52 protein-coding genes (2 of these 52 cut by a window edge) are annotated in these 57,671 nt (G+C 44.4%); 20 read left to right on the top strand and 32 right to left on the bottom strand.

The features are described 5' to 3' along the window. Positions 1-215 carry the end of a cysteate racemase gene (gene cuyB / locus ACFQV5_RS03435; protein WP_379243677.1) on the top strand. The gene continues 499 nt to the left of window position 1, outside the view, so the window shows 215 of its 714 coding nt (coding positions 500-714); its start codon lies off the left edge, out of view; the stop codon is at positions 213-215. 115 nt (positions 216-330) lie between these two features. Here the strand turns inward: cuyB and ACFQV5_RS03430 are convergent, their stop codons facing one another. Further along, a complete protein-coding gene (locus ACFQV5_RS03430) occupies positions 331-1,785 on the bottom strand; it encodes a SulP family inorganic anion transporter (protein WP_379243675.1) in 1,455 nt (484 codons plus the stop codon). Positions 1,786-2,072: 287 nt separating this feature from the next. Here ACFQV5_RS03430 and ACFQV5_RS03425 point away from each other — a divergent pair, with 287 nt between their 5' ends. From ACFQV5_RS03425 to ACFQV5_RS03415, 3 genes are all read left to right on the top strand, one after another. Continuing rightward, on the top strand, positions 2,073-2,786 hold the full coding sequence (locus ACFQV5_RS03425) for a hypothetical protein (RefSeq protein WP_379243673.1): 714 nt from the start codon (positions 2,073-2,075) through the stop codon (positions 2,784-2,786). A gap of 136 nt (positions 2,787-2,922) precedes the next feature. Next, on the top strand, positions 2,923-3,315 hold the full coding sequence (locus ACFQV5_RS03420) for a hypothetical protein (RefSeq protein WP_379243671.1): 393 nt from the start codon (positions 2,923-2,925) through the stop codon (positions 3,313-3,315). Positions 3,316-3,501: 186 nt separating this feature from the next. Then, complete coding sequence (locus ACFQV5_RS03415) at positions 3,502-4,254, top strand: peptidylprolyl isomerase (protein ID WP_379243669.1); 753 nt, start codon at positions 3,502-3,504, stop codon at positions 4,252-4,254. A gap of 72 nt (positions 4,255-4,326) precedes the next feature. On the opposite strand, the gene ACFQV5_RS03410 is transcribed toward ACFQV5_RS03415, so the two are convergent. After that, on the bottom strand, positions 4,327-6,489 hold the full coding sequence (locus ACFQV5_RS03410) for a class I SAM-dependent methyltransferase (protein ID WP_379243667.1): 2,163 nt from the start codon (positions 6,487-6,489) through the stop codon (positions 4,327-4,329). A gap of 167 nt (positions 6,490-6,656) precedes the next feature. Here ACFQV5_RS03410 and ACFQV5_RS03405 point away from each other — a divergent pair, with 167 nt between their 5' ends. From ACFQV5_RS03405 to ACFQV5_RS03395, 3 genes are all read left to right on the top strand, one after another. Further along, positions 6,657-7,376, top strand: a complete 720-nt coding sequence (locus ACFQV5_RS03405) for a 3-ketoacyl-ACP reductase (RefSeq protein ID WP_379243665.1) — start codon at positions 6,657-6,659, stop codon at positions 7,374-7,376. 226 nt (positions 7,377-7,602) lie between these two features. Then, positions 7,603-8,526 (top strand): AEC family transporter, encoded by a 924-nt coding sequence (locus tag ACFQV5_RS03400; protein WP_379243663.1) that lies wholly within the window; start codon positions 7,603-7,605, stop codon positions 8,524-8,526. Positions 8,527-8,553: 27 nt separating this feature from the next. After that, positions 8,554-9,747, top strand: coding sequence for a MalY/PatB family protein (locus tag ACFQV5_RS03395; protein WP_379243661.1), 1,194 nt, complete (start codon positions 8,554-8,556; stop codon positions 9,745-9,747). A 126-nt stretch (positions 9,748-9,873) separates the two neighbouring features. Here ACFQV5_RS03395 and ACFQV5_RS03390 read toward each other — a convergent pair whose 3' ends face one another. Further along, positions 9,874-10,401 carry a hypothetical protein gene (locus ACFQV5_RS03390; RefSeq protein ID WP_379243659.1) on the bottom strand — a complete coding sequence of 176 codons (528 nt, stop codon included), beginning with the start codon at positions 10,399-10,401 and terminating at the stop codon, positions 9,874-9,876. 203 nt (positions 10,402-10,604) lie between these two features. Between ACFQV5_RS03390 and ACFQV5_RS03385 the strand changes: the two genes are divergently transcribed. Together ACFQV5_RS03385 and ACFQV5_RS03380 are read left to right on the top strand one after the other, a co-directional pair. Next, positions 10,605-11,201: a M15 family metallopeptidase gene (locus ACFQV5_RS03385; RefSeq protein WP_379243657.1), complete on the top strand. Its 597-nt coding sequence runs from the start codon at positions 10,605-10,607 to the stop codon at positions 11,199-11,201. A gap of 150 nt (positions 11,202-11,351) precedes the next feature. Next, positions 11,352-11,939: a hypothetical protein gene (locus ACFQV5_RS03380; RefSeq protein ID WP_379243655.1), complete on the top strand. Its 588-nt coding sequence runs from the start codon at positions 11,352-11,354 to the stop codon at positions 11,937-11,939. Positions 11,940-12,078: 139 nt separating this feature from the next. Here the strand turns inward: ACFQV5_RS03380 and ACFQV5_RS03375 are convergent, their stop codons facing one another. Then, complete coding sequence (locus ACFQV5_RS03375) at positions 12,079-12,666, bottom strand: TetR/AcrR family transcriptional regulator (RefSeq protein WP_379243653.1); 588 nt, start codon at positions 12,664-12,666, stop codon at positions 12,079-12,081. 68 nt (positions 12,667-12,734) lie between these two features. Next, complete coding sequence (locus tag ACFQV5_RS03370; protein WP_379243651.1) at positions 12,735-13,508, bottom strand: hypothetical protein; 774 nt, start codon at positions 13,506-13,508, stop codon at positions 12,735-12,737. Between the two features lie 199 nt (positions 13,509-13,707). On the opposite strand from ACFQV5_RS03370, the gene ACFQV5_RS03365 reads away from it, so the two are divergent. Beyond that, entirely contained in the window at positions 13,708-14,364 is a 657-nt protein-coding gene (locus ACFQV5_RS03365; protein WP_379243649.1) for a futalosine hydrolase, read from the top strand. Then, positions 14,361-15,215: a 1,4-dihydroxy-6-naphtoate synthase gene (locus tag ACFQV5_RS03360; RefSeq protein ID WP_379243647.1), complete on the top strand. Its 855-nt coding sequence runs from the start codon at positions 14,361-14,363 to the stop codon at positions 15,213-15,215. Before ACFQV5_RS03365 ends, ACFQV5_RS03360 begins: the two co-directional genes overlap by 4 nt. A gap of 131 nt (positions 15,216-15,346) precedes the next feature. Here ACFQV5_RS03360 and ACFQV5_RS03355 read toward each other — a convergent pair whose 3' ends face one another. Both ACFQV5_RS03355 and ACFQV5_RS03350 read right to left on the bottom strand, forming a co-directional pair. After that, positions 15,347-15,865 (bottom strand): mismatch-specific DNA-glycosylase, encoded by a 519-nt coding sequence (locus ACFQV5_RS03355; RefSeq protein ID WP_379243645.1) that lies wholly within the window; start codon positions 15,863-15,865, stop codon positions 15,347-15,349. A gap of 45 nt (positions 15,866-15,910) precedes the next feature. Continuing rightward, positions 15,911-16,414 carry an LURP-one-related family protein gene (locus ACFQV5_RS03350; protein WP_379243643.1) on the bottom strand — a complete coding sequence of 168 codons (504 nt, stop codon included), beginning with the start codon at positions 16,412-16,414 and terminating at the stop codon, positions 15,911-15,913. A 105-nt stretch (positions 16,415-16,519) separates the two neighbouring features. Here ACFQV5_RS03350 and ACFQV5_RS03345 point away from each other — a divergent pair, with 105 nt between their 5' ends. Both ACFQV5_RS03345 and ACFQV5_RS03340 read left to right on the top strand, forming a co-directional pair. Further along, positions 16,520-17,062, top strand: a complete 543-nt coding sequence (locus ACFQV5_RS03345; protein ID WP_379243641.1) for a sigma-70 family RNA polymerase sigma factor — start codon at positions 16,520-16,522, stop codon at positions 17,060-17,062. Then, positions 17,059-18,030 carry a DUF4871 domain-containing protein gene (locus ACFQV5_RS03340; protein WP_379243639.1) on the top strand — a complete coding sequence of 324 codons (972 nt, stop codon included), beginning with the start codon at positions 17,059-17,061 and terminating at the stop codon, positions 18,028-18,030. Before ACFQV5_RS03345 ends, ACFQV5_RS03340 begins: the two co-directional genes overlap by 4 nt. A 63-nt stretch (positions 18,031-18,093) precedes the next feature. Here ACFQV5_RS03340 and ACFQV5_RS03335 read toward each other — a convergent pair whose 3' ends face one another. Continuing rightward, complete coding sequence (locus tag ACFQV5_RS03335) at positions 18,094-19,005, bottom strand: DUF6612 family protein (RefSeq protein WP_379243637.1); 912 nt, start codon at positions 19,003-19,005, stop codon at positions 18,094-18,096. A gap of 212 nt (positions 19,006-19,217) precedes the next feature. On the opposite strand from ACFQV5_RS03335, the gene ACFQV5_RS03330 reads away from it, so the two are divergent. Beyond that, positions 19,218-19,787: an SLOG family protein gene (locus ACFQV5_RS03330; RefSeq protein WP_379243635.1), complete on the top strand. Its 570-nt coding sequence runs from the start codon at positions 19,218-19,220 to the stop codon at positions 19,785-19,787. Positions 19,788-19,887: 100 nt separating this feature from the next. On the opposite strand, the gene ald is transcribed toward ACFQV5_RS03330, so the two are convergent. After that, positions 19,888-21,018: an alanine dehydrogenase gene (ald, locus tag ACFQV5_RS03325; RefSeq protein WP_379243633.1), complete on the bottom strand. Its 1,131-nt coding sequence runs from the start codon at positions 21,016-21,018 to the stop codon at positions 19,888-19,890. Positions 21,019-21,275: 257 nt separating this feature from the next. Continuing rightward, entirely contained in the window at positions 21,276-22,826 is a 1,551-nt protein-coding gene (locus tag ACFQV5_RS03320; RefSeq protein ID WP_379243631.1) for a sensor domain-containing diguanylate cyclase, read from the bottom strand. Between the two features lie 214 nt (positions 22,827-23,040). Here ACFQV5_RS03320 and ACFQV5_RS03315 point away from each other — a divergent pair, with 214 nt between their 5' ends. Further along, positions 23,041-24,288 carry an ATP-binding protein gene (locus tag ACFQV5_RS03315; RefSeq protein WP_379243629.1) on the top strand — a complete coding sequence of 416 codons (1,248 nt, stop codon included), beginning with the start codon at positions 23,041-23,043 and terminating at the stop codon, positions 24,286-24,288. Positions 24,289-24,397: 109 nt separating this feature from the next. On the opposite strand, the gene ACFQV5_RS03310 is transcribed toward ACFQV5_RS03315, so the two are convergent. From ACFQV5_RS03310 to ACFQV5_RS03255, 12 genes are all read right to left on the bottom strand, one after another. Then, on the bottom strand, positions 24,398-27,559 hold the full coding sequence (locus ACFQV5_RS03310) for a glycosyl hydrolase family 18 protein (RefSeq protein ID WP_379243627.1): 3,162 nt from the start codon (positions 27,557-27,559) through the stop codon (positions 24,398-24,400). Positions 27,560-27,943: 384 nt separating this feature from the next. Then, positions 27,944-28,789 (bottom strand): MetQ/NlpA family ABC transporter substrate-binding protein, encoded by an 846-nt coding sequence (locus ACFQV5_RS03305; protein WP_379243625.1) that lies wholly within the window; start codon positions 28,787-28,789, stop codon positions 27,944-27,946. A gap of 54 nt (positions 28,790-28,843) precedes the next feature. Beyond that, positions 28,844-29,548 carry a methionine ABC transporter permease gene (locus ACFQV5_RS03300; protein WP_379243623.1) on the bottom strand — a complete coding sequence of 235 codons (705 nt, stop codon included), beginning with the start codon at positions 29,546-29,548 and terminating at the stop codon, positions 28,844-28,846. Next, the gene (locus ACFQV5_RS03295) at positions 29,541-30,236 is read right to left on the bottom strand and encodes a methionine ABC transporter ATP-binding protein (RefSeq protein WP_379243620.1); all 696 of its coding nucleotides are present in this window, start codon (positions 30,234-30,236) and stop codon (positions 29,541-29,543) included. Before ACFQV5_RS03295 ends, ACFQV5_RS03300 begins: the two co-directional genes overlap by 8 nt. Positions 30,237-30,420: 184 nt before the next feature. Then, entirely contained in the window at positions 30,421-32,391 is a 1,971-nt protein-coding gene (locus ACFQV5_RS03290) for a tetratricopeptide repeat protein (RefSeq protein ID WP_379243618.1), read from the bottom strand. A 233-nt stretch (positions 32,392-32,624) separates the two neighbouring features. Next, a complete protein-coding gene (locus tag ACFQV5_RS03285) occupies positions 32,625-33,623 on the bottom strand; it encodes an ABC transporter ATP-binding protein (protein ID WP_379243954.1) in 999 nt (332 codons plus the stop codon). 13 nt (positions 33,624-33,636) lie between these two features. Further along, a complete protein-coding gene (locus ACFQV5_RS03280; protein ID WP_379243616.1) occupies positions 33,637-34,437 on the bottom strand; it encodes an ABC transporter permease in 801 nt (266 codons plus the stop codon). After that, positions 34,364-35,209 carry an ABC transporter permease gene (locus tag ACFQV5_RS03275; protein ID WP_379243614.1) on the bottom strand — a complete coding sequence of 282 codons (846 nt, stop codon included), beginning with the start codon at positions 35,207-35,209 and terminating at the stop codon, positions 34,364-34,366. Before ACFQV5_RS03275 ends, ACFQV5_RS03280 begins: the two co-directional genes overlap by 74 nt. Positions 35,210-35,452: 243 nt before the next feature. After that, positions 35,453-35,800: a thioredoxin family protein gene (locus tag ACFQV5_RS03270; RefSeq protein ID WP_379243612.1), complete on the bottom strand. Its 348-nt coding sequence runs from the start codon at positions 35,798-35,800 to the stop codon at positions 35,453-35,455. Beyond that, positions 35,797-36,210 (bottom strand): GNAT family N-acetyltransferase, encoded by a 414-nt coding sequence (locus tag ACFQV5_RS03265; RefSeq protein WP_379243952.1) that lies wholly within the window; start codon positions 36,208-36,210, stop codon positions 35,797-35,799. Before ACFQV5_RS03265 ends, ACFQV5_RS03270 begins: the two co-directional genes overlap by 4 nt. A 162-nt stretch (positions 36,211-36,372) precedes the next feature. Next, positions 36,373-38,229 (bottom strand): ABC transporter ATP-binding protein, encoded by a 1,857-nt coding sequence (locus ACFQV5_RS03260; protein ID WP_379243610.1) that lies wholly within the window; start codon positions 38,227-38,229, stop codon positions 36,373-36,375. Then, the gene (locus ACFQV5_RS03255; protein WP_379243608.1) at positions 38,210-39,949 is read right to left on the bottom strand and encodes an ABC transporter ATP-binding protein; all 1,740 of its coding nucleotides are present in this window, start codon (positions 39,947-39,949) and stop codon (positions 38,210-38,212) included. The genes ACFQV5_RS03260 and ACFQV5_RS03255 overlap by 20 nt, the downstream gene beginning before the upstream one ends. A 215-nt stretch (positions 39,950-40,164) precedes the next feature. Between ACFQV5_RS03255 and ACFQV5_RS03250 the strand changes: the two genes are divergently transcribed. Continuing rightward, a complete protein-coding gene (locus ACFQV5_RS03250) occupies positions 40,165-41,217 on the top strand; it encodes a hypothetical protein (protein ID WP_379243606.1) in 1,053 nt (350 codons plus the stop codon). A gap of 151 nt (positions 41,218-41,368) precedes the next feature. Here the strand turns inward: ACFQV5_RS03250 and ACFQV5_RS03245 are convergent, their stop codons facing one another. The 3 genes from ACFQV5_RS03245 to ACFQV5_RS03235 all read right to left on the bottom strand — a co-directional run bounded on the left by ACFQV5_RS03245 (position 41,369) and on the right by ACFQV5_RS03235 (position 45,682). Continuing rightward, positions 41,369-41,572 carry a hypothetical protein gene (locus ACFQV5_RS03245; protein WP_379243604.1) on the bottom strand — a complete coding sequence of 68 codons (204 nt, stop codon included), beginning with the start codon at positions 41,570-41,572 and terminating at the stop codon, positions 41,369-41,371. 71 nt (positions 41,573-41,643) lie between these two features. Beyond that, a complete protein-coding gene (locus ACFQV5_RS03240; RefSeq protein WP_483874790.1) occupies positions 41,644-44,955 on the bottom strand; it encodes an ABC transporter permease in 3,312 nt (1,103 codons plus the stop codon). 10 nt (positions 44,956-44,965) lie between these two features. After that, entirely contained in the window at positions 44,966-45,682 is a 717-nt protein-coding gene (locus tag ACFQV5_RS03235; protein ID WP_379243600.1) for an ABC transporter ATP-binding protein, read from the bottom strand. 236 nt (positions 45,683-45,918) lie between these two features. On the opposite strand from ACFQV5_RS03235, the gene ACFQV5_RS03230 reads away from it, so the two are divergent. Together ACFQV5_RS03230 and ACFQV5_RS03225 are read left to right on the top strand one after the other, a co-directional pair. Next, positions 45,919-47,475, top strand: coding sequence for a leucine-rich repeat domain-containing protein (locus tag ACFQV5_RS03230; protein WP_379243598.1), 1,557 nt, complete (start codon positions 45,919-45,921; stop codon positions 47,473-47,475). Between the two features lie 31 nt (positions 47,476-47,506). Beyond that, entirely contained in the window at positions 47,507-47,803 is a 297-nt protein-coding gene (locus ACFQV5_RS03225) for a hypothetical protein (RefSeq protein WP_379243596.1), read from the top strand. Positions 47,804-47,882: 79 nt separating this feature from the next. Here ACFQV5_RS03225 and ACFQV5_RS03220 read toward each other — a convergent pair whose 3' ends face one another. The 5 genes from ACFQV5_RS03220 to ACFQV5_RS03200 form a co-directional block, all read right to left on the bottom strand. Beyond that, complete coding sequence (locus ACFQV5_RS03220; RefSeq protein WP_379243594.1) at positions 47,883-48,743, bottom strand: MurR/RpiR family transcriptional regulator; 861 nt, start codon at positions 48,741-48,743, stop codon at positions 47,883-47,885. A 75-nt stretch (positions 48,744-48,818) separates the two neighbouring features. After that, the gene (locus ACFQV5_RS03215) at positions 48,819-49,484 is read right to left on the bottom strand and encodes a hypothetical protein (RefSeq protein ID WP_379243592.1); all 666 of its coding nucleotides are present in this window, start codon (positions 49,482-49,484) and stop codon (positions 48,819-48,821) included. Positions 49,485-49,503: 19 nt separating this feature from the next. Beyond that, positions 49,504-51,654 carry a hydantoinase/oxoprolinase family protein gene (locus ACFQV5_RS03210; RefSeq protein ID WP_379243590.1) on the bottom strand — a complete coding sequence of 717 codons (2,151 nt, stop codon included), beginning with the start codon at positions 51,652-51,654 and terminating at the stop codon, positions 49,504-49,506. A 69-nt stretch (positions 51,655-51,723) separates the two neighbouring features. Beyond that, a complete protein-coding gene (locus tag ACFQV5_RS03205) occupies positions 51,724-53,016 on the bottom strand; it encodes a citrate transporter (RefSeq protein WP_379243588.1) in 1,293 nt (430 codons plus the stop codon). Between the two features lie 36 nt (positions 53,017-53,052). Further along, positions 53,053-54,411: an FAD-dependent oxidoreductase gene (locus ACFQV5_RS03200; protein ID WP_379243586.1), complete on the bottom strand. Its 1,359-nt coding sequence runs from the start codon at positions 54,409-54,411 to the stop codon at positions 53,053-53,055. A 229-nt stretch (positions 54,412-54,640) separates the two neighbouring features. On the opposite strand from ACFQV5_RS03200, the gene ACFQV5_RS03195 reads away from it, so the two are divergent. Together ACFQV5_RS03195 and ACFQV5_RS03190 are read left to right on the top strand one after the other, a co-directional pair. Continuing rightward, the gene (locus ACFQV5_RS03195; RefSeq protein ID WP_379243584.1) at positions 54,641-55,195 is read left to right on the top strand and encodes a YobA family protein; all 555 of its coding nucleotides are present in this window, start codon (positions 54,641-54,643) and stop codon (positions 55,193-55,195) included. 115 nt (positions 55,196-55,310) lie between these two features. After that, the gene (locus ACFQV5_RS03190; protein ID WP_379243582.1) at positions 55,311-55,598 is read left to right on the top strand and encodes a hypothetical protein; all 288 of its coding nucleotides are present in this window, start codon (positions 55,311-55,313) and stop codon (positions 55,596-55,598) included. Between the two features lie 139 nt (positions 55,599-55,737). Here the strand turns inward: ACFQV5_RS03190 and ACFQV5_RS03185 are convergent, their stop codons facing one another. Together ACFQV5_RS03185 and ACFQV5_RS03180 are read right to left on the bottom strand one after the other, a co-directional pair. After that, positions 55,738-56,934 (bottom strand): GGDEF domain-containing protein, encoded by a 1,197-nt coding sequence (locus ACFQV5_RS03185; protein WP_379243580.1) that lies wholly within the window; start codon positions 56,932-56,934, stop codon positions 55,738-55,740. A gap of 187 nt (positions 56,935-57,121) precedes the next feature. Next, positions 57,122-57,671, bottom strand: partial view of a DMT family transporter gene (locus tag ACFQV5_RS03180; protein ID WP_379243578.1) — the 3' portion only. 428 nt of this gene lie beyond the right edge of the window; only the last 550 of its 978 coding nucleotides appear in the window; its start codon lies off the right edge, out of view; the stop codon is at positions 57,122-57,124.

The following is a 57,671-nucleotide window of genomic DNA, read 5'->3' as shown; positions in this document are numbered from 1 at the left end:
ATGTAAAAGGCCATAAAAATGTAGACCCTAGTAAGCTCGAATCTCTTATTCATCATCTTGTGTATGAAGAGAACTGTAAATGTGTCATTCTGGCATGTACTGAATTATCTTGTATTCATTTGAGTGATTTCTACAAGGAATGCTCCATCGATGCGATGGAAGTACTTGTGAACAAATCCATTTCATTATCCGGAAAAAATATAGCCGCAGTTTAATAATGGGTCATCATACGACGAAGATCATTTTAATATTCTGGATACAAAAAAAGACCATTTCTTCAGGCATTACCTGAGAAATGGTCTTTTGTCATTGTTGCAAGTCAATACACCTTTATGAATGAGATGAGCTTGGTCTAAGTCCCGCTTTATCAACCAGTTCCTTACTCTCCTTGTTTAGTCCAATCATTCTAACCTGCTTCCCTGCTCTATTGTATTTATCCATTACTTTAGCAATAGCGCTGGTAGCAGAGTGATCCCACACATGAGAATGAGAGAAATCAATGATCACCTGATCTGGATCTTCATGAACATTAAACAGACCAATGAAATAACTCATCGTACCGAAAAAGAGTTGCCCTCTAATTTCGTAAACTTTTGCTCCGCTCGAGTTCTGACTGTGAACAGCCTGTATCCGGGCCATTTTCCATCCAAAATTAACCGCACTAAGAACAAAACCGGTAACTACACCTATGGCCAGATTCGAAGTTGCCACGACAATAACAACCGTTATGACCATAACCACTGCATCTCCTCGAGGGATCTTATGTAGTGTGCGAAGAGAACCCCAATCAAATGTACCAAACGATACCATGAACATCACGCCTACTAGAGCAGCCATCGGTATTTGCTGTACGACATCTCCAAGGACAATGATTAGAAACAGAAGCAAAACACCAGATACCAGCGTCGACAATCTAGTACGTCCACCTGACTTTATATTAATAACAGTTTGTCCGATCATTGCACATCCAGCCATACCGCCAAAAAAACCAGTCAAAATGTTAGCAATGCCTTGTCCTCTGATCTCACGATTTTTGTTACTTTCAGTCTCTGTCAATTCATCCACAAGGGACGCAGTAAGCAAAGATTCAGTAATACCAACGACAGCAAGAGCCAGTGAAATCGGAAGAACTGTCATAATCATATCCAGATTGAACGGAACTTCAGGCAAATGAAAAATAGGCAATGATTGCGTAAGGCTGCCCATATCGCCTACTGTTGCAACTGGTATTTTAAAGCTGACGGTAATAATAGTCATGACTATTATAGCAATAAGTGCAGAAGGTACAGCTTTCGTCAGTCGCGGAAGCAGATAAATAATGAGCAGCGTTCCCGCTACCATTAGATACATGGGCCACGACTCTCCTTTGAAATTCGGAATCTGAGCCATGAAAACAATAATCGCAAGCGAATTTACAAAGCCTGTAATAACGGATTGCGGTACGAAAGTGATAACTCTACCAAACTTCATTACACCTAGCAGCCACTGAATAATCCCCGTCAATATCGTAGCAGCAAACAAATACTCAATCCCATGCTTTACGACAAGTGGGCCCATTAAGGATGCCATCGCACCAGTAGCTGCAGAAATCATCCCGGGACGTCCTCCGAAGAATGAAATACTGACAGCAATAACAAACGAAGCATACAAGCCTACCATCGGATCAACCCCTGCCATAATCGAAAAGGCAATGGCCTCAGGTATGAGTGCAAACGCCACCGTTAATCCGGACAGAAAATCTTTACGAACATTACCAAAAAAACCTTGTTTAAACCATTGAATCAAATTGCTGGCACTCCCTCTATGTTGTAATTTGACACTCACTTTCAGAATTGTAAGGGCCGATAGTCACTTTTTCGATTATAGCTTAATGGTTACGGTTTATCACTCAAAATAATATTTATTAACCTGACTTAGAAATCAGAGAGCAATCTATCATAGATGGTATCCAAGTGGGGACAATATAGATCACAAGTCGCTTGCTGATGCTAAAATACAAGGATTCAATCACCGTAGAGGGGGTAAAGTTCCAGTATACGAAGTAATACTTAATTTGAAAGGAGATGTGTGAGATGCGTGATGAGATGAACCGAAATACGTATGCGGATTTGGTACATCTGCAATATGAGAAAATGAATCCTGTTGATCCAATGACTGATATCCCCGAAGATGAGCTTAAAAATGCAGGGAAAAATACCAGTCAAAGTCTGAGCAGTGAAGATGCTGACCATAGCGGATTCAGTCAAAACGAAGCTGGACCTGCCGATGCCCACAAGGACGAAAAACTCGATCCGGACTATAGCGCACTAGAAGCATGGCGTGCAACAGGGGCACAGCCTGATAACCGCAAACTCGGCGAAGAGGATCATGTCAATCCGACTGACAGACAAATAAGTAGTGATTATGATGAAGAAAATAGTGACTTTGAAGCCGAAAAAATTGGCACACTGCCACTAGATCATGTTCCAGCAGATGCTGCCTTTACGCTCGGTAAAGAAGCAAATGCAACTTATCCGCGCCGGGATCCCATTTACAATCCGGCATATCATGACGATACAGAATCTCTAAGTAAACGAGACGCTCTAGATGCGTCGTCGTCCCATTCTGAACCGGTGGATTCAGCCGAAATGCCACTGGAAGATGTCCCGGATGCGGATGAACTTCAAGCCGGCAGTCCTGTTGACCCTGCTACTCCCGATGGTTTAGACCAACATGGAATTGATCTTCTGAACGGTATTGGTGGGGTAGATGATGAGACAGGCCGAAAGTTGCCGGATAATTTTTAATCCGATTCACTCATAATTCGGATAGAACAAAGAACCGCTTCGCTGAACCAGGCGAGGCAGTTTTTCGCACTTTCATCATGCCAAATTGATCCTTTCATCATACAATAATGCAGATGACCATGGAAGGATGATATACATGAAGGGAATTCTGTCTTTACAAGGAGGACGTCTCATTACGCTTCAACAGCGACTTGCCACTTTAAAAGGACATCTCGTAGAGATAAATGCGCCCAATACGGGACTTGAACCTGGACGGCTAGAACACATATACAAATCTAATTTCATTAAGGTACAGGGCGAATTATTTGTTCCTAACAGCCTTAACTCCATACGTGTGTTCGATACCAAGCCTCCACGCAAAAGCATTATTGTTGGAGTAAGAACTACATTTCCGAGTGGCAGCGCATTTAACCGGATTCGCCTGGTTCGCATCGGCTCTGATTTTATAGAACTGATGGGAAAAGGAAAATCCCCTTCCCGAATTTTATTTCCACTGAACAAAGTGGAAGGTATTTATCGAGCGAAGTAGCAGAAACTGCTTAGATCTCCGCATTTCTTCAGAACAAGTTATGATAATCCCCTGCATGAATTGGCAGGGGATTTCTATTTTTAGGTGCTATCAGGACGAGGATCTAGTCCCTCGGCGGCATTTTCCGTACAGCAGGACATGTGTTAAGATACAACCAAGAACCATATTATAGGGGGAACCAGCACAATGAAACAAAGGAACAAGCTAATGATCGTCCTATTTTCCGTTATGACCCTGCTAGTGATCTTAAGTGGCTGTGGCGTGGACGAAGAAAGAGAAAACAATAATAGTAGTAATGCCAGCGGATCTACAACCGAGTCTACAAACGAGTCCTCAGACGAATCCAAAAGCGAGCCTTCAACCGAACCTACAACCGAGGAACCAACAACGCCTTCAAATTTGGTTGTGCCTGATCCTGAAGCAAGCCATCCTGTCGTTACTATTGAAATGGACAGCGGCAAAATCATTAAACTCGAGCTTTACCCTGAGGTTGCTCCCAATACAGTTAACAACTTCATTTCTTTAGTAAAAAAGGGCTTTTATGATGGAGTTGTCTTCCACCGTGTTATTCCCGGCTTCATGATTCAAGGCGGTGATCCGGATGGCACAGGCGGAGGCGGCCCAGACTATAGCATTGCGGGTGAGTTCACCTCTAACGGCGTTCAGAATGATCTGGAGCATACTCGTGGAGTACTTTCGATGGCCAGAACCAACGATCCGAACTCTGCTGGTTCTCAGTTCTTTATTATGCATGCCGACGCTCCTCATCTGGACACCCAGTATGCTGCTTTTGGTAAAGTAACGGAAGGTATGGAGGTTGTGGATGAGATTGCTGCACTTCCTACTGATGGCAGTGACCGCCCTGATCCACTACCAACGATGAAGAAGGTAACGGTAGACACACTGGGTAAAGAGTATCCAGAACCTGAAAAGCAATAAATTCAAGTATGAATCAATTCCAAAAGAGGACAAGCCTGCATTATACATTGATGCAGCTTTGTCCTCTTCTTTCTATATAGATGAACGAATGCGCGAAGGCTTTTCAATGACGATAAGACATGTACTATCAGGGAGAGTGACAGGGTTTCCTGTCTCATCCATAAACACGATCCTACCTGTTAGAGCTTCGGAATATCCTTCTTGTAGATAATGTTTATTCACCAGAAATTCGGCATCATTGTCTAGCGTTTCACGAATCATGGATTCGTATTGTGATGGTGTGAAATAACCAAACTGTTCCTGTACCTCATGTATGTACGCTTCCTCGCCCCAGGTATAGGTATACAAGAACTCCATCGCATCATTTATCGACATACTTACCTCATTCTCTGCCACGACCACATAACTGATCTTTCTTCCCTTAAAATCTTCTGCATATCGTGACAGCCACTGCATACCATCCTCTTCGAGAAACCGGATACGCCGAACCTGATTTTCCGGCTCTGTCATAATTCCGTCTCGGATAATGATTCTGCCGCCCGGCGACAAAACATCATAAGCACTTTTAAGAGCAGCCTTTACAGTCGCAGGATTAAAACGTGAGCCTTCAAAATCAACATAAGAGAACAACTCATGTAATATGGATGAGAAGATAACTGTATCCACACTCCCCGGTTCTACATCTTGTCCGAGATTCAGGGCATCTCCTTTTACGACTCCCCAGCTTCGTCCCTCCATCCGCTTTCTCTTCTCCAGAGCTTCAATAACATTGGAGGAAATATCTATACCTACAGCATGTACTTCTGGAAGTTGCTCTTCAATCAGATCAAGGAGTATGCCTCCACCTGGCCCAATATCGACTACCTGTGAACCGACTATATATTCTAGAATAACTTTTTTGTAATCACCGGAGCTGTTCATATCCTGTAAATAGGTCTCTTCATTGTGGAAACGATCATACGCATCTCGGCGAAGTCCGAAAAGATCGAACAACATCAGAACGGCTTTTTCGTAGAGCGGTGATTTTTCAGCTTCAATACAAAACTCAATCAATTTCTCTGCGGCTTGAGAAAATTCAAATGTAAAAAAGACCGTGTTGTCAAGCCCCGCTTTTTGCTCCAATCGATAACGTAAATGCGGACTATCTCCAGAATCACCTTGAAGGCACGCATCCCAATTCATATGGCGCAAGTACTGCTCAATCATTCTTTTTTTATATACGTTCAACTTCTTAACACCCTTATAATCGTAATACATATCGTTCATAAGAGGTTCAAAACTCAGATGTCGAACAACATTACCTTGCTCCCATTTAGCACGATCAGCAATCGATTTAATAGCCGTTTCAGAATTCAATCCCGAACACTCAATCATCCCATGCAGGCTGATCAACAGTACCTTTATAAATTCTTCTACGGAGAAATCCTGCAGTGCCGCTTCTACATACCATAGTGTCAGATCATCAAGTGGAGTCAAGGCAGCGGAAAGTTCTGTTTCCGATTCGATTCGGGACAAAGCTAAATGAAACGATTCCCCCTCCTGGATACATCCAGCACGAAGGCGTTCCAGCCGTTTGATATATGTTCGCTCTTCCGGCTCCTCTCCAGAGGCTATAGCTGTAATAATCTCCCTCGTCTCGCTTGCGACGGTACTCCATAGTTCCTCTGACACGCCAGCCATAATACAGCGGTTGAGCGGAACGAGTAACCGGGTAAGTTCCTCCGAGGTCAGATACCCTGCATTAACTAACTCTGTTAAGTTGTGATTCTCGCGAAAGACGACCTCACCCCGAATATATTGACCCACAAGGCCGTGCGTTGAAATAAGGGTATAGATAATCTTGTGACGATAGCTCATTTCTCCATATCGTTCTCCAATATACCTTGCATAAAGCTCCCCCGAACCTATGTTATGAACAAACAGATTGATACCCGATTCCTGCCATCTGATACGTTCTCGAATCGTACCTCCTTTTGCCGTTTCAGACCAGATGAGCACGTCCTCGAGTACTTCTCTGATCCAAAAGGAGACCGGTAAATCATTAAGAATCTCCAAAGTCCGCTCCACATAATCGAGTACAGGATTAGCTTGTGTCAATTCGCTAATGGAAGTAATGCGCTCTAAGTTCACAATTCGTTCTTCAGCAGAAACGATTAATCTAAGCCAATCATATTTATCTATAACAGACGAATCTCCTTGCCTATAGGCGGATATAGCTTCAAGTGATCGTAACATGTTACCCCTCTTTCCCCGATACGTTGTTATATGAATCGATCCGAATTTTCATCGATATGATTATAACAGAACAGAATCTCATATGATCTCTTGATTTGGTATCAAAGCCTTGTACAAGGTATAATTTAAGAAGAAAACCATACCAAAACCAATAAGGAGTGAATCGCATGAGCTTAAAAAATAAAACAGCCATCATCACCGGAGCAGGAAAAGGGATCGGACGGGCATTAGCGATTGCCCTCGCAAAGGAAGGCGTTCATCTTGGCCTCATCTCCCGGACAGGAGCCGACCTTGAAGCCCTTGGACAACTCGTTACAGAACAATATGGTGTTAAAGCGATCGCTGCCATAGCCGATATATCTGTACAGAGCGAAGCAGAAGCGGCGTTCTCCACAATCAGTCAGGAACTTGGAGCGATTGATATCCTCATCAATAATGCAGGCATTGCCCAATTTGGTAACTTGCTTGAAATGGATCCGGAGCAATGGAAACGTATCGTAGATGTTAATCTGATGGGTACCTATCATATGCTTCGTGCCGTACTACCAGGTATGATCGAACACCGTAAAGGGGATGTCATCAACATTTCCTCCACTGCTGGAGAACGCGGGTTTGCAACAGGTTCGGCATACAATGCCTCCAAGTTTGCTGTGATGGGTCTGACTGAGGCAGTACTGCAAGAAGTGCGTAAGCACAATATCCGAGTTACCGCACTGACACCAAGCACAGTAAATACAGATTTAGCCGTTAACGCAGGACTCAAGATCGGTGATGAGGAACATATGATGCAACCGGAAGATGTTGCTGAGTTGGCTCTAGCCGCGCTTAAGCTTCCTGCTCGTGTCTTCGTAAAAACCGCAGGGATCTGGACTACTAACCCTCAATAAATGAATCTTTTGTATTTCATACATGGCCTCTAAACATATCAAAGCCGTCAATTCCTTTATAGGGATATGACGGCTTTGTTTATATATCAACAGTCTAGTCTAATGAGCTGACACCAAAAGAACCTACTACATACATAGTGAACGGTGTGCAAACAGAATTGGCATGATATAATGACTTGGTGCCTACATAGCCTTATGTTGATAGAAAGAAGATGAATAACACCTTATGATCAGTGACATCCTTCTGGAAGTAGTTCTACCTATTTTTGTCCTTATCGGTTTCGGAATCCTTATGCAGCGTGCGTTTAAATTGGACCTATACACATTGGCTAAAATCAATTTTTATTATATTACCCCGGCCGCTGTATTTATGAGTATGTATGAGTCTGAAATGTCGCCTAAACTGCTGGGGACCGTTACTCTGTTCTATGCAATATATGTATCTGCTCTTTATCTCATCGGTCGTCTAACTGCAACACGCCGCAAATTTAGCCGCGGGATGAGAGCTGCCTTTACGAACAGTCTTATTTTAGATAACTCCGGGAACTATGGTATGCCCATTAATGACCTTGTCTTTAAAGGGGATCCTCTGGCCAGCTCTGTTCAAGCGCTGATCATGTCTCTGCAAAGTCTGCTTACCTTTACCTATGGAGTCATCTCCATTCAAGGCGCAAAAACGGAAGGCTTATACCGACACGCAATAATCGGTTTTCTAAAAATGCCGGTACCCTACGCGCTTATTCTGGGCCTGCTCATGCACGCTTTCGCGGTACCGTTGCCTGTCTTTGTGTCCAGGCCGCTGATCTATGCCGACCAGTCTCTAGTCGCCATCGCATTGCTGACGCTTGGTGCTCAGATCATTAAGTACCCGCTGCGGCTGCGCCGACTGGATGTATATCTCAGTGTAGCACTCCGGCTGCTAGCAGCGCCTGCCATTGGTATTCTCATCGTATTCGCTCTTGGTCTTAAAGGTATACCCGCTCAAGCCCTTATTATTGCCTCAGGCATGCCGGTTGGTGTAAACACATCGATCCTTGCGGAAGAATATCAGAATGAACCTGATTTTGCCGCACAAACCGTGCTCCTGTCGACTATATTAAATGTTATTACTATCACTGGCTTAATATCTTTAGCCAAACTTGTAGCTTAAACAGACTTGTATTCTGGAGGAGATCATATGAATTTTAATTTTGACTTGAACATTGACCGCAATCGTACGGCTTCACTGAAATGGGATCATATTCCTACCGTCTTTGGTGTAGAAGAAGCCCTGCCAATGTGGGTGGCAGATATGGACTTTGCCGCACCCCCAGCCGTCGTCCGTGCCATGCATGACAGAGTCGAGCACGGAGTCTTTGGATATACGCTTCAAACTGACAGCTATCGTGAAGCGATCACGAACTGGATGGGTAACCGTCATAACTGGAGCATAAAACCAGAATGGATTCAGTACTGCCCAGGTGTCGTACCGGCACTTAGTCTGATTGTCGAAGCTTTCACCGAGCCAGGTGATCAAGTGGTCATCCAAACACCTGTATATCCACCTTTTTATAATGTGGTGAAGGATCATAACCGTGAGCTTATTCTAAATCCGCTAATCAGGAACGAACAAGGTGATTATGAGATGGATTTTGAAGATCTTGAACGCAGCCTCTCTGGCGGTCAGGTGAAAATGATCATTCTATGCAGTCCACATAATCCGGTCGGTCGGGTATGGACCAAAGAGGAGCTATCCCGTATTGCAGCTTTATGTGAACAATATGATGTGCTCGTGGTATCCGATGAAATTCATGCCGATCTGATTTTCAAAGCGGGCTCACACACACCATTTGCTTCGCTCTCGGAAGATGCAGCCAACCGTTCTTTCATCTGTACAGCACCGAGTAAAACGTTTAATATCGCTGGGCTGAACACCGCGAACATTATTATTCCAAATGATACGCTTCGCCGTCGATTCGAGAAGGCGCTGCAGCGATATGCACTTGGATCTATTACACCTATAGGTGCTGCGGCTACTGAAGCAGCCTACCGTGAAGGTGGAGAATGGCTAGATGCTCTGTTGGATTATATCCGTGGAAACATGGAATATATCAAAACGTATTTAGAGCAAAATATTCCTGAAGTGAAGGTAACCCTTCCAGAAGCAACTTATCTCCTCTTTATCGATTTCCGGGGACTTAAGATGAGCAATGATGATTTGAATAAGTTCCTCGTTCATAAGGCTAGAATCGGTCTGAACAACGGAATCACTTTCGGCAAGAACGCTGATGGTTTCATGCGTATGAATGTGGCTTGTACTCTGGCTACAACCAAAGAGGCAATGGCACGTCTTCATTCAGCGGTGGAACAATGGCGAGAAGAAAGTAAATAAAAGCTAAGTATATATATCAGTATTACAATATTTAAAAGAGGGTGCCCAAAGGTTAATTTACCTTTGAGCACCCTCTTGTCTGTTCTAGTGCTTTGCGTATGCAAGATATATACGGTTTGATTTAGTTTAGGAATAGCTGGTTGAATCCGTTCCGGATGTAAAATTATCTGGTATATTCTCCGCGTAAGTCGCTTCACTTTCGTTTTGCTTGCCACGACCCGCTTGATATCCGGCATCCATCATCGCACTGTTCAGTTGATGGAGTTGACTACTTACCATGTCCATTTGTCTAAACATCTGCCTTTGCTGGTAAGCTTCAGGATAGGAGCTTTGTTGCCGAGACTCATCCATTTCCTCAAAAGAAGTCTTTTGTTCCCCCAGTACCTGACGATATCGCTCTGCCGTTTCTGAACGAATGTCCGAGACGAGATTCAACATTCCGGATAGCGCCATCCGGCATTTCACCAATTCTTGTCTTACTGAATCTGATGTTTCGGAAGTAATTTGAGCTTGAGCATTCTTCAGTTCCACATCCAACTGTCCCAGATCATTTAGTACTGCCCCCATACTCTCTGCACTTCCATTCTGCTGCATCTCTGTCAGCATACCGGATACCTGGTTCAATTTATTTGCTATCGCTTCAACACTAGACATATTAGACTCTCCTTTCAATTCTATGTAACGATGGTCTGCTTAACATTAGCATGCAGAAATCTTTGCTTCATTATGCATGAATTTCATCTGATTCTTTTATTCCATTGAATATGGAAAAAATCGCTCTATTGGAATGCAAACTAAATAACCGATATAATCGTTATAAACTTATCATCAAGGAAAGTAGGTAAATAAAAAGCTATATGGTACAGGTTAAGCGCAGAAAATCGAGATCGACCACACTGATCATCATTGCTATTTTACTTGCTATTTTATATATGCAATTATCAACATCGATTCCAGAAGTTTTGCCAGATCTCGATAAAGAAGATTCACCTCCGGTCACGGAAATTCACCCGGTTGTACTCGCCCAAAAGAATAAACTCGTCGCAAAAACACGGGAAATTGGCATTCAAATCATAATCACCGATGATTATCGAAGTGCTGAAGAACAAAACCGTTTATATAATAAAGGAAGAAGCACGGAAGGGAATATTGTGACGAATGCAAAGGCCGGGGAATCCTTGCATAATTATGGACTTGCTATCGACTTCGCACTCCGTCTAAAGGACGGAAGTGTTATCTGGGATATGGAGTATGACGGAAACGGGAATGGCAAGTCTGACTGGCTAGAGGTCGTGGCGATTGCCAAGGATCTAGGCTTCGAATGGGGCGGCGATTGGACGAATTTCCCCGATTATCCACATCTCCAGATGGACTTTGGGCTCTCCCTACGTGAGTTAAAGCGCGGTAAGCGTCCTCCTGTTGACTCACAAGAATATTTAGAAGCATCGAAGTGATAAACAACATCAAATAAAGAATCATCACAAAAGAGGCACACCCATACGAACTCGGGGTGCCTCTTTGTGTTAAAGTATGAAATTCCCCGCTATTTATTGTTTATTGAAACATATGGATAACTTTGTGCGTTTTAAGGTTGAGGTGATTCCATGAAAAAATCAATTGTATTCCTCTTTCTGATAATGGCTGTTGTTGTGGCAGGCTGTAACGAGAACAAAAATCCTGCTGCAGACCGAACACCAGCTATGATGGATGAGAACATCATGAAGACGAAGGATGAAGTGGTTACAGACGATTTTATATACCGCCTAGTTACTGAACAAGCGAATTATGCTGAGGGCGATTCAGTTCGTATGTATGCCGAGTTAGAGTATACTGGCGATCAGGATGAAATAACTATTTTCCATGCATCCTCACCATTTTACTTTCCAATGACTGAGACGACCCGGGGATATACCATCGTCTATCCCATGACCGAGCCTTTAGTCTCTACGACGCTGACCAAAGGGAAGCCGCTGCGTAGTGAGTACAATGGAGGTGGCGCTTATGATGATAAGGATGACAAAGAATTTGTGGATTTTATGAAAGGTATTATGCGCAATGAGTTCCCCACAGGGACGTATAATGTAACTGGCTACGCTGATTTTTATATAGAACCAGTCGCTGGGTCTACTGAGGACGATGAAGATAACAAAGATTACAACATGAAGGCTCAAATTCGCTTTAGCGTTGAATAACCGAACTGACGCAGGTATTCCAGCTGCAAAAATCAGAGTAAGAACATGGATCGCATATTCCTAGTATGATCAGTATATAATCGTGTTTTACCCATACAAAAGGAGGGGCATCGCCCCTCCTTTTGTATCTAACGAATCCTTAATCTCTGTGTGATGTTAATCCGAACATATATAAATTCACTACTTGCTCAGCCAAATATTCAGGCGTACTCTTACCACATAACAACTCCTGTAATGTCAGCCGTTCAATCGTACCAACCAGACATTCTGCCACGATATCCATATTTGCCTCTGGATGAAAATATCCATCCCTCTGCTCCGCCTTCAAATTCTGTGCAATCATCCTTGTTAGCTCTTCTTTAACCTCACTGGCTTCTTCTCCAATAAAAAAACCGATTTGAGTCAAATCCGGATCCATTAGTAAGAATCCAAACAAATTACGCAGCACGTTCTGGATTACATCTCGCACGTCCTCACGTTGTATACCGGATTCCAGGCGACTGTCTACCACCATTTCCTTCAACTGAGAGCGGAATTTAAGCATTAGTTCGTTAAACACAGCTTCTTTACTGTCAAAATACAGGTAAAACGACGGCTGTGTTAACCCTGCCCGAGAAACGATAGTGCTGATTTTTGTTTTATGATAACCAGACAACGCAAACTCATTTGCAGCTACTGCAAGCAGTCTTGCTCTACTTTTTTGTCCATTTGCACCTTTTTTTCGCAAAGCTATCGATCCCCCCGTCTCGATCTGGACGTGTAATCATTTATGTATACCCATGCAAAATAAACTTGTTAGAATAAAGGAAGAACGATGTTGTTCCTCTTCAAAGGAATGACGGTAAACACGCCACTAGAATCTCTCCCCATATATCCCTCTCGCATCTTATAGATTCTTTCACGTCTCCGCTCTCTACTCTGCTGCTCCATATCAGATCGTTCCACACTATCCAAATACTCGTTGTTAACAGAAGACGTCGGAGAAATTTCAAGATCCAGCTGCTCCATGTACCGCTCATACTGCAGCTCAGTTCCTCTTAATTCGGTTGGAATCCAGCGGGCTGAGGTTATTTCTTGATAGCTCCCATCCGCATTCTTATAATAAAAAAGGAATATGGAATATCCCCTTAAATCGATATCTATATTGTCAGATTCGGGTCCTACACGACCATTCACAACATGATTTCCAAGATACCGATTAACGGTGGCGGGGAGTGACTCCGTAACGTCATAAACTATTAAATATTTATCCTTGTCGTGGGATGATCCATATATCCAAAAGCCATGATCAGTACCTAGCTGCTTCAAAATTCGTGTGCTGATCGTTTCTATGGCTCTATGATTTAGCAAAATCTCGCCATTTTTATCAACTAATGCTGGTTTACCGAGAAAATAAATTGTTTCCTTTTCCGATTCCCCTAATCGTGATGTTATAGTCTGGTTGTTCTGTAGGGACGGTAATTTCCTCTCTACTGCTTCAACCACACGCTTTGCAGTCGGACTATTCTCCAAATAAAGCGATATCATAATTAAAGTTACCAATAGAAATAGACCGTATTTCTTAAGCATGGTTGTTCCTTCCTGTTAGGAATCATTCTCTTGAATACCATTATATGTATTATTAATAAATAGAACAATAGTATTATTTCATAGCATGAATTTTACAACTTAAAACGGATCATTTACGCTACGACTTTACATTGAAACGCTAACCGTTTAACGTAAGTTATAGTGAGCATGTGTATGTGCATGATGAGGGGGAAAGCTTATGAATGAATCTACACCGAAAATACTGATCGTCACCGCAGTTGACGCTGAGAGAGATACCGTACTTCGCGGTCTTGCAGGCAATGAACAATATGAGGTTATTGCTGCGGGGGTCGGACCTTCAGCTGCGGCATCTAGGACAGCTGTAGCATTGTCATCTGGTCATTATAAATATGTCATTAGTGCCGGTATTGGCGGCGGATTTCCAGGACAAGCTCCTATCGGATCTCTCGTTATTGCAAGTAAGATCATCGCGGCAGACCTCGGTTCCGAAACACCGGATGGTTTTCTGAGTGTGGACGAGCTTGGCTTTGGCTCTGCCTGTATACAAACACCTTCTGTAATCTCAGAGCAGCTAACTAGAGCGCTGCAATCTGCCGGCCTATCTGCTATCTGCGCTCCAATTCTATGTGTATCCACGACCACAGGCACCAAGGAAACAGCTGATGCACTGGCTGTGCGAAACCCAGGCGCTGCTGCCGAGGCTATGGAAGGATTCGGGGTAGCACAAGCTGCTCAAGATTTCGGTCTTCCTGTGTTGGAAATCCGTGCAATTTCCAACATGGTTGGCCCTCGCAATCGCGATGCTTGGAAGATTCCCCAAGCTCTGCAGACACTAGAAGCTGCAATCTCAATACTACCGGAGGTACTGACATGAAAATCGCCTTTTCTCCGTGTCCGAATGACACGTTTGTATTTCACGCCTGGGTACACAACCTGATTCCCGGTGCACCTAAACTGGATGTATCATATGCGGATATTGACATCACGAACAATTGGGCCTCTAAGACAGGTTCACCTAGCCATGATATTCTCAAAATATCGTACGCTGCCCTGCCATGGGTTCTCGATGAATATGCCCTGATCCCATGCGGCGGTGCACTTGGACGCGGTTGCGGCCCATTGCTCTTAACTGGATCCTCTGAGGATTCAGCCGAGAATCCAGTAGATCCATCGTTTTTATCAGGACGCAAAGTTGCCGTCCCAAGTGAACGCTCTACCGCTTACTTGCTGTTCCGTTTGTGGGCAGCACAGAACGTTCCTGGTGGTTTCGGTGAAATTATTGTTATGCCTTTTGATCAGATCATGCCTGCGGTCCGCGATGGTGAGGTTGATGCAGGTCTTGTCATCCATGAAGCTCGCTTTACTTACCCATCCTACGGCCTGAACCTGATGACAGATCTCGGCAGCTGGTGGGAAGCTGACACCGGTTTACCGATTCCACTCGGCGCCATTATCGCACGCCGTAGCCTCGACCTAGATCAAATAACTGCATGGACTCAGGCTTCTGTCGAATATGCATGGGCTCATCCCGAAGCTTCTCGCGACTATGTGCTGAGTCATGCGCAAGAGATGGATACAGCAGTCGTGGATGCCCACATTGATTTATATGTGAATTCTTTTACCGGAAATCTTGGCGATGATGGGTATGCGGCTGTGTCTGCATTACTTACCCGTGCAGCAGATGAGGGTCTCGTTCCAAGAATTGATCCTGCCAAGCTTCGTTAAACGATCCGAACGATGGCACATCATCTTTAATCCGGTTACAACATAGCACAACGTAATGACAAAGAGGAACGCCAAAGTTCTCGATGAACTACAGGCGCTCCTCTTTTTTAATACCCTGCTTATCCGACTTTTCAGGTTCTTTCCTGATTGATTAAATAATCATTTAACTGCTTATAGATCCCGACGATATCATCCAACTTCATCCGTACCAATCCGCTTGATGATGGAGCTACAAACTCCTGTACCTCTTCAACTACAGGTTCCTGCTGAAATCCCCATTCTACTTGTGGCCTGCGGCTGAATTCTGTGTAGACTCCCTTGCCGACGAAGCATGCGATTCGCGGACGGTATTGCTTAAGCTTCGCCTTTAATATTTCACGGCCTTGTACATATTCTTCCCGAGTAATGTCTTCCGCTCCACGTGTAGGTCTGGCTACAATATTCGTAAAACCATATCCTAATTTCAAGAGATCACGATCCTCGAAAGCTTCATATAAACGTGGTGTTAACCCCGAGCGGTGTAAAATACGCCAGAAATTATTCCTTGGATTCGCATAATGGTGGCCCACCTCTCCAGAACGCAAGCTTGGATTAAATCCGATAAAGAGAACAGAGAGCCCGTAGTCCAGATGATCCATAATTTTGTCCATTACGTTCCTCCTAGTAGCTGACTTGATGTGTATCGATGGTTTATTCTAGGTGGATGCTGAAGCACCATTATTGTTCGCTCTTTTTCGAATTGCATGAACACCCATAACAACCGCAATCCATTCCCAGTTGCTAATAAGATGACTATCATTCTCCAGATAAAAGGCGCCTGATTGTAGCCATCCACTGGTTTGACTAAACCTGGCAACGGTCCGACCGCCCTGGTCCTGCACCTCATACTCCTTAGAGAAGGAAGGTGACGTAATTTCATAGATTCCTCGTTCCCCAGCATCATATTCAAATCGTTTTGTTAAAAAGCTCATCCGTATGCGAAGCACACCAAGCTCATACTCATTAGCATCTGAAACTTCCCACTTGTTAGAGAAGAAACGGAACTTACCTCCGCAAACTTTCTCTCCAGTCTCATCATATATATCTAGAGAAGATCCAAAGGCACTTTTCAAATCTACATTACCCACAATTTCCCCGTTTTCATTCATAATATCCGTCGTACCCGAGCTAAAAAAATTATCCTTAAAATATATTCCCATGCGATCTCCCCCTTATCCATCAATCATATACAATATTATACAGAAAGTAGAGAATTCCGGAACCGTATAACAACTCAATTGTCTAATGAATAGAGAGGTGAGGAGATGGGTTTGGAGTACTTGAATAATATGATTGCTGTGGATAATCCCAGCTCTGTCTTAATGGAGATGATGGATGCTTATGGTCAGGCAGTATGGAACTACGTATTTTTTCTGACCAAACGCCGTGATGCTGCAGATGACATCAGTCAGGATGTATTTCTAAAAGCACTTCAACATTTGCATCAGTTCGAAGGTCGGAGCTCTGTGAAGACATGGCTGTTCGCTATTGCCCGTAATTTATCTATGAACTATCTTAAGTCATCTTTTATCAAAAAAGTAACGCTTATGGAGTGGGTCACACCTAAAAATCATGAACGATCCGCCGAATTAGAAGCCATCGGCAGCATGGAGGTATCCCGTATATGGGAGCATGTACTGAGCTTGCCGGTTAAATTCAGAGAGGTGCTGCTCCTCGAATTTCATTACCAGCTTCCTCGACGTGAAATCGCTGCCCTGCTCAATATTTCCGAAGGTACAGTTAAATCAAGACTTCACCGTGCCCGTGCACGAATGGAAGCTTTGCTGAAAGGAGACGACTTAGAATGAAAGACAAACAAAACGAGAATATACCGAATTGGACCCAAGAATTAAAAACCTCTCCGTTTAATGAGGCTCCTTTCACCCAAGAGATGATGAATTCTGTGCTAAAGCGTTCGATAATCAATCCCACACCATCTGGAAGTAAACACAAAAATATATATCGTGCTACTACAGCGGGATTGTGCACCGTCATCATACTAGGACTAATCTGGATTATCGGCCCTTCGCTTTGGAATAACAACACGACCTCTCCTGCTTCACAACCTGCGGTTTTACAAGTGGATTGGACGCCCCGCTCCACAGACATTACAACTGATGGAAATACTAAGCTTGAAGTTATTCCGGGCGGTGATTATAATGCTGGATCTCCGGCAGGAAGCTGGTGGAACTTATACGTTCCCGTGGAAACACTTGAAGGACAGATCATCCGTATTACTGCCCTGCACAAGGAATCAGGGATGCAAATAGAAGAACTGTCCCCCACAACAGTCACATCCGAGATGGCATATGATCAATTTACCAAGGTCTCTTCAAGATTTGCTTTGCCGCTCAGCGGCCTTTGGAAATTCGACGTATATGTCGGAGATGAGAACTTAGGGGATGTGGTCATCGATATACCGGATAGCAGCTGGGAACCCAGTCCAGAGTTCAAATCAGGAGTTTACATGATGACTGGTGTAGAGAACCGTTTAGCCTTCATCCACCCCCCAATACAAGCGGGTCAACCGAATAAGTATATGTGGCACTTTTGGGGTAGGGATGAGGAACTGAATGGAGAACTTCGCATTACAGCCGTAAAGCAAAATTCATTCGATATAATAGACGTATTTGAAGCGAAGCTGCATCCAAGTAAACTGAATGGAGCCGATGCAGCTATTCCAACGACGATGAGTCTTCCCTCATCCGGTTTATGGCGATTGATGGTTTCCATTGATGGTCAACTGTTCGGAAGTGTTATTGTAAAGGTGCAATAGTGACAAAAGAGGGTGTCCAGTAGATCTAAGATCTTTTGGACACCCCCTTCTATTCAAAGATCATTACTTTCCAGTATCAATACTTGTGGCACTATCCAGTGCTTCTTGCGGAACTTCAATCTTATCGATTTCATTATGTTTAGAGTACTTACTCTTCATTTTCATATCGAAAGAAATCGTTTGTCCTTCCTGCTCCATCGACATCACCATATCTACATTGGAGTCAGTTGGCAGATAGGTTTCCTTGTTCACCCCGTAAATGATTTTCATGCTCTTAATGTCCATCAGCTCCATCATGGCAGCCGTCTGATCATTACCGCCAGTTTGATTCATGTAGGATTTTGCTAATTCCTTCAAGCTGTCACCGGACACATCTGCAGTTAAAATATAGGAATCTCCTTCTTCGCTCACTTTCGTATCTTTGGCGATGGATTTAAACTGTTCCAACTGCTTCTCAGGGCCATCACTTGTCGTCTCCATGGCAGACATAATTTCCTTAACATTCTCTTCCGGCAATTGGAACCATTGGCCATCCGCAGAAGAGTATACGCCATTCTGTGTAATATACTGCTTAATGTTCTGCTTTCCCTGTCCAGGGATGTCCATCTCCATCTCTTGAACCATTTCCATCGGATCCAAAGTGGTTTCCACTTTCATCGTCATATCAACATTCTCTTCCTGCTTGTTCTCACCCTCGCCTACTACAATATTCTGTTTAATGTCAGATTCCATAGCGAAGCTTTTCATGTTCGCACTTGCTTCTGCAGATTTTTGGATCAATTCTTCCACAGTAGGGAGTGTTTCTTCCTTGGACGTTTCTCCAGGCGTTTCTTCAGGCGTTTCATTGTTATTACCCACTGGCTGCTCAGTAGATGGCGTATTCGTCTTCTCCCCGGTCCCCTCTTTCTCCTTACTACATGCGGTGATACTCATCACCAAGATCAAACTAAGTACTGCAAGTGACCATTTTTTCAAAACAATTTCCTCCTAAAATATGTATTCTACCGTCATTACCCAGAAAGCTAGCAATCGTAACAAGAAAAATGTGTTATTATCCTTGTTACATGCTAAATCAAGAAATTCAGATGAGGGGACCAGCGATAAAGCATGTAGAGATTCTTGCTAAAGCTTCACGAATAGCGCTACACTTAACGAATTGAGAAATATCATCAAGGGATGTGCGTCAATTGAAAAACCTTCTGGTCACAGGCTACCGAGCTCACGAGCTCGGCATTTACAACAACAAACACAAGGGAATTCCATATATTCGCAAGGCGATCGAGGGGAGACTTATTCCTCTAATTGAGGATGGACTCGAATGGGTTATTACACCCGGTCAATACGGAGTCGATCTTTGGGCATGTGAAGCTGCTATTTCGTTAAAATCTCAATACCCACAACTAAAATGCTCCATTATTACGGCATATGCCCATCCTGAGGAGAAATGGAGTGACGAGAAAAAAGAATACTACCAGCAAATCCTCAGAGGAATAGATTATTACGCAGCAGTCAGTAAAGATACCTATCAGGGCAGTTGGCAGTTTAAAGCCAGAGATGAACTGTTGTTCCGGAAAACGGAGGGAATCCTGCTTGTATATGATGAAGACTCCGGAGAAGCCAGCCCTAAATTCGTGAAAGAGAGAGCATTAAAAAAACATATGGAGGAGGGGTACCATTACATCAGCATTGGATCAGAGGAAATTCAGGCTGTTGCTGATGAGGACAGGAGCGAAACCGACTTCTATGATAGTTTATAGCTTGTAAACAATAAATAACCGTCCCTTATCAGGACGGTTATTTATCACGGTCTCTATTTGATTCGTCTAACACATGCCCGAACTCTTAACTATAGCCTTCTTAAGGCTCTGTAACATCTGACCAATACGTATCTATACTTGTATAATGATAACCATGAGCCTCAGCAACCGCTTGATAGGTTACCTTGCCGCCGATTACATTGATTCCTTTGGCTAAGGCGCGGTTGCTTAGAGCAGCCTGTTGTACTCCATGCTTGGCAATGTGGATACCATAAGGAGTCGTAGCATTCGTCAAAGCTAAGGTAGACGTTCTTGCTACAGCTCCAGGCATATTGGCAACCGCATAGTGAATTACACCGAACTTTTCATAGGTTGGTTGATCATGCGTCGTGATCCGGTCGATCGTCTCGATCGATCCACCCTGGTCAATAGCCACATCTATAATAACAGAGCCGGGACTCATCGCCTTAACCATGTCTTCCGTTACTAGTCGAGGAGCCCGCGCTCCAGGAATGAGCACTGCACCAACAACAAGATCGGCAGTCTTAACTGTTTCTGCAATATGATAAGGGTCAGACATGATCGTCTTTATTCGGCCTTGAAACATATCATCCAACTGTCGCAATCTGGTGGGGTTGATATCCAGTATACTCACCTCTGCGCCCATGCCAAGCGCAATTTTTGCCGCATTGGTGCCGACAATACCGCCCCCAATCACCGCAACCTTCCCTGGTGCTACACCCGGGACTCCGCTTAGAAGCACCCCTTTACCCCCATGAGCTTTTTCGAGAAAATGCGCGCCGATCTGAATCGACATTCTCCCCGCCACCTCACTCATCGGCGTAAGCAGCGGCAGACTTCCATCGTCAAGCTGTATCGTTTCATAAGCAATAGCCGTTACTTTAGAATCTACAAGTGCTTGGGTCAGCCCCGCTTCAGGAGCAAGATGCAAATAAGTATACAGAATCAAACCTTCTCGGAAATAGATATATTCCTCCGGCAAAGGCTCTTTTACCTTAACGACCATATCGACCGCCCAAGCCTCTTTAGCAGTTGGCACAATCCGAGCGCCAGAGACGGTATAATCATCATCTGTAAAACCGACCCCATCTCCTGCTCCCGACTGAACCCAAACTTCATGACCTGCATTTCTGTAGCTCATAACCGTTCCCGGCGTCATGCCAACGCGATTTTCATTATTTTTGATTTCCTTCGGAACTCCAATAATCATGGATGTTGCCCCCTTAACTCGGGAATATATAGACTCTCTAACTAAGCTTAATCGTCTGATAGAGCCTGTGAAATTTAATCATACTAAATATAGACCGGATTGATTTATTATAAACATCATACGCAATTGGACTAAGTCCCGCTCCAAGACGATAGGAATAATGCGTTTCGAAAAAAACACCTCTGCCAAGGTTCAGACAGACTCGGGATGGCTCCCTGTCGCCCGCCCCCGCTCAGAGGTGCAAATAATAAATTATATTAGTCCTCTGGTGAATACACCGTAATCCTGTCTCTACCCTCTTGCTTCGATCTGTAAAGTGCTCTATCTGCTCGCTCCACAAGCTCTTTAGCGGTTAACGATTCTGAATGATTATACGGTGCAATTCCCATTGAGACGGTCACCGCGACTCCATTCTGGCTTCTCCCTGTTAACATTCTCATTCTTAAACTTTCCGCTATTTCATACGATTTCTGGGTGCCTTCGTACCGTACTAGAATACCGAACTCTTCGCCACCATAGCGGAAGCATAGATCCTGCTCTCTGGCAGAAAGTCGCATTTTTGCAGCGAGGTACACCAGCACCTCATCCCCGACAGCATGACCATACATATCATTCACTCGTTTAAAAAAGTCGATATCAATTAATATAAGTGCAAATGGTGTCTGTGACTCAATCCATTCCTTTAACGTCAAATCAAATGTCTTTCGGTTTGCAAGTCCTGTCAGACCGTCAATCTGAATCTCGTCATTGAGCAGGTTCAGATGATTACCTATACTCTGATGGAGCTGCTTCACTTCATAGATAAGGGAAGCGATCTTAGGCATCTCGGGCGGAATCGACGTCTTTGACATAACCGCTTCTTCTGAAAATCTCGCGAGCTCATACAATGGTGAAGAAATATAACGGGAAACACGCCACGCAACAAATAAAATAATAATACAAACCGGCAACGCCTGAAGGGTAATATTCATGGCCAGTTTCTTGACAGGCTCATTAAGAACCGAGACTGGGGTCTGGGAGACGATCCCCCAGCCGCTACTAGGTTCATAGGCATAACCTGAAAAAAAAGTATTCCCTTGTGAATTTGTTATTTCAGCAGAACCACTTTTTCCACTGAGAGATTTTAGAATGACTTCATTCCCTGTAATCTTTTCATTAATTCGACTTGAATCCGGATGGAAAATAAGGTGGGAATCTTTATCTACTACATAGACATAAGAACCATTCCCGTAAAAATGCTCCTTAAGAAGCCTACTAAGAACATTGTCCTCCTGTAGATAGATCGTACCTCCCGCAAAGCCTTTATATTCCCCCTTCGCATCATAAATCGGGGATGAGACCATAACGATTAATCGACCAGTTGTTGCAACATAAGGTTCTGATACAAGCGCGGTTTTCAGCTCAACAGCTCTCTTCGATGCTTCAGACGTGAGCTGACTTCCGATCAAACTGAACACCAAATCAGGTGTGACAGACGTTATATAACGTTCGGTGTCCGCAATAACAACCGAGTTGAAATATTGTTCATTCGCTTTAAACCAAATATTTAAATCGCGCTGACTAAATGAAGATTCTCCTGCCAATCGCGCAATACTGTTCATATTATTTTGCATCACATTCAGCAAGTCAGTCGTGTTTGAAGCTAGTTTCTTAGCATACTGGTAATTACTCTCTAAATAATTTGAAGTTAAGGATTTTACATTACCAGTGATCGCCAAATATCCTCCGACAACTGCAGTTAATAATACGGATCCGACAACAAGTAAACCGAGTATAATACGAAGTTTAAAACCTTTGCGCTTTCCCATGATGACCATCCTTCGACCTTTAATTCAAATCCTCATAGCTGATTATTATTTCATTGTAACAAAATATGGAGAATTATGGGGTTTTTTATTTAATTTTAGCTTTGAAGTAAATAGCAAGGTTTTTTTCTATCCCATGTCGAAAGTTTTATCATTCACTATAAAAACAGTTTAAGATTAGATCTATATATCAGAAGATAAGAGGGTGCAATCCATTTTGTTGGAAATAAAAAACATACTCCTTCAACTGCTATTCGCACTATCACCATTTGTAATATATAACATCTATTACCGCAAACTTGAGATTAATTACTCCAGACGTTTTATCGTGATTACTTGTTCATTCAGTCTATTACTATCTATGACTTTTGCATCCAGTATATATGAGGGTATTATTTTTGATGTCAGGTATGTCATTATCTTTTTTGGTATCTTGTTCGGAGGGGTTACATCCGGGTTAATCTTGCTTGGGGAGCTTATTATTTACCGAATTTACATTGGCGGAACAGGCGTCTATGATGCCTTGATTATTCAGGCAATCATCTTCCCTTTATCCATTCTTCTGTGCTCGCTCTATCATAAAATAAGAAAGAAACATATCATTACGTTTATCGCAGGACTCAGTTTCTCTATCATCCCTCTTATTTCCCTTTACATAAACAAACCAGAGTACAGCGTTACTTATTTTTCTTTTAATATTATCGTTTTGCTCGTACAGAATAGTATTGGAATTTGGCTTTTGATCACTTTGTTTAATAAGTCTGTCTCAGACAAAGAGTTTTACATCAAACATATCCAGAATGAAAAGGTAGAGGCCATTAATCAAGTCGCAGCTTCGCTAGCACATGAAGTTCGCAATCCTCTAACAACGGTTCTTGGATTTCTGAAATTAATAAGAGCCAATACCTTCAATTGGGAAAAGACCGAACGCTTTATAGATATAAGCATTGAAGAAATTTATCGAACAGAGCAAATATTATCCGAGTATCTTTCGATCAGCAAACCATTTGGCTCGATTCAGCAGCAGATCGACCTGGCGAGTCAGCTTAAAACCGTTGTAGATGTAATGACTCCTTATGCAAACATGAATAACGTCGAATTGGAAGCCGAGCTTCCATCCTCACCCATTCTGATCTACGGCAGTCCTACAGAAATTAAACAACTGCTCGTAAACTTCATCAAAAATGCGATCGAAGCCTGTACCGAAGTTCCCAATGCTCATGTCGGGATTTCTTTCAGTATCCATCTTCGCCGGGTTCAGCTTGTCATCCAGGATAACGGTGTCGGCATGGATCACGAGCAACTTAACCGTCTTGGTTCCATCTATTATTCTACGAAAAGCACAGGTACTGGACTCGGTCTAACCTTCTCCTATCAGGCAATACGCTCCATGAACGGAACCGTCTCTGTCCAAAGTACGCCGCTATCTGGTACGATCTTCACCATATCGCTGCCATTAGCTTGAAAGGTGAATAATGGCGCATAGAAAGTCGACATGACAAAACCAAACAGGCGATCCAAGGATAAATCCTCGGGCTCGCCTGTTTGTTGAATCGTCGTTAAACCTATTAATTTTACTTTTTTGGTTTTTCCGGTTTACCTGGCTTTTCTGGTTTCCCTGGTTTTTCTGGTTTACCTGGCTTTTCAGGTTTACCCGGCTTTTCAGGTTTACCTGGCTTTTGCGGCTTTTCTGGTTTTTCCGGCTTCTCCGGTTTTTCTGGCTTTGTCCCTGAATTAGGCTTCGTTTCAGCTATTACATAAATACCACTCGCTTCTTTCTTCAACTCAGCCCTTACCTTACCATCCGAAAGATGTGTAAACAATGTAGACACAGAACGAAGTTGATCCGTACCTGGGATGTAAACCATTCCCGATGTATGTTTCGTTTGTATCTGTTTCGCATCAAGTATAATAAACTCGCTCACAAAGAATTTACCAAAGCTCTTCAGCTCTGTGAGGCTCTTATCCGCATTCACCTGCTCGATCTTGAACAATGTTGGTTTGGTGAGAATCTCTTTACCTTTAAGTAATCCATTCACGCGGTCGGCATCCTTCCCAGTCGGGACACCAATCGTAACTTTTACATTGCTCCCTCTGGAAATCAATCCAGCTGGAATTCGATGCTCGGTTCCATTCATCATGATCGACAGGCTTCCTTGTTCACCTTTCTTAGCGATAGCGGCAATGATGCCCTGTGGGACTTCAATCTCCGCCTGATTCACAATATCACCGAGATGAACTTGGAAGTTCGAAGAACCCGAAGCATTAATTACTTTGATAGCTGCATCCTCTGGCATGCTTACAATCGTCTTATCCGGTTGTATAGTGATCTGCACTTCCAGTTGATCTTTACCCAGTGGTGAAGTCTCAGCAATCAGTTCCTTTGATGAGATAGACACCTTTTGAATCTCATCCCCTGATTTAGTAACAGCAAGCAAATGCACTGTGTAGGATTGACTTGGAGCAAGCGATGACACGGTGTAAGAAGTTCCTGTTGTCGTTCCAACCATTGCTTTATCCACATAGATTTCATAATCTGTTGCTCCTGGTACAGCATCCCATCTTAGTTGAAGTGTACTGGCTGTTTGTGATACCAATACTAGATTTTGAGGAGCTGGCAAAGCCGACGTATTCACCTTACCGTCAATCGGCAGGTCATGAGCAAGTTGTGTTGTCAGCGTCCTATTGCGGTCACCGCTAATATCCCAGCTCATCACTCCTGCAATATCAAGTGATCTCACCAGAGATGCCGTGTACATCATCGTTGTTTTATCGTTGTACGTAATGAAATTACCGTTCTCGGCATTGTACAAATAAGCTACCTTCGCGGCTTCGTTCCAGTAACGCACATAACCATTCTGATTCAAATAGTTATTTTCAATGTCGGTGTAATCAAATAAGCTAGCTTCCCAAGTTCCATTAGGAATAGATGTACAAGTCTGATACTCTCCATTTGCTGGACATCCGGCCCATCCTTTGCCATAGTACGGAACACCTGCAACCAATTTGTAAGTTGGTACTCCACCTTTCAAATGCCCATTAAGACCTCCGAGAACATGATTACGCGGAGCGCTTGTTCTTGGAAGGTTTTTATCGTAATAGAGTGGTGAATTGTGATGTGCAAGCAAACTCTCTTTCCCACTGTAATCGTAGGTCATAATATTAATGAAATCCAGATATTGAGATGAGTTAGCAAGATCTGCGTTGACTACGAAATTATCCCCTTGTCCGGAAGCAATCGTCAGCAGATAGTACTTTCCGTCTTCAGTTCCCGCAGCATCCAAAGCTTCGCGCACCGTTTTCATTAGTAACACAAAGTTTTCCCTGTCCTCAGGTCCCCGAGAATTGCTATCCACTCCTCCTTCTACTGGATACTCCCAGTCAACATCAAGACCGTCCAGTTTATACTCCCTAAGAAAATCTACAGCAGAGTTAGCAAAGGCACGCCGAGTGATCTCAGTTCTTGCCGCATTGGAGAAATTTTTAGACCAGTTCCATCCTCCGACAGAAACCATCAGTTTAAGATGAGGGTTCTGTTCTCGTATCGAGACCCATGAACTCATGTTCTCGAAATCCCGATCAGGGTCTCCAATGACAATTTCACCATCAAATACATAATCTTTTTGCAGTGGAATATCTGGATCCTGACATGCCCTTGCGCCAGTTCCATACTTCATCCAGCAAACATCAGCAAATGCATAATTTATATGGGTAATCTGCGATGCATCAACATCTGATGGTGTGAATTTTCTCTCGTCAGTGTTAGACCATGCGGTGTAATAAGTAACATTGGTATAATCGCTGCCCGGAACGACCGGAATGGATGCACTTTCCGGAGATGTCCAGAGCGTATTCTTGGCTATAACGTGGTAGTTATACTGCTTACCTTCTTCAAGTCCTTCAATCACATAGCGATTATCATTACTTGATCCAATAAGCCCTCCATCCTGATAGATATCATATGTAGTGGCGCCCGGAACTGGTGCCCACCCTAGTGAGACAGCCGTCCGCGTGGCTGTGATGACTTGCAGCGCTTCAGGTGAACTTAACTGACCCCATATAAGTGTTATCTTATTACTCTTAGCAGAAGCCGGTTCTGGAGGGTTTTGCGCTCCCACCATAAATGTGTAAGTTGTTCCATTTACAAGAGGTCCATATGTGGTACTCGTCGCATCGTTAGCCCAAGTTCCACCTTTCCAGTCTCCGTTGACGTAGATATCATAACCTGTCGCGTCAGGGCTTGAACCCCAATTCAAAGTCACCGAATCCTCAGTCACATCAACAACTTTTAAGTTACTCGGAGGAGTTAGTGGAGCGTCTTTATACTCGCTAACATCTTCTGTTGTCGTAAATTCCACGATATTGCTCTTATGTGCTTTAGCCGAATCGCTATTCCATGTGATATAAACACGGTAGGTGGTTTCAGGTGATAAACCCGTAACTGAGCGGGTCCACAAATTGCCCCAAGTAATCCAACCATCGTTATCCGCATTCCAAATTTGAATATCGTTCGGATCTTCTCCAGGTTTGAAGTCCCAGGCAAGTTTAGCTTGATTATGAAGTACTTCTTCGACTCTAAGATTTTGTGGTGCAAGGGAATCATTTGTTGTGTTAGCAGCACTAGTTAGTGTTTCCTGTGGAGGTGTTGTTGTTAAATCTGCATTATTAACCGGTGGAGTTTCAGTAGTTAATTCAAGTGACTCATTATCAGTAGCATAGATTGGGGATGCATTCATCAGCGGACTAAGACATAAAACAAAAGCCAGAAAACATACTATCCATTTCGAATGCTTCTTCTGTGTCCAAAGATTCATCATTTCACCTCTATTATTATTTTGTAGTTTTCGAAAATCCGGCTCAATTGAAAGCGGTTACCACTTGGTGGTTGGATGATCCACCTACTGCCATCTTTACGAAGTTTTCTCTCAGCTTTTATTGTTTGCCTCCTTTATTTTTAATAAATAAAATAAATATAACTAGTACTATCTTGAAACTTGGTTTAATAAAAAGGAAGGGGCTTATTCTTACAATCATAGGATAAAATTCTATTATTTATAGAATCAGCCGTAGATTATGTAAAAAAAGACTCCCTCATCATGAAGGAGTCTCTACATTTTCAATTATTCAAAAGCAGGGATGGCAATCTCATCGTAATTCTCTTCAAAAAATTTCTTAACGTCTGGTCCTGTCATCGCATCAGCAAGCTTACGAATGGCTTCGGAGTCTGCATTATCTTTCCGAGCGACTAATGTAATCGCAAATTCTGAATCCGTTCCTTCCGTAATCAATGCATCTTTCTTCGGAGTCAATCCAAGAGGCTTCGCATAGGCAGGGGTCATGATAACCATATCCACATCATCTAGTGTACGAGCAAGCATGAGCAGATCCACTTCTTTAAATTTATAGTTTTTAGTGTTCTCAACAATGTCAGAAATTGTCGATTTAATACCTACTCCGTCTTTCAGCTTAATGAGACCATGCTTCTCGAGCATCACAAGCGAACGACCAAGATTAGATGCGTCATTCGGCACTGCGATCGTTGCTCCCTCAGGAAGCTCTTCTATAGACTTATAACGTTTGGAGTATCCACCAAAAATCGCGTGATAGATTGGTTCAACAGCTACCAACTCACTGCCGTTATTCGCATTATATTCCTCCATATAAGGAACATGCTGAAAGAAATTCGCGTCTACTTCTTTATTCGCAAGTGCATTATTCGGCTGGACATTATCAGACAAAATAACAATATCCAGGTTAATTCCCTCTTCTTTAAGCTGCGGTTTCACTAGCTCGAGTACCTCCGTCATCGGAGGAATCAGGCTTGCAACTTTCAGTGTAACCTCTTGACCTGTTGCTTCCTTCTCACTTCCACCCGTCGTTTCACCCTCTTGCTTCTGCCCGCATCCTGCAACAACAAGCATCATTGCAGCTAATAGTCCTATGAACCATTTCGATTGTAATTTCATTGTAAATTAAACCCCCATCTTAGATGTTATTGCTTGATAAACTGCCAAGTTTCTTTATCGCTTATCCAGCAGCCTAGACAGCATATTACCTGTAAATTGAATCGATTGAACCAAAATGATCATAATGATAATCGTAAATACCATAATCTCAGTTTCGAACCTTTGATATCCGTAACGGATTGCAAAATCTCCAACTCCGCCCCCGCCTACAATCCCCATAACCGTTGAATACGAAATAAAGCTGATCGTCGAGGTGGTGAGTCCAAGCACAAGTCCCGAGCGAGCTTCCACATATAGAAACTTAAAAATCAACTGTAATGTTGATGCGCCCATGGATGAAGCAGTCACCGTTACTTCCTTTGGAACATCGAGCAATGATTGTTCCACCAATCTGGAATAATACGCAACGGCTACTACCGATAAGGGCACAGCTGCAGCAAGTGTACCAATGGATGTCCCAACCAGCATGCGGGTTACAGGAATCATAATGACTACGAGCAGCAGGAACGGAAACGAACGGATAACATTCACGATCCCATTCAGAATGGAAAATATAAAGCGATTTTCATAGAGTTGTCCTTTACGGCACAGATACAATAGTGTTCCTACCGGAAGACCCAGTATTATAGCAGCAGCAATGGATATACCGACCATAATGAATGTCTCTCCGATCGCTCTCCATATTTCCGACTGATACTGTCCTACATAAGCGAAATAGTCATTCAAATATTGCATGATTTCTCTTAAAAAATCAATCATCAGCGCTTACCTCCACCGGATAGGTTTCTGTCAAACGCCCTTTGTCCATAACCGAAACATGCTTGCAAATTTGATTAACCACACTCATTTCATGCGTAACCATCACAACCGTAACTCCAAACCGATCATTAATATGCTGCAGGACATCCAGGATATCCGATGTCGTCTGAGAATCCAGTGCAGAGGTGGGTTCGTCGCATAGCAGCACCTTCGGCTGATTCACCAATGCCCGCGCAATGGCAACCCGCTGCTTCTGTCCTCCACTGAGTTCAGCAGGATACTGGTCCAACTTATCTTCTAGACCTACAAAATGCAAATACTCTTCAGCTCGCTTCAATCGATCTTTCTTGGGTACACCCGCAAGCTCTAACGGTAAGGCTACATTCCCTAAAACTGTACGATTACTGATCAGATTAAAATGCTGAAAGATCATTCCGATCGATCTTCTTGCCTCCCGAAGCTGTTTACTGCCCATAGCTGTCAAGTCGTAGTTATCTACGATGACCTGTCCAGAATCGGGCCTTTCCAGCACATTTATCAACCTCAATAAGGTCGATTTTCCCGCACCGCTAGCTCCGATAATTCCGTGGATATCCCCCTCTTCAATAAAAAGAGAAACGTCGTCCACTGCGAGAAATCGATTATTCGGAGGTCCGTAGCACTTAGTCACCTGTTGTAAAGAAATCATAATCTAAGATGTCCACCCCCGCTTTTATCTCTTCATCCATGTATAGACATAAGAAGAAACGGCTCGCCCCTTCCGGGCACGAAAACCGTTTCTATGTAAACTCAATAACTGAATCATATCACATATTGTATGAATATGAGCTTTTTTGTCAATCAAACAAAATCTGTAATTATTCTAAACAAAGTTAGGACAAGTATAATTGGTGACCATACATTTCCGTCATTTTCTCAACAGCCCGCTCGATTGTTGTCTCATCAAATCCTTCCAGTCCTTGAATCGCTTTAATCTTATCGGCTGGCGAATGTTCTTTGTTCAGATGCAGACTCCAGTTCACGATATTCTGGATAGCCTCCTCCGATTCAAATTGATGAAAATATATATATGCCTTGTACAAATAACTGTCTGCATGCTCAGGCACAATACTCAGCACCTCATCAAAAGCTTCAAGTGCCGCCTCTTCCTCACGATCCTTATATTGAATTTGCCCTAACCGGTAATAGGCTCCCGGATGACCTGGCTGTAGTTCAAGGAATTTCATAATGTCCATCCTTGCTCTTGCATAATCCATCATGGCCAAGTAAATACCGCTGCGAAGACTGTAAAGACTTGCATAACTAGCGTCCAGCTCAATGCCTTGTGTACAGTCGGAGAGTCCTCTATCCAGCTGCTCCGTCTCAAAAAAGCAACCTGCTCGAAACTCATATAACCGGACATTACCAGGATTCAAATGAATGGCCTTGCTGTATGCATCAATCGCTAAATCCCATAAGCCCATCTCCTTATAAATGTGGCCACTTGCAGCCAAATAAGTCGGATGGCCCTCGTAATCCGGGTCTAATTCAACAGCTTTTTGCAGCTCAAGTAAAGCCGCTTCATTCTTACCCTGCAAGTACATCACATAGCTCTGCTTATTGTGTATTTCCGATGTATCGCTGAGTTTAAGCGCTTCATCAAGTGCCTGCTCAGCAGCAGGTAAGTCGACCATCTCAATGCAAATGTCGGCCCGCTGTGTAAAGTTAGCAGGGTCATCATTCTCCATTTCGAGCAATTTATCATTTAGCTTGATGGCCTTGTCATTCTGTCCCAAACGATAATAACAGTCAGCCATCCAATAGCATACCAGCGGAGATTCCGAATGCAACCGGTACAGACTTGAAATCACTTCTGCTGCATTCTCTTCTTCTCCATATTCTCTATGCAGTCTAGCGAGTTCGAAATAAGCTCGGAAGTCACTTTCATCCTGATGAATTGCAAGCCTCAAATCCTCAATCGCCTGAAGTTTCTTGCCCCATGCGGCATAGATTTCCGCTCGCTTCAAATAAAGCTCCACAGCCCCCGTATAAATCTGCAGTCCTTCTGTTGCGGCTTCAACGCCTTTTTCATACTGTCCGAGCTGCAAGTATAGATCAGCCAGCAATCGCCGGAAGGAATAAGTCTCTTTCGTCTGCCTTTGAAACGTCATAAAAGCGCCGTAACTATAATTCGTGCTCGCATCAAAGAGTGCATAGCCCTGATCCGACTCAGCTTCGTACCGATTAGAAAGCGCCACTCCCTCCTTCAATACAATGACCGCTTCTTCCATTGAATTCATCAAATCGAGACATCTGGCAAGCATGAAGTAGTACATGGGGATAGCCCGTTCCGGTCTCTTTAAGCTTTCTCTAAAACAATCAACCGCATCAGCTGGGTTACCACTCTCATAATATGCCATACCTAATTCATAATAAGTGGAGATAACCGTACTTTCATCTTCCCGCTTGATGGATTCCTTCAGATCTCTGATCGCTTCGTCGTATTTACCGAGATCCTTATACGTAATACCTCTCGTATACCATGTCATAAAGCTATCGCTATTCCGTTGAATAGCTTCATCCAGATCTAATATCGCTTCCTCTTCCCGACCCAATTCACGAAAAATATGCGCCCGCCGCTCATAGGCTCTGCCTGCCCCCTTCCATTCAATGACCTGCCCGAGAAACGCAATGGCTTCATCCGAATGGCCCGTACGATGGAGCAGCTCTGCGTAGGAGATCTGATCATCTAATGTTTGTATGGCCTTTTGGCCTTTCCTGATGTATTTGAGTGCCTTATCCAAGTCTTGGCGACCCCGATAATAGCTGCCGATCTTGAGCCATATCCTGTCAACTAAAAGCATCTCTCTCACCCTTTAAGTTTATATGTATAACACTACGTGCCTACTATATTACTTTATTCATTACCCAAGCAGAGTAGAAAAAAATACCTAAATCCGTTTCATGTTCATTTTAATACATTTTTGCTACCAATTTTACTTTCCCAAAAAAAATAAGGAAACCCTTGAGGCTTCCCTATTCTCAAATATCTATTATTTTGTACTAAAACCAGAGTGAATGTCCAGTCTAGCATATTTCAATACACTTTATGAATAACATCCTCAAAGTCCGGATTTTCCATATCAATATCATCTAGCTCTCCCCATCCTCCGAGCTCTTTAAGCACTTCCATTGTCGTTAGCTCACGGCGGTTAACTTCAATAGTGACAGTGTTCTCAGAAATATCTGTTACCCGGATAAAAGGCATCGCTTCTGAAGCTCCAAGACCCTGTGTCTGATAATGATCCGGTACATGAAAAGAACCACGATAAGTAACGGTGATTAGCGTTGGCAATCCAATCGTGTCACGAAGCGACCGAATCGTTCCGTCGTATGTCAGCTCACCATGATTAATGACCATCACCCGACTACACAGCTGTTCGATATCATCCATATCATGCGTGGTTAGAAGAATGGTTTTGCCGAATTCTTTGTTCAGTAAGGTCAGAAATTTACGTATATTCCGCTTAGCATTCACATCGAGACCGATGGTCGGCTCATCAAGGAATAACACATCTGGATCATGCAGCATGGCTGCCGCTAGGTCCGCGCGCATGCGCTGTCCGAGCGATAGCTTCCGCACAGGCGTCTCCCAGAACATGTGCAAATCCAAAAGCTCTGAAAACTGTTGAAGTCTCCGCTTTTTATCGCTACTATCCACCCCATACATTTTTGCCAAAATATCATAAGAGTCCTTAATCGGCAGATCCCACCACAGCTGACTGCGCTGACCAAAAACGACCCCGAGGTTCTGTACAACCCGGCGGCGATCTTTATGCGGATTCAAACCACCGATGGAGACCTCACCAGAGGTCGGATGCAGAATGCCTGTAAGCATTTTGATTGTCGTGGATTTACCCGCACCATTCGGCCCGATGTAGCCGACGAACTCTCCCTCTCCGACTTGAAAGCTAATATTGCGCACAGCTTCCTTCTTCTTATAATCCCTAGAGAAGAGGGTTCTGAGACCAGCAAAACGGCCTTCCCGTACCACAGGCGTCTTGAATTCCTTGCGTATATTATGAACCTCTATCATCATTTTCTCCTCCTTAGCTCCCTGCACTCTGGTATTTTGTAATGCCAAACCGCCAGAATCGCAAGGAGAGGGCAAGACAGATCAACGCAACCATTGCTGTAGCCGCAAGCACCCAAGACCCTAGCTCCCCGCGTAATATGTATAATGATGGAACATAGTTCACGAAACCAACAGGCACCACGATTAGTAATAAAGACGACATCCACCTAGGATACAGCGACAGTGGATATTGTGCCGCAGTCCTGGCAGCATCCTCAGTTATGGTCTGCAGCTCATTAATTCGGGTCGTCCAAAATCCGATGGTTGCGGTAGCAAGTCCGATGGAGAACAGAATAACAGCCCCTGTAACGATGATGAACAATGTCTGTGGCACGGCAGTCCAATCCACTTGTCCACTGCTCATCATGCCACCTAGCGACCAGATAAGCAGAAATCCTCCCAGTAAAACCTCACCAAGCATGATGCGGAATTTTTGCGGCAAGAGTGCAAGCAGAACGGGCATTGGCCTTGTTAGCAGCTGGTCGAGTTCCCCGGAAACAAGATATTTTTCCAGATGATGCACCTCGTCCGCAAAGGTTCGATACAGTGTCTTCGAGAGTGTCATCACTGCAAACAAATACCCGATCTCATATATCGACCATCCTTGAATGGCACCGAATTTCTGAAGCACGATCGCTACCATCAAAAATTCCGAAATCTGGATGAGCGCAGCCAGAATAGACGCCAGGAAGAAGTTGAATTTATACTGCATACGGCTTTTTATGCTCGTTCGAATCAGTAACCCATATAATGAAATCCATGATTTCATCGTCATCCCCCTGCACCTCCACTTTACGGCGCAGAAATCCGGTTGTGTAGATACAAGCGAATGTTAGGAGAACACACCAGAACAACGTTCCCCATAACGCGGAAACGTTACCTAAACCGAGATAAAATCGAGTGGGTACATACAACAAATAAGGATACGGTGACCACCATGCTATACGTTCGAGCCAGCCGGGTAGCCATTCAATTGGAATAAAAAAGCCAGCAAGCAAATTAATCAGGGCATGATTTCCCCAATAAAGCCACGCTGATTCTGTTGTCCATAGAGCCGATGCTCCAATCAGATAATTGATACAGATCGACAGATAAGCGGCTCCAGCTAGCGCTATAACTGCGTAAAGAAGGGTCAACTTTTGCTGCGGGAGTGAAAGAGAAAAAGCGAAGTAATAGACGAGATAGATCGGAATGGATTTGTACACGAGCTGGTAGGCGATTTGCCCCCATTCTTTGGCCATCAGGTGACTGAACAAATGAACTGGACGCATTAGATCGAGTGAAATATGTCCTGTTCTGACCGCTTGAGGTATACCAAGACCTGTCGTGACAAAACTTGCGACCCATAACGCAGACTGGGTAAAGGCAATATAACCTACCATCCCTTGCGTACCGTATTCTCCAAGGGTGTAGTCCTTACCTAAACCGATCCAGATACATGCATACATGAAGCCGAACATCGCACTCGCGATATTATGAACCATGTGCGCTCCCCGATACTGCAAGTTTCGGGCATAGGCTTTGGAAGCCAGGGTGAAATAAAGCATGGAACACCTCCGATAAGTAATTGTTGACGGCATATCCGTCCACTTCAGACAAGGCGAAAATGAGAGAAGGACAATAGCATACCAAATCATTCCAGTAGAGGCAAGGGATTTTTTTTACTAGTTAGATTAGGATGGGGCGAGGTTGAGGTGTTGTTGAATAACTTCAGATTATTAAAAAATGCCGGATGACAGATTAGCCTGTCATCCGGCATTTAAATCTTAGCATTCTATAAGTCGTTATCCTTACTCTTTAAGTGCTTCAACATACTGGGATAACACATGATCCAGCTCATCAAATCGAACAAAACGAGCTATACGGTAGACTTCCTTCCCTTCAAAAAACAGCAGAAGTGTTGGTGCAGAAAAAGCTAAATAAGCCGATGCAACCTCAGGTGCATCTTCCATGTAAGCATAAATTCCTGTCACCTCAGAGTATGATTCCAGCATGACGGATACCTTGGCCTGAACTGATTCACATACGCCACACTGCCCAGTCTTCACAACAAACAGAACAAGCTTTTCACCCTCGATCACCTTCTGAATTGCATCCATTGACTTCATTTGCTGCATAACGTCTTCCTTTCGTTTCATACCGTAGGGCGGCCTGACTGTCTGTGATAATTCCTCTTGATCATACCGTTTGTCTTCCTCATGTCAAACTTATCATAATAAGGAACAAGGTCATCATCACAACATAAATCAATCATATAGATGTCTTCAAGTTCTTTCAGCATTCGGTTCACTAATTCTGCACCAATTCCCTTACTTTTGTATGCCGGTAATACTTCAAGAAGTGGAATGTAGGCAGATAGGATTCCATCACTGATCGCTGTAATAAATCCAACAACCTGATTCGTATGTTCCTCCATCGCTAGAATCACTTTACTGCTGTTCTTCAGAAGCATGAGATGAGTTTGTGGACTAGGTGGATTAGGCCAATCCACAAAAAAACCTTCTAACATTTCAGATGAGATACCCTCAATTGAATTCTTATATATCACCAAATATATCAGCTCCTAATTCATACTAATCTTAGCCTTTAGAAAGATGATATATATCAAAAGTAAAGTAACAACGCTATGACCTCCATAGTGTTCTAGATCTTCTACTATAAAACGGATAAACGCAATTTAAACGATTCTCCATAGAATAAGCTACTTATATTATAACGCCGCCCGCTTCAATTGACCGTGGTACAGGTCACTGTAGAATCCGTCCTGTTTCAGCAGTTCGTCATGCGAACCCTGCTCCAGAAGCCGTCCATCCTTTAGAACCAAAATACGGTCAGCTTGCCGAATCGTATTCAAGCGGTGGGCAATAACAAAGCTAGTTCGCCCCTTCATAAGTCGCTGTAATCCTTCCTGGATTTTTATCTCGGTCACCGTATCAATGCTGCTCGTCGCTTCATCTAATACCAGCATCGCTGGATTCGCAAGAATTGCCCGGGCAATAGCGAGGAGCTGCTTCTGGCCTTGGCTAATGCCACTGCCACCCTCTTTCAGCACCTTATCATAACCGTCATTTAGACGCATGATAAAGGAGTGGGCATTCGCCAGCTTCGCTGCTTCCTCAACCTCTTCATCGCTTGCATCCAAACGACCGAACCGAATGTTCTCCCGGATAGTTCCTTCAAACAGGAATGAATCTTGCAGTACAAATGCCATGTGACTACGAAGGCTCTCTCGCTGAATCGTTGTAATATCCCGGCCATCAAGCGTAATGACGCCGCTGTTCGGATCATAGAAGCGGGAGAGAAGCTGAATAAGCGTCGTTTTCCCAGCACCGGTAGGACCGACCAGAGCGATCATCTCACCCGGCTTGGCCTGAAAGTTGATATCTTCGAGCGTATCACCATCTTGCTCATAGGAGAAAGATACATCCTTGAAGGTAACCGCACCTTTCACTTCCTTCAACTTGACCGCTGCGCCTTCGTCCTTCGCTTCGACCTCCTCATCAAGCACCTCAAACACCCGCTCGGCACCTGCGATGGCAGACAACAGGGTATTCCATTGGTTTGCCAGATCGTTCAGCGGTCGTGTAAACTGTCTCGCATAGCTCTCAAATATAACGATGACACCAATCGAGATGTAACCCTTAATTGCCATAACACCGCCGATGCCGGCAACAATCGCGAAGCTCAGGTTGTTAAGACCGTTCATCAGCTTCGGAATGAACCCTGAAATCGTCTGTGCCCAGAAGCCGGATAAGCGGATCTTAGCGTTACGCTCTCCAAACTCGCGAATCACGCGATCCTCTTGAGAAAATGCCTTAATAATGCGCTGTCCCGAGAGCGTTTCTTCAATATATCCGTTTAGCTCACCAAGATTCCGCTGACGCTCTTTGAACAGAGGACCGGTTCGGCGGGTGATCCAGCGCATTCCGAGCGCCATTAGAGGAACGACGATAAATGTCAGTAGCGTCAAGAGTGGACTGAGCCAGAGCATCACCGACAACGTTCCTACGAGCGTCAATACACTAGAAAAAATCTGAATTGCCGAACTGTTCAGAGTAGAGCTTACATTCTCAATATCGTTCGTTAACCGGCTCATAATCTCGCCCTGTTGTCTCTTTCCGTAGAATGGGATCGGGAGGCGGTGTAGATGCGTGAATAGATCCATCCTCATCTTATATACCGTCTCTTGAGCAATACCGATCATCCATACATTGTGCAGCCATGTGGTCAGTGCCTGAAGTACGTAGACAACTGCCAAACCAATCAAGAAGTATATCCACGCAGGCCCGCCACTTCCGCCCGACTTACTCGCATCTGCAAGGAAATCGTCTACAGCAACCCCAAGTAAATAAGGACCCAGCAGCGCTAACCCTGAACTCAGCATCACCATCAACAAGACAAGTGACAGCTTACCCTTGCGGCGCGCCAAATACGACCAAATTCGGCGAAGTGTCCCCGACCAATTCTTTGCCTTTACATTTGTTTTCCGGCTGAAAATACCTTTGCCTTCTCCCAGTTCAAACTTTGGCCTAGGGTGACGGAATGGTTCAGTGAATGTTTTGAACATGCTGTGCCTCCTCACCGTACTGGGATTCATAAATGCGGCGATACAGTGAGGAGCTCTCCATCAAGTCCTCGTGATCTCCCTGTGCAATCAAACGTCCGTCATCCAGCAGCAATATGAGGTCCGCTGATGTCGTTGAACTGATCTTCTGTGTGATTAAAAATGTCGTACATGACAGATCCTTCAACGCATCTAACAGCGCTGCCTCTGTCCGTACATCAAGTGCACTCGTGCTGTCGTCCAGAATCAGGATCGCAGGCTTTCGCACCAGTGCCCTTGCGATAGATAACCGCTGTTTCTGACCACCGGATAAGTTCACACCACGCTGACCGAGCATCGTGTCGTATCCGTTAGGTAAGCTCTCGATAGTCTCATGAATTTGAGCCCGTCTAGCCGCTTCCTCAATCTCTTCCATCGTTGCCGTCTCCTGCCCCCAAGCGATATTGTCACGCACCGTCCCGGAGAAGAGCAGAACCTCCTGCGGCACATAACCGATGCTTCGTCGTAGATGCTCCGGATCAAGTTTACTAGCCTCAATTCCATCTACTCTTACGTTGCCCGCATTCTCTTCATACAGGCGGGGAATCAGCTGAACGAGGGAAGATTTGCCCGAGCCGGTAGCACCCATGATCGCTATTCGCTCACCGGGCTTGGCCGTAAACGATATATCCGATAGAACCTTAATATCACTTCCAGGATAGCTGAAGCTTACATGAGCAAATTCAATTCCACCCTTGACTGCCTTGTCTCCAGTAGTGACGCGTGCCTCAAATGGATCATTCTCTGTTTTCAGTACTTCCTCTACCCGCTGCGCAGATGCACGTGCTCTGGATAGTACCATGACAAGACCCGATAACGCTGACATGGCGCCTACACAACGCAAAGTATAGTTAAGCACCGCAACGACTTCCCCCATGGAGGCACCGCTTCCAGTAGCAATATCATGACGACCAAACCATAAAATCGCCAGAATGGCTGCATTCATAATGATGAGAATGAACGGCATCGTCCGCTCCGTCATTCGAAGGGTTGCTACCGTATTCTTCATTAGCAGGCTGGAGGTACGAGCAAATCGCCGAATCTCATGTTCCATACGTACAAATACTCGAATTAATCGAATCCCCGTCAGGTTTTCCTGAATGACACCATTCACCGCATCCAAACGCTGCTGCACACCTCGGAAGGAGACTGCAGCTTTTTTCATGATCCACGCAATAAAAATAAATAAAGCAGGCACAGTCAGTAACAGCCATAATCCGAGTTTCACGTGGACAACAAGCGCCATAATGATGCTGCCGGCTACCACCAGAGGTACCCGCGTCATAAATCGCAACCCCATAAATACGGTATCCTGAATTTGCGTCACATCCCCAGTCAATCTTGTGATCAGTGAAGATGTTGCAAACCGGTTAAACACCGAGTATGAGAAGGATTGCACCTTGTCATACAGCCTGTCCCGCATGTCATAACCAAGCCCTTGGCTTGTATGAGCCGCGAAGAAGGAGCTAGCTATTCCCGCTCCAAATGCGATCAGAGAGCTGGCAGTAAGTATCCCTCCCCACATCCATACAACCGATAAATCATGCTGCTGTATTCCATCATCAATGATTTTTGACATGATGAGTGGCTGAACTAATTCCAGCGATAGCTCGATCAGCATCATGGCAAGCGCCGCAAGGGCAGCAACCCGGTACTTTTTCAAAAACGAAAAAACAATTCCCATTCACATTCCTCCAGCTCCTGGGCCCTGGTGTCACAACTTCTCGTTATGCGAAGGCCTTCCGTATTAACATCAACTCGTTCAAAACCACATATGTAGATTATAACGTATTTTTTCAACAGAATCGTTTAGAAAAGGAAATTTTGACTGTAAAGCGCTAAAAGATGAGCACACTTTATTCGATATAATATATAGCAATGTAGAAAGAAGAGGATGTCATGAATCTACCACAGACGTTTACATTAAATGAAGAAGGATACACCCTGATCCAGAAGCTGATCCTTTTCCGTATTGAGGAAGATCTGTCGTACGAGCATCATACCTTGAGACTGATTGAAGAGAAGCAGCACAATATCGCGCAAAAGAGCGGGTTTGTTCACTCGCTGAACAAGGCTCATAAGAGTCATGCAGCAACTAAGGCTATTGAGCGAATTCGTAAAAAAGAAGAATGGAAGGCATGCTGGGAAGCGAAATATTTGCTCTTACTCCCGGAAATGCTCAGAAACGCCCCCACCGAGAAGCTGATTAGCCAGTATAACGAAACGACCTCTGGGCGCATACAGCTATTCCTTATCATGCAGGAGGTTATTCATACGCCGATCTATAATGATATGGACCACTTCAAGAATGTGGGTGAAGAAACGTATTTTGAAGCTCATATCGATAAAATTTCACTGATGTGCGGATTTGGACCCTGGGGGAAGAAAATTTATAAGAACACCGAAAAGTTCTTCAAAGATATTAAAGATGAAGGTGGAAAAATGCTCAAATGGGGCATCACTGGCCTCGTAGGCATTGGATCTGTAGCAGCCGTACTCGCACTCCCTGTCATTGCTCCCGCCGTTGGCGGTATGCTAGGTTTGTCTGGCGCAGCGGCAACTACAGCAGGTCTAGCGGTACTAGGCGGAGGCTCTATTGCAGCAGGTGGACTTGGTATGGCTGGCGGCATGACCGTGCTTGTTGGCGGAAGCAGTCTGCTCGGGGCCGTTGCAGGTGGCGCTGTCGGCAAAATGCTCAGCCAAATACCACAAGAGGCTGTAGCACTAAGCATTATCAAGATTATCAATCTGATTCGTTACCTGAAATCAGACGATAACCGTGAACAGGCAGAAACTATGGACGCTTTGATCCAAGCACAAAATATGTTTCTTGAATTCAAGCAGCAGACTGAGAGAGAAATGGTTATGAATGGAATTTACAGCAACAAAAAAGATATGATGCAGATGTCGCATATTTTGAATCGTGCATTCCGGCAACTGATCCACACCTAAAAAAAGCGGGCCCCGTATATTTACGGAGCCCGCGTTTTTGTTTTATGGCTTACAGATGATGTTTATTTTGACGTATCCATTCAACCGTTTCATTTAATTCTGATTAAAATCCGCAGAGTCCCATACTTCTGACATCCTGTCACCTCGTTTATCAATTCAGAGTCCATTCTGTCTTACTATGGATGACAATTTTGCCTTCTTCCACGGCTTTAATGAATTGATTCCGGGCACTGCGCATCAGTAGAACCTTTTCGGTATCACTTCGCTTTTTTGAAGTGTAGGAAGTCTTAACCCATGATATTCGTTCCTTATTGGGTGCATCTATATGGAACTGTGATATATCCATTTCACGCATATCGGAGACCCCTCCTTCAAATAGTAAAGATACAATTAAATTATCTCATTCTATACGAAATTACAACTTCCCTACTCCACCGATTTCAATGCCTCGATCATGTCGATCCGCTTCAGCTTGTAATGCATGGACAGCATTACAATACCGGAGAACAACAAGGTTAACAACGCTGCATATACGTAACTCATCCACTCAATATTCTGACTGAACATCATCGCATCAACTTCGGCGGTCCTCAGCACGAACACATGCAGCCATATCCCTAGAATATTACCGACGATAATGCCGAGGACGGTCAAGATCATATTCTCCCGATAAATATACATGGTCACTTCCTTATCGTAGAAGCCCAGCACTTTTATTGTGGACAGTTCCCTGATCCGTTCCGATACATTAATATTAGTCAGATTGTATAATACGACAAAGGCCAGCGCTGCCGCAGAAACAATGAGCACGACAACAACCACATTCATACTACCCATCGTATCGTCAAACGCAAGGCTCACTCCGCTCGTGAAACTCACCATAGCCACCCGCTTGTTATTCATTAGCTGTTCGCCAAAGGCATCCTCCCACTTCTCGCTCGTATCGTTATACGTAAGGAGCTGCGAGTTGATTTCTGGTTGATCACCAAAGATCGATTCATAATAAGTTGGCGTCATATACAGATAATGCATTGCGTAATTCTCTGTAATGCCTGATATCTTAACTTCAAACGTATCATTATCATTGTTCTGAATGGTAAGAGTGTCTCCTGGTCCTACATCATATAATCTAGCCAGCTTCTCTGTGATCACAGCCCCTTGATCTGTTAGAGGAACGGTTGTGTCTGTCTTCCGATCATTCAGTACAACAAAATCACTAAGCTGTTCTGGAGACTCCGGAACGAATACGGTTACCTCCTGATTATTGACTCCCTTAGCAGTCGCCGTCACTGCATCCTGCGTCACATTCAGGACGCCGGTCAGCTCCGATGTATTCTCAATCAGCTTGTCATAATCCTTCTTTAGCTGTTCGCTGCTGTCGTCATGAAAAGCCACCGTAGCATTATATTTCATAATCTTACCGAACTGCAACGGGGCAATTCCTCCGATCGAATCCTTCATGCCAAACCCGGTAAGAATGAGGGCTGCACAACCTGCCACTCCGAGTACCGTCATGAACATCCGCTGTTTATAACGGAACAGATTTCTTGCGGTTACCTTACCGGTAAACCCAAGCCTCTTCCAGATAAATCCCACCCGTTCCAGTAAAATGCGTTGTCCGCTCTTCGGCGCTCTAGGACGCATGAGTACGGAGGCGTTGCTTCGTAGTTCGACTCTAGAAGCAATCAGCGCTGTCATCGTCGTACACAGAAGAGCAACAACAACGGAGAGCACACTATAACTCATGTAGAAGCTAATTCGTATACTAGGCAAGTTATAAAGCGAGCCATAAGCATCAAAGATAATAGACGGGAAAAGTGTATACCCTACAGCCAGTCCAGCTGCGGCAGCAGTCACACTTGCTAATGTAGCGTATACGAGAAACTTCTTCATAATATCCCAGTTACTATACCCGAGTGCCTTCAGCGTTCCAATCTGGAGCCGCTGTTCTTCCACCATCCGTGTCATCGTGGTCAGACTGACCAACGCAGCAATGAGGAAAAAGAATACCGGAAATGCGGTTGCTATCGATGCAAGCCGGTCTGCATTATCACCGAATTCGGTATATCCCGGATTCATGCTGCGATCCAAAACATACGTCTTCGGTAGCTCTAGCTCATCCAGCTCCTTCTGTCCTTCCGCAATGTCTTTTTCCGCGTCAGCGATTTTACGATCCGCCTTTTGCTTCTCTTCCAGATAAGTAGCTCTTCCCTTATCGTATTCAGCTTGGCCATCTTCGAGCTTCTTCTTAGCAGATGCAAGCTCAGCCTCACCCTTCTGTTTCGCTTCAGCAAGCTCAGATCTTCCCTTATTTAATTCAGCCTGCCCTTGTGTTAGCTTGCGTTCACCAGCAAGAAGCTGAGCTTGTCCCTCTTCCAGCTCCCGCTTCTTCGCATCAAGCGTCTGCTGGGCAGAAGCAAGCTTCTGAGATGCTTGGTTCAGTCCTTCTTCAAAAGAACTCACAGCACCATTTAACACTGCAGCATCCACAGAACCGCTTAGATAACCCGAAACAGCCTGCCCCAGATTCGCATCCGCTGAGCTTGCTCCCGTAATAAGCTGCGTCTTCTGCTCCTCAGGTATTGCTCCTGGAGGGAGCTTCGCAATCTGCTTCAGCGACTTCACCAGTCCTTGACCTTGAGCAAGCTTCGGCTCCAAAGCTTTCTTCTGAGCGTCCAGCTCTGCTTGCCCTGCCTTTAACTGTGACTGCCCTTCACTAATCCGTTGTCGATTACGCTCTAGTTCAGCCTTGCCCTGCTGAAGATCCCGCTCAGCTGCATCCAGCTGACTCTGTCCTTTTGCAAGCTCAGACTGAAGCTTGTCTGAACCCTCCTGATAGCTGCGGCGCCCCTCATCCAGTTCAGCCTTCGCGTCTGCAAGTTCTTGCTGGGCATTAGCCAGCTCCTGTTTTGCATCTGTAATTTCAATCCGCGCTTCATCCAGCTTAACTTGCCCTTCCTTCTGAATCTCCTTCAGACGCTCCTCTGGCTGAGTTTCAAGTGCCTGCTCTACCTCTTCCTTATGCTGTTCAATGAGATCATCATAGGCAGAGGTGTAGGGGGCCAGCTCCGCAGTATCCTTGAAGGTTACGTACGCTTCCGTAAATACCTCCATATTAAAATCCGCCTGCGGAATAACCACGAATACATCAGCCGTTCCCTTGCCAATACTACTGCTGCCCCGTCCAAGATTGCTAATGAACATTGGGCTTTTCACAGTTCCGACAACCTTATAACTGACCGTCCCAAAAGTATCCTTTAACGCCTCTGAATCCGGATTCGTGAAGGTTATCGTATCGCCAAGCTTATAATGACTCCCCATCTCCCCGTTATCATCAATCGCAATTTCACCAGAAGCTTGAGGCAATCTGCCTGAGGTAAGGTTGTACTGATTAATAGAATTGTCCTTAGAATAAGAAAATACCTTTGCAATGAGTCCGGTGTCATCCAGAAACACGTCCGCACTATATCCTGGCTGTACCTCAGATACACTAGGAATCTTTCTAAGCGTATCCACGTCCTTCTCCCTCAGACCATAGGTGGATTGAACCTTCAGATCCATCAGACGAAGTTCCTTGAAATAATGGTCTGCTGTATTCAGCATATCGGGACCTGTTGCTTTTATCCCTGCGAAAAATCCGACCCCCAACATGATGATGGCAAAAATAGACAGAAACCGCGCCTTGGTCCGCCATATTTCCCGGAAAATATCTCTCCATAATGCTTTCTTTTTCAAAATGATTAGCTCCTTACCATTCGATACTATCAACGGAGACCGGATTCGGATTCAGCACGACTTTCCGGACCTTGGCGTTGTTGATTTCGATCACTCGGTCAGCCATAGGCGCGATTGCCGAGTTGTGAGTAATAACGATTACTGTTGTTCCGGTATTCCGGCATGTATCCTGCAGCAGCTTAAGCACCTGCTTGCCCGTATTATAGTCAAGTGCGCCAGTAGGCTCATCACATAGCAATAGCTTCGGCTGCTTGGCAAGTGCTCTTGCAATCGCTACACGCTGCTGCTCTCCACCAGATAGCTGGGCCGGGAAGTTGTTCAAACGCTCACCAAGGCCGACATCGCGCAGTACTTTCTCCGCATCCAGAGCTCGAGGAGAAATCTGAGATGCGAGCTCCACATTTTCTTTTGTCGTCAAATTCGGCACTAAATTATAAAACTGGAACACAAATCCGACATCCGTCCGGCGGTATCCGGTAAGCTCTTTATTGTTGAACTTAGCGATATCGGTCCCGTCCACAAGAACCTGACCTTCATCTGCTGTATCCATGCCGCCCAGAATGTTCAGTACCGTTGATTTCCCTGCGCCACTTGGACCTACAATAATAGCAAATTCACCTTTTTCAATCTCAAAATCAATTCCGTCATTCGCTACAATGGTGGTCTCCCCCATCTGATAGCGTTTATATTCATTTTTTATCGATACGAATGCCACTCTACCCGCTCCCATCAATCGATCTTTGTCTAATGTTTCTTGTAACTACAACTTATAAGCAAGTTTATCATAAAAAAATAGGCTAATAAAAACGCAAGTACTCAAAAGCAGACATCGTCACACAACGTTCCAATTCTCCCCCTTATAAATACAGCTAATAACTCATTAGCAACATTTAGGGGTTTATGACGTTTATATAAATAGATGCTTTATATAGATTAAAATGATGTACTCAAAAAAGGAGATATTTTATGAGAAAAATAAGCGTTACCTCTCTGCTTCTGCTCCTCGTCCTTGTACTTATACCTAGCTCAGCCTTTTCTGCAAAATCTGCCACACCTACCGGATTATCTTTTCCCGACCCTGTACTCGAGATGGTTGTCCGGCACTATATCAACAAGCCTACGGGCACCATTACGCAAAAGGACGTCGACAAAATTACCGTACTCGATACGAACTCGGTTCACGCCATGCTTGTAGATAAACTTAAGAAGCCTGGAGCCAGCAGCAACAGGGTTGGCATCAAGAGCCTGAAGGGGATCTCACAGCTACGCAATCTCGAGACCCTTCGCATTGAAATGAAACACAATCCGGCAACGATCATGCATACGATAAAGGATTTATCCGAGCTTAAAAGCTTGAAAAAGTTAAAAAAATTAACACTTAGCGGTGTATCCTTGGAATCCCTCCGGGGTATGGAAGGATTAACGGGGCTGATTTCTCTGGATGTGAGCTCGAATATTATTCAGGATCTAACACCGATTCAGAATCTAACGAAGCTCGAACAACTTAATCTATCTTGGAATCAACTAAATCAAGGAACCAATGGGCTTACCCCTTTGAAGAATCTAAAAAAGCTGAAAACATTAAATTTGTATATGAATTCTATGGAAGATATTTCACCGCTAAGCCAGCTTACGGGTCTGCAGGAATTGACATTAGGTGGTTCCGGTAATGGAAATCTTAAGGATTTAAGTACATTGAAAAATTTACGTAAACTGAATATCGATTATTTTAATGCGACAAATCTTAAACCTTTGAAGGAACTGACCAAACTACAAGAACTTTCGATGGTCTACAACCGAGTTAGTGACCTGACACCACTTGCCGGATTGCAGCAACTTCAAATCCTTAACCTGTCAGAAAACCAAGTGAAATCCTTGAAACCAATAGAGAATCTGAAGGAAATACGGATCATAAAAGCCGGTTACAATCAGATTGAATCTCTCGCTCCACTAACAAAATGGAGCCATTTGAAACAAGCTGAGTTCCAATACAACCGAATTGCTTCAGTTGAAGGGTTGGAAAACAAGAAAAATCTTAAATCCATCAATCTCGAAAACAACATCATTGATATCCGCAGTGGCAATGCTTCGGCTACGATCCTAACAGGGCTTAAAGAACAAGGAACAAAGGTCTCATATACCGAATTCGTTCCATTTCCAGATATACTACTTATCCGTAAATCGAAATCGGCTTACGCCTTCGGTAAATATATAGAGCTGCCAGCCGCTCCATTTGAACGCCAAGGACGAACCTTTGTCCCGCTACGCGTAATCAGTGATCTGCTTGGAGCAGATGTGCAGTGGAATAAGACTGATCAAACGGTAACCATAGGGAATAACGGAGACTCCATCATCTTGACTGTTGGCTCCGCGGAAATGTTGGTGAACGGAGAATCCGTTATCACCGATTCAGCTCCTATCGTTATTGGTGATACAACATACGTACCGATCAGATTCATTGCAGCGCAGTTAGGTATGATCGTAAAACCGAATGGAACTGGTATTTCCATAAACAAAATTTAGAGTAACTTGAAGAAAAAGAGGAGTGGTTAACATGCCCACCAAAAAAACTTGGACGCATGTAGAGCTTAGAATCCCAATGTTTATCTTGGCCATTGGTCTCTCCATACTTGTCTCAGAGTGGGCCAATATGATGACTCCGAACATTTGGCTCCAGCAGTTAGCTTTTCCGCTGATCTTAGGCTTGCTTGTTCTTGCCTTCGAATTAACCAAGTTAAGTAAGAAGCGTGTTCATGCGGTATGGGGAATTGCGATTATTCTGAGCGGTCTTTGGATCGAAGCATTAATTGAGCCTGGAGATTATGCTTGGATACGGGATATCATTTTATAGTAGGAGAAGATATCCTGCTAAAAAACAGACGCTCCTTCTTAAGCATTCATAATGCCTAAGAAGGAGCGTCTGTCTTCATTTAAATAAAATAATTCGTAATCGATCGGTCGCTTGCCAGTATTGCTTCACTATCCAACTTCTTCTTTAGATACTTTTTGTCAGAGGAAATGAAGACATTCATAATCAGATCCACCACAAATAAGAACGTAATATGGTTGGACATCAGAGCGCTGTTACTGACCGAGATTTTGTCAGGTACGATCATACCGACAACGGCATTCTCCGTAATGGGAGATGAATCGTAACAAGTGATCGCGATTGTCTTGGCCTGGTTAACCTGGGCAATGGATATAGCATCGACAATTTCTTTTGTGGAGCCTGAGCGTGAGAAGGCAATCATGACATCCTCCGAATTGCACTGGGACGCCGCAATCTTCATCGCCCGACTGTCGCTAATCGCTTCAGACATAATGCCGATGATCGCCAGCCGGTTCTTCAAAGCAATCGCCGCCAAGAAGGAATCGAACAAGCCGATCAGAAATATCCTTCTCGCTCCCTTCAGCAGATTAACCACCTCATGCAACTGTTCTTCCGTAATCAGAGCAGAGGTATTGACGATCAACTCATTATAGTCCAGCGCGAGAGCATCTATCGCATTGATCTCCCGTCTCTCTTTCTTCTTCGCCTGCATATCACGATAGAACGCATCCTGGGCAAAAGCGATCTTAAAATCGTTAAACCCTTTAAACCCCACCTTTTTACAAAAACGGTTAATGCTTGTCTCGGACACACCAATCTCGTTGGCAATAGCTGTAATGGTGTTCCGTGTAATAAATTCGGGGTTATGGATGACAAAGTTAGCAATTTGATTTTCCCCATATGTTAACTTCTGTGTTTGCGATACGATTTTTGCAATAACAGCGGGAACCTGTGAAGACATGATACCTCCTCCTGATCTACCAATGGACACTAGCACAACCCATTATATCACACCGAGTAAGGTATTAATAAAGCGCTATATCCATGAATTCCAGCGATTTACCTGTGCTGCGAATTGGGTCTCGGAAAGCGTCTTATTCTGCATCAAATAGACATAATCGAGCACATTCGGCAGGCAAGGTAGCCCCATAAGCTCCTTACAGAAGGCATGGGCTGCAATCTCACTTGTCTTCACCACACTCGAACGTTTCGCGAGCCATTTTCCAAGCTTGAACACTTCAATTGGCTCCAACTCTTCATTCGTAAATCTTCCAGACTTATATTCCAAGTAATGATAGAACTCATGCGCCAGATGGATATCAATTAAGCGGCCCAGCTCCATCCCCTCCGGATCATCTCCTACCACCTCTTGATAAGAGTGCTTCATACCCGCTAAAGATTCAGAGTAAACGATAATTTCCGGTGGTTTCTTGGCAAAATCAATCTGCGCGCGAAATTGTACCTTGTGAAACGTCCCGGACTGACTCGTGATTTCATAATGCAGACCAGCCTCTTCGCACAGTTCCCGAATATTCCTTCCGATATAAGGGGCAGCGGCTTCCCGGCCTCTAGCAAGTGATGTGCTTACATAGTACGGAATCTGTTCCGGAGGTATTCTATGAAATAGTGGGTCCTGCTCCAGCTCTGCACAAGCCATAGTCTCATCGGGTAAAGACTGTATTCCTTCACGAGTCGTCATCATGGTTCGTCTTCACTCCTTCTTACTGATATGCAACAACAATCATTTCATCTTCTCCGCGTAGCATTTCCGTTTCAATCTCTAAGATCGACATCAGCTGTTCTTTCGTCTGCATGCCTGTTAGATCAAGCATTTTCTCTTTATAAAATACAAATACTTTCGGAATGGTTGCATTCGCATCGGAGTAAATCGTATTGTCATCCAAAAACTCGCTGAGCAGTCCCCCATGCTGGGCTTTGGTCAGCTTCGTATAATGAACGTTCGCTTTCTTGAAGCGTACAACACCTTCTCGGTCCAGAACACTTACGCTATTCGACTTTTTCTTAATGAGACCGAAGAAGGCCTTCTTCACATGCTCACTAGCAAATAGGCTCCAGCGTCCGCTTCTCGCAGAAAGCTTCGTTGTTTCCAGCGGCTGATCCACTGATTTGGCAGCAATGACAGCCATCTCTTGATCAGACATCGCTACTTGTCCGAGATCCTTTGAGCGAAGCTCGGTAGAGCCGGTAGCTACAGCCCGCAATATATTTTTCTGACTGTCGATTTCTATCGTAACCTCAACCGTCTCTTCACTAGCACCGGACTTCACGATGCGCTCAACGATTTCAGAACGAATTCGCTTGATATCCTCTTCTGTCGGATTCACAACCGTCCGTTCCATTTGTTCCTTCACCATTGCCAAAGCAACACCAATCGTCGATACATAAGGTGCATTGTTCGCAATCTTGCTCTTCAGATTCTCACGTTCTGCCATCGCTGGAACCAGCACAGCGCCACTTCCGCCGCCGCCGACCAAGGTGACGAAGGAGCGATCCAGTTCATAATCCTCAATCATTTCATTGACTGTCTTCATCGTCTTGTCAATCGCGATATTCATAACTGCTCTCGCAGCCTCTTCTACACTTAAGCCGACATAAGCCGCAAGTGCTTCCCATGCCTTGACAGCCGCTTCCTTATTTCCTTGAGCGTAATCACCTTCCGGAATATACCCAAGAATGTTCGCTGCTCCAGCCAAAGTATAGGAATACTCCTCGCCATTCTCAGTCTCAAGAATAACGTATTCCGCCGGATCACCTTGCCTTGGACTTACAAACTTCACTTTAGGGTTCACAATACTTTCCGTCTTGGCGAATGCCTCATAAGCCTTACCTGCAATATGCGCGCTCCGCGGGCCGACATCCGTAATCTTGCCGCCGGACACTTTGATCATGCTCCCGCCAGCAATTCCAAGTGTACGTACATCCAATGACTGGAGGTATGTTCGGTGTCCACCCACCTGTGCATTCTTGATCATAACCTTACCATTCTTAATGACGGAAATATCGACACTTGTACCTCCAACCTCGAAGAAAATACCGTCCGAGATCTTCTCATACATCAGGGCCCCTGCCACACCTGCCGCCAATCCGGACAACATCGTCAAAATCGGCCGTTTACGCACTTCATCGATACTCATAACCCCGCCATCACAGCGCATAATCATGAGCTGGGACTTGATGTTCGCATTCTTGACGGACTTCTCCGTCAAATTGGCTGTCTCCATCATTTTCGGGATGAGCGAAGCATTAACAACAGCCGTTCTAGTCCGCGTCTTTAAACCATATAGCTGTGAAATCTCATGCCCACCAGTTGCATAAATACCTTTTCTGTTCGCTATCTCCACGATTCTAAGCTCGTTCGTCGGATCATCAACACTGTAGGCTTCCGAAGCTACAATAACCTCCGCGCCTTGCTTCACAAGGTCATCAATAACCGCCTCGATCTGCTCGTCCTTTAAATCCTTGGAGTCCAGATACGTATGAAACGTCTTTAAATACTTACCAGGTGCGAGTTCAATATCGCCGGGATTGGATTCGGAGCGTGCGCTTAGGCCATCAATTCCCGATCCCATACCGATAATTCCAACCGCCGCCACATCCCCTTCGAGGAGTGCATTCGTAGCCTGTGTGGTTCCGTGAGCAATAAAGGTAACATCATCCGGCAGAATCCCCCGGCTTGCCAAAATTTTGTTCAGAATTTGTACGATCCCCTTCGCCACGCCATCTTCATCATGATGAGTGGTCGGAATCTTCATCTTCTCTATGACTTCATATGTTTCATTATCAATAACAGCCGCGTCCGTAAACGTCCCCCCGACATCAATCCCTACCCTTACTTTTCTTCTCTCCATCATTCTCCTCCTGAAGTAACAGGCGGGATCAAGTATGGGTATACCATCTCCCGCCCGAGTTCAGCTGCCGGATTAAAAGACCATAAAGGCTCCGATCAGCATTGAAATTAGTACAGAAACCATCATCCAAGGTAGTGTCTTTTTCAAAATCTCGTTAATGTCACTTTTCGTAAAATCAGCAACCCAGACGTTATGAGAGTTCGTCGGATCGGATACAGCCTGCACATTACTTACAACGCGCAGCGCCAGCATCGCAGCCACCGGAGTCATCCCCGCCGTTACGAACAATGCAGCGATACCACTTCCAAGGCCCCATACGTTCAGTGGTCCGCGGTAAATCGCAAGCGGTGATAACAACGTAAAGAAGATAATGTACATCAATGGATTCGTTGGCAGAACCGCTTCAATCAGCGGCGAGATTAGAGATGAAACCTGTGGCGCCATAACAGAATTCAAGAGAATACCGATACCAATCATGAGCGCCATCGCTCCAGCGATGTCTTGGATCCCTTCAACCAGAGCACTGGAGAGTACATGAACCGGGCGTTTCGGAAGGGTAAGCAGAATCGTTACCAGGGCACCGATTACAACAGCCGGTACGATATCAAGTTTAAATGCAAATACGAGAATAACCGGAACAAGAGGACTAATGAGTGCAATAGTGGGAACTTTCTTTCCTTCTCCACCTGTAGCATTAGGCATTGCCCATGCTTTACGACCTTTGCCGTCTTTTTTGATATAAAAAACAATCATGGCAAGCGATAGAGCAATCAACGGAAGTGCCGCAACCAGTGTGTAATCAGCAATCTCCGCAACTGAGAGACCGAGAACGTCCACATATACAGCCCAGTTTGAAACGTTGAAGAGTGCACCTACACCAACCGATGAGAGCACTACGATCGAAGCCACGAATTGAGAAATCCCTGCAGTTAGCATGATCGGAATGACAATCGTACCTACGAGGATTACCATACCAAGTCCGCCAGCTGCGGAGAAAATAATCGATGCTGTAACAAAGAACAGGATCGCGATCAGCACAGGTTTGTCACCAGCGAGTTCAGCGGCTTTTCGTATAATCGATTTCGTGATTCCAACTTTGTTTAGTATTTGTCCGAACCAAGCACCGAACACGAGACCGGCGATGGCGCCTGACAATCTCATAGAGCCGGCTGATAGAATGGTCTTGGCGATCGTCGCTGTTTCAGGATCACTGGACATCCAAGGCACGCCAGCAATAACCGCGAAGATTATAGCCATTAATGGCAATGCCAGAATCGTCGGAAGCTTCCGGGTCATCATTAATCCGACAAAGATTAGGAAGACGAGTAAAATGCCGATGGCTTGAAACCACATTAAAGTTGTCACTTTAATTTCCCCTCTCAAAATGGTTACTACTACGTTTTACACTTCCAAATAGGCGCCTTGCTCTTTAAGAATCTGCTGTACTTCCTTGATGTTTACATCTTGAACGTCGATCTCTTCTTTCGCAGCCAGCGCTGCTGCAACCCCTCCGGCATGGCCGATAGCACCTGTTGTCGGTGTCGTCCGCATCGCCGCCTGCGCCTCAAACGTGGCTGATATGCAGCGACCAATAACGATGAGGTTACGAACCGAATCGGTAATCATGCAGGAGTATGGAATGCTGTACATACCGCCCCATTCCAGCTTCTGATGCTTCGTTCCCTCTCCATCCGGACTATGGATATCAATCGGATAGCCTGAATGGGCAATCGCATCCTCGAACATACGCTGTTCCAATAAATCCTCTGCCGTGAGCGTATACACGCCTTTGATCTGCCGGGAACCCCGGACACCAATGCTCGGACCTGTTGATTCCACGACTGCGTTCTCGAAGCCAGGGATATATTTCCTCACAAATAACTCCAGTTCACGGCACTGTTTCCGCCCTACCATCTCTGCGCGGCTCAAACTCATCGCATCTGTTGCATCGTGCCCCAAAATCCGAGTTGTGTTCATGATGACTTCACCCGGGTTGTTCGTCTCGAAGAACAGAATGTTCTCACGCGGGATCGAAATCTCGCCCTTGGCCTTTGCTTCCTTGAACAGACTGTCGAATCCTCCAACTGAGAGCCGAGATGACTTCTCGATAATGGACGTATCACCGTTGTATAAAGGGAAGTCTTCCGGATGCGCATGAATATATTGCTTAACCTTCGGGATGTCCACGTTATACATTTTCATCTTCAAGGTCATCGGCTGCATGGCCCCATCCGATTCCCTTCCCTTCGTAAACTCTGCTCCGGCTCCAACGGACAAATCACCATCACCCGTACCATCAATAAATACGGATCCTTCAATTTCGCTGAGCCCTGACTTGTTGCACACCGTGATGCTCACGATTCGGCCATTCTCTGTCTTCACGCCTGCCAGCATCGTGTGATATAAAATCTCTCCACCGCTTTCGGTTACCATGAGCTCAAGCTCATGTTTCATCGCTTCCGCATCAAACGGTGTTACTGAATATGTAAAACCGACGGTGTCAAAAATATGTCCCGGCGATTTCCCCAATTTCTTTAACCGTTCAATGAGTTGATCTGTAAATCCCTGAATCGCAAGCTTCTCACCGGCGTGAAAGGTCATCATCGGACCCACACCGTTTGCGGTAAGTGTCCCTCCCAAAAATCCGTGAGATTCTACTATTAGTGTTCTTGCTCCAGAACTTGCTGCCGCCACGGCAGCCATCGCTCCGGAAATACCTCCACCCATTACGATAACGTCATACTTCGGCATACCCTCCATCTGCGTCTTCACTCCTCTGGGTCATCATATTTTTGTGATTTCTTATCCTTAGATTACCAAAGCAAAATAACAATGTAAATGCTTTCAGGAAAATATTTTTCTAAATATCCGAAAATACCGAAAATGATTTACCATTAACTAAACGTCCTAAATTTTAGGAAATAGCAACATTATGAAATAAGAAAACGTCTTAAATTATAAGTTCATTTCATTGTGAGGGAGGTCTAACATGCGATCTGTATTACTTACTGTACTCAGTTTATTCATCAGCTTATCTCTATTTGGATGCAGTTCCAGCACCTCTAATTCGGGATCAGGGACGGACGTTAAAGACGTTAACGAGCATAGTAATAAGGATTCAGCGCCAGGAATGGAAGGTTATGTCGTAGATCAACAGGATGGAGAAATCCTCGTGGTTGACAGTGTTCCGAAGAATTACAGTGCTTCAGGCGGAAAACCTGAATTCTATAACGCGATCTGGTTCTCCTATGGTCAGAAGAACGTTGCTGTTGGTCAGAAGGTTCAAGTCTGGTTTAATTTAGTTAAGCAGTCATATCCGGGTCAATCGACCGCAGAAAAATTACGTGTTGTACCTGCTCCAAAACCAGATCAGGCCAATATAGATGAGGCGGAAGCGATACGCCAAGCTTTAGCAGAACCTGCAGAAGATAACCCTGCTGTTCCTGTCATTAAAGCTGTAAAGTATGATGAAGCGTCGGATAAATGGATGGTTAGTATTAAACGAGGAGATGAAGTTACGGATATTCAGATCGATGATAAATAAAGTACCTAGGTTGTCATCGTAATGCACTCCATTCATCCTATGATTCAAAATTAAATTTAGGCCATGCAATAAAGAGAGAAACCACTAAATTTATTCTAGAAGATAGGAGATAGCGATGAAGCGATTCATAGGCTTTATAATTCTGGCTTCCATCATCCTAAGTGGATGTACTTCAGAGAAAGAATTTACCCGGGAGACAGCGGAAGCTGATATGCTGGAGCTCATCCCGCCATGCGGCAATAGTCTTCAGTCGTTCAATACAATCACAGAAACTGAGCAGACTGAATCGGGCTACATCTTTAAGGTCATACAAAACTGTGAACCAGTGAATGGAGAAGGACCAAAGATGGAGACGATCTATCGATATGAAGTCACGCCTGATGATATCATACTGATTGAATAACGATGTAAATAAAAAAGGGGCAGCACTAGGTTAATTAGCCTGGATCTGCCCCTTTGCCTGTCCAATATGTTACGAGGTTAAATCTTGATCAACTATTCTCATCTTGCGGACAGGAAATCCGCTTGTCACCGAGCGGATTCTATACCACCTTCACACTTCCCGGTAACTGCTCTGCAGGATCAATATCCACCTTACAGCGGGATACCCGATTCCGTCCCTCCTGCTTCGCTTTATACAAAGCTCCATCACTTAGCTTGTAGAGCTTATCTAGTGGCAATAGTTGTTCTGCCGTCACGGTTACAACACCAATACTAAGCGTATACGAGATAGGCAACTTGCCATAACTCTGCTCCACCGTACGGCGAATGGACTCAGCCATCTCCCCCGACTGTCTCTCATCTGCTCCAGGGAGTAACACTGCGAACTCATCTCCCCCATACCTTCCTAGCAGATCGCTATCTTGAAGCACGCTCTTCACCTTACAAGCATATTCTCGCAGCACCATATCTCCTGTATCATGACCATAGGTGTCGTTAATCATCTTGAATTGATCGATGTCCATAAGTAAGAAGGAAACGGGATAACCTTGTTTTTGACAGTCCTCTATCGACTTCTTAGCCTCTAGAATAAACTTCCGACGATTCCAGATCCCCGTCAGATCATCGTAGCTTGCAAGCTTATGGAGCTCCCGATCACTCTTCTCTTTAGACAACAGAACAAAGCCTGTATTGCCCACAAACATCAGCAGGAATAGCGACAAAAAGGACATGGCCTGATAAATACTAGGCTCAAAAAAGGTTACCGTTACAAGTGGTGAGATCATCGCGCGAATCATTGCGCCTACAGCGATCAGACAGTACATCCATCCTATTACTCGCATCAACATGGAGCCGTTCTTTCTAATCAACATACGAATAACAGGTAATACAAGCATCAGTCCCATCCCGCAAGAACCCAATACAATTCTGTTCGTTTCGGTGTTCGCTACCATAATGATGAGATGGAATAACAGAATACAAAGAGACGTTAATACAATATACAGTCGCAGCGTTTTACGATGAAAAGCATCCATTGCCCTTAACAGAGCGATTGCTTCAAGTGCAGCCCCCATAAATAAAGCTGTATTTGCCATAGAAACCGTGAATATATCGGGGATTCCTCCCCGAAACATAGCCAGTCCCCAGCCGAATGCCTGCATCCATTTTGCTCCGTAAAATGCATTAACCGCACGATCCTTGTTCTGTCCATGCCGATATGCCGTAATCAGAATAATCGTGAATAGATGCCCTACAACCAAAAATACAAAAGCCGTTTGCATATCCAGATCGAAATTCATTTTTTATTCTCACCATCTTAAGATTCTTTATTTCGACTTATTTCGACCTAAATCAGGAAAATCCTCTTTTTTACAGAAATATCTAAATATTTGGTTGAATCATACAAAAAAAAGTTGCCAAGTTTCCTTGGCAACCACTTAAAAAATTTTATATTTTAACGATCCACTGATAAGCTTTTTACTTACTTCACTCGCCAGCTTTGGCTACAGAATCTGACTGTCTGGAGATAATAAACAAGACGATCCATATCATCAGAAACCCGAGAATTTGTTCAGCGGTTACGATTTCTTTAAACACAACCCAGTTAATCAACACCCCAGCTGTCGGAAAGCTTAGTTCCGCAAGCGTAGCTACAGAAGCTTTGGTCGTAGTAAGACCTTTATAATAAACCAGCAGACTGAGTAGACCCGGCAAAAGCGCCTGTCCGATCAGATTCAGGGATACCCCGGCAAATGCAGCAGTTCCGAACTCAGGCAAATTCCATCCGGCGCCTTCATTCAAAGTAATTAACGCAAGCAGCGGAAGGGCCAATACAAAGCGCAGTGAGGTAACCGTCTCTACCTTCATTTGACCAACCATCAAGCGCCCCATAACCGTAGATCCGCCCCATAGAGCAGCCGCTCCGAGAGATAATAGACTTCCTACCTGAATAAAATCACTCCAGTGTCCAATCGGAAATGTCATACCGAATGTAAGCAGGTACGTTCCCGCTAAAGCAATAACCATAAGAATACCG

It is taken from the genome of Paenibacillus sp. GCM10028914 (genome assembly GCF_042666275.1).
Classification (GTDB): Bacteria; Bacillota; Bacilli; order Paenibacillales; family Paenibacillaceae; genus Paenibacillus_AQ.
Note: the sequence above shows the minus strand (reverse complement) of the source record. Positions and strands in the feature narration are given on the sequence as shown.

What these genes read in the sequence shown, in the direction of transcription:
- ACFQV5_RS03405 (WP_379243665.1), top strand. Translation starts at nt 6,657, where the DNA reads ATGAGCTTAAAAAATAAAACAGCCATCATCACCGGAGCAGGAAAAGGG.
- ACFQV5_RS03185 (WP_379243580.1), bottom strand. Translation starts at nt 56,934, where the DNA reads ATGAATTTCGATCTGGATATGCAAACGGCTTTTGTATTTTTGGTTGTA.
- ACFQV5_RS03235 (WP_379243600.1), bottom strand. Translation starts at nt 45,682, where the DNA reads ATGGGAGCGGGTAGAGTGGCATTCGTATCGATAAAAAATGAATATAAA.
- ACFQV5_RS03300 (WP_379243623.1), bottom strand. Translation starts at nt 29,548, where the DNA reads ATGATTGATTTTTTAAGAGAAATCATGCAATATTTGAATGACTATTTC.
- ACFQV5_RS03425 (WP_379243673.1), top strand. Translation starts at nt 2,073, where the DNA reads ATGCGTGATGAGATGAACCGAAATACGTATGCGGATTTGGTACATCTG.
- ACFQV5_RS03290 (WP_379243618.1), bottom strand. Translation starts at nt 32,391, where the DNA reads ATGCTTTTAGTTGACAGGATATGGCTCAAGATCGGCAGCTATTATCGG.
- ACFQV5_RS03200 (WP_379243586.1), bottom strand. Translation starts at nt 54,411, where the DNA reads ATGGAGGGTATGCCGAAGTATGACGTTATCGTAATGGGTGGAGGTATT.
- ACFQV5_RS03390 (WP_379243659.1), bottom strand. Translation starts at nt 10,401, where the DNA reads ATGTCTAGTGTTGAAGCGATAGCAAATAAATTGAACCAGGTATCCGGT.
- ACFQV5_RS03260 (WP_379243610.1), bottom strand. Translation starts at nt 38,229, where the DNA reads ATGTTCAAAACATTCACTGAACCATTCCGTCACCCTAGGCCAAAGTTT.
- ACFQV5_RS03280 (WP_379243616.1), bottom strand. Translation starts at nt 34,437, where the DNA reads ATGACGATGAAATCATGGATTTCATTATATGGGTTACTGATTCGAACG.
- ACFQV5_RS03320 (WP_379243631.1), bottom strand. Translation starts at nt 22,826, where the DNA reads ATGGGAAAGCGCAAAGGTTTTAAACTTCGTATTATACTCGGTTTACTT.
- ACFQV5_RS03400 (WP_379243663.1), top strand. Translation starts at nt 7,603, where the DNA reads ATGATCAGTGACATCCTTCTGGAAGTAGTTCTACCTATTTTTGTCCTT.
- ACFQV5_RS03270 (WP_379243612.1), bottom strand. Translation starts at nt 35,800, where the DNA reads ATGAAACGAAAGGAAGACGTTATGCAGCAAATGAAGTCAATGGATGCA.
- ACFQV5_RS03345 (WP_379243641.1), top strand. Translation starts at nt 16,520, where the DNA reads ATGGGTTTGGAGTACTTGAATAATATGATTGCTGTGGATAATCCCAGC.
- ACFQV5_RS03250 (WP_379243606.1), top strand. Translation starts at nt 40,165, where the DNA reads ATGAATCTACCACAGACGTTTACATTAAATGAAGAAGGATACACCCTG.
- ACFQV5_RS03370 (WP_379243651.1), bottom strand. Translation starts at nt 13,508, where the DNA reads ATGCTTAAGAAATACGGTCTATTTCTATTGGTAACTTTAATTATGATA.
- ACFQV5_RS03230 (WP_379243598.1), top strand. Translation starts at nt 45,919, where the DNA reads ATGAGAAAAATAAGCGTTACCTCTCTGCTTCTGCTCCTCGTCCTTGTA.
- ACFQV5_RS03415 (WP_379243669.1), top strand. Translation starts at nt 3,502, where the DNA reads ATGAAACAAAGGAACAAGCTAATGATCGTCCTATTTTCCGTTATGACC.
- ACFQV5_RS03245 (WP_379243604.1), bottom strand. Translation starts at nt 41,572, where the DNA reads ATGCGTGAAATGGATATATCACAGTTCCATATAGATGCACCCAATAAG.
- ACFQV5_RS03305 (WP_379243625.1), bottom strand. Translation starts at nt 28,789, where the DNA reads ATGAAATTACAATCGAAATGGTTCATAGGACTATTAGCTGCAATGATG.
- ACFQV5_RS03295 (WP_379243620.1), bottom strand. Translation starts at nt 30,236, where the DNA reads ATGATTTCTTTACAACAGGTGACTAAGTGCTACGGACCTCCGAATAAT.
- ACFQV5_RS03215 (WP_379243592.1), bottom strand. Translation starts at nt 49,484, where the DNA reads ATGATGACGACTCGTGAAGGAATACAGTCTTTACCCGATGAGACTATG.
- ACFQV5_RS03285 (WP_379243954.1), bottom strand. Translation starts at nt 33,623, where the DNA reads ATGATAGAGGTTCATAATATACGCAAGGAATTCAAGACGCCTGTGGTA.
- ACFQV5_RS03255 (WP_379243608.1), bottom strand. Translation starts at nt 39,949, where the DNA reads ATGGGAATTGTTTTTTCGTTTTTGAAAAAGTACCGGGTTGCTGCCCTT.
- ACFQV5_RS03385 (WP_379243657.1), top strand. Translation starts at nt 10,605, where the DNA reads ATGGTACAGGTTAAGCGCAGAAAATCGAGATCGACCACACTGATCATC.
- ACFQV5_RS03420 (WP_379243671.1), top strand. Translation starts at nt 2,923, where the DNA reads ATGAAGGGAATTCTGTCTTTACAAGGAGGACGTCTCATTACGCTTCAA.
- ACFQV5_RS03310 (WP_379243627.1), bottom strand. Translation starts at nt 27,559, where the DNA reads ATGAATGCATCCCCAATCTATGCTACTGATAATGAGTCACTTGAATTA.
- ACFQV5_RS03355 (WP_379243645.1), bottom strand. Translation starts at nt 15,865, where the DNA reads ATGGACAAAATTATGGATCATCTGGACTACGGGCTCTCTGTTCTCTTT.
- ACFQV5_RS03380 (WP_379243655.1), top strand. Translation starts at nt 11,352, where the DNA reads ATGAAAAAATCAATTGTATTCCTCTTTCTGATAATGGCTGTTGTTGTG.
- ACFQV5_RS03210 (WP_379243590.1), bottom strand. Translation starts at nt 51,654, where the DNA reads ATGATGGAGAGAAGAAAAGTAAGGGTAGGGATTGATGTCGGGGGGACG.
- ACFQV5_RS03350 (WP_379243643.1), bottom strand. Translation starts at nt 16,414, where the DNA reads ATGGGAATATATTTTAAGGATAATTTTTTTAGCTCGGGTACGACGGAT.
- ACFQV5_RS03275 (WP_379243614.1), bottom strand. Translation starts at nt 35,209, where the DNA reads ATGCTTTATTTCACCCTGGCTTCCAAAGCCTATGCCCGAAACTTGCAG.
- ald (WP_379243633.1), bottom strand. Translation starts at nt 21,018, where the DNA reads ATGATTATTGGAGTTCCGAAGGAAATCAAAAATAATGAAAATCGCGTT.
- ACFQV5_RS03365 (WP_379243649.1), top strand. Translation starts at nt 13,708, where the DNA reads ATGAATGAATCTACACCGAAAATACTGATCGTCACCGCAGTTGACGCT.
- ACFQV5_RS03410 (WP_379243667.1), bottom strand. Translation starts at nt 6,489, where the DNA reads ATGTTACGATCACTTGAAGCTATATCCGCCTATAGGCAAGGAGATTCG.
- ACFQV5_RS03195 (WP_379243584.1), top strand. Translation starts at nt 54,641, where the DNA reads ATGCGATCTGTATTACTTACTGTACTCAGTTTATTCATCAGCTTATCT.
- ACFQV5_RS03340 (WP_379243639.1), top strand. Translation starts at nt 17,059, where the DNA reads ATGAAAGACAAACAAAACGAGAATATACCGAATTGGACCCAAGAATTA.
- ACFQV5_RS03190 (WP_379243582.1), top strand. Translation starts at nt 55,311, where the DNA reads ATGAAGCGATTCATAGGCTTTATAATTCTGGCTTCCATCATCCTAAGT.
- ACFQV5_RS03225 (WP_379243596.1), top strand. Translation starts at nt 47,507, where the DNA reads ATGCCCACCAAAAAAACTTGGACGCATGTAGAGCTTAGAATCCCAATG.
- ACFQV5_RS03395 (WP_379243661.1), top strand. Translation starts at nt 8,554, where the DNA reads ATGAATTTTAATTTTGACTTGAACATTGACCGCAATCGTACGGCTTCA.
- ACFQV5_RS03360 (WP_379243647.1), top strand. Translation starts at nt 14,361, where the DNA reads ATGAAAATCGCCTTTTCTCCGTGTCCGAATGACACGTTTGTATTTCAC.
- ACFQV5_RS03220 (WP_379243594.1), bottom strand. Translation starts at nt 48,743, where the DNA reads ATGTCTTCACAGGTTCCCGCTGTTATTGCAAAAATCGTATCGCAAACA.